A 55,339-nucleotide genomic window follows, 5' to 3' on the forward strand; every position below is an offset into this window, starting at 1 on the left:
GCCATGAAGATCACCCGCTTCATGACCGATCACGGCATCCGGCATGAGGCGCTGCGGGCCATCGCGCTGACCTCCTACTTCCATGCGCAGACCAATCCCCGCGCGGTGATGCAGGGCCGGCCGCTCGACGTCGAGAAATACGAGGCCTCCCGCTGGATCATCGAGCCGTTCCACCGGCTGTTCGACTGCTGCATGGAGAATGACGGCGCCGCCGCGGTGCTGGTGGTGCCGGCCGACCGGGCGCGCGACCTGAAGCAGCGGCCAGCTTATCTCCTGGGCGCCGCCCAGGGCGGGCATCACCGCAGCGCGGCGCCGGTCCACAACGCGCCGGACTACGCCTCCGCCCATTTTCCGACGGTCGCGCGCAATCTCTGGGCCATGGCGAAGCTCGGTCCGGCGGATGTGGACGTGCTGCAGGCCTATGAGAATTTCACCGGCGGCGTGCTGCTCGGCATGGTCGAGCACGGCATGGTCAAGGCGGAGGAGGCGAATGAATTCCTGGTGCCGGAGAATCTCCGCTTCGACACCGGCAAGCTGCCGCTGAACACCAGCGGCGGCAATCTCGCCGAATGCTACATGCACGGGCTTGAGATGGTGAATGAGGCAGTGCGGCAGTTGCGCGGCACGGCCTGAAACCAAGTGCGGGACCCGGAGGTGGCGATGGTCATCGGCGGCCCGATGGTCACCCCCGTCAGCAGTCTGATCCTCGGCACGGAGGCCACCCTGTGAGCACGCAATTCGTCCTGCCGGAGGGCCTGCCGGCGCCGGCCCAGGAGCCCCTGACGCTTCCCTACTGGGAGGGCACCCGCGCCGGCCGCCTGCTGGTGCAGAAATGCCAGGGTTGCGGCAAGCACCAATGGGGCCCGGAATGGATCTGCCACCGCTGCCACAGCTTCGACCTCGGCTGGGCGGAGGTGGCGCCGCGCGGCCGGATCTGGTCCTGGCAGCGGCCGCATCACCCGGTGCATCAGGCGCTGAACGGCCATGGCCCCTACATCATCGTGCTGGTGGAGCTGCCGCATGCCGACAGGATCCGCATGGTCGGCAACCTGCTCGGCGATCCCTTGCAGGAGGTGAGGATCGGCGCCGAGGTGGAGGCGGTGTTCGAGCCGCATGACGCGGCGACACCGCCCTACACCCTGGTGCAATGGCGGCTGGTGGGCTGAGCGGTCAGCTCACCAGCGCCGGCCGCTTCTGCCGCCAGGGCGTCGCCTTCTCATAGGCGTCGCCCGCGCGCAGCACCGTCGCCTCATCGAACAGCCTGCCGACGATCTGCAGCGAGAAGGGCATGCCTTCCGTGTCGAACCCCATGCAGAGCGCCAGCGCCGGGTTGCCGCTGACGTTGAAGGCGGTGGTGTAGCCGACCTTGGTGAAGAGGCTGTCCGGCGGCTGGGGCTGCAGCTTCTTCGCCGGCTCGCCCGCCGGCAGCATCATCAGATCCACCTCCGTGAACACCGCCTGCATCGCCCGCGCCAGCTCGGTGCGCAGGCGCATGGCCTGGATGTAGTCCTCCGCCCGGATCAGCCCGCCGGCGATGATGCGGTAGCGCAGGCTCGCCCCGAACAGCTCCGGCCGCTGGCGCAGTTCCGGACCATGGATGGTGTAGAGCTCCGCCATGGCGATGATCTTCTTGGCATCCTCGTAGGCGCGCAGCTTCGGCAGTTCCACCGGGCGAATGGTGGCGCCCATGGCACGGAAGACCTCCAGCGCGGCGTCCAGCGCGGCGCGGGTGGGGGCGGAGGGCGGCGCCTCCTCCTCCAGCCAGCGCCAGGGGACGCCGATGGTGAGGCCCTTCACCTCGCCGGTCAGCGCCTTGGTGTAGTCCGGCACGGGCAAATCCACGCTGCCGGGATCGGCAGGGTCGAAGCCGGCGACCACCTTCATCAGGATGGCGAGGTCCTCGCTGGACCACGCCATGGGCCCGGCATGGTCGTGGGAGAAGCAATTGGGCAGCACGCCGCGGCGGGAGACGCGGCCATAGCTGGGCTTCAGCCCGGCAATGCCGTTGGCCGCGGCCGGCCCGCGGATGGAGCCGCCGGTGTCCGACCCCATGCTGCCCAGCACCATGCCGGCGGCGATGGAGGCGCCGGAGCCGGAGGAGGAGCCAGCCGGGTCCCTCTCCAGGTTCCAGGGGTTGCGGCAGGGCGGGAAGAGCACGTCCCAGGAGGGGCCGCCATGGGCGAATTCCCAGGTGGCCGCCTTGCCCAGCAGCACGGCGCCGGCGGCGGAAAGCCTCTCCTGCGCATCGCTATCCGCGGCCGGGACGTAGTCGGCCAGGGTCTTCGACTGGCCCGTGGTGCGGATGCCCCTGGTCTCGTAGATGTCCTTGAGATTGTAGGGGATGCCATGGAGCGGCCCGCGATACCGGCCGGCCATGATCTCCGCCTCCGCGGCCTTGGCCTCGGCCACGGCGCGCTCCCGCGTCAGGGTGACGAAGCTGTTGAGCTGCGCATCCACCGCGTCGATCCGTGCGAGGCAGGTGTTCAGCAGCTCCACCGGGGAAAGGTCGCGCGCGGCGATGCGGCGTGAGGCCTCGGCGATGGTGAGGAACTCCGCCATGGCTCAGGCCTTTCGCGCGAAGGTGGCGGCGACGAAGACATGCGCCGGCTCATCCGCCTGCGGGCGGTCCTGGCGGATGCGGGCGAGCATCACCTCGAGATGTCGGTAGGCGGAGAGCAGCTCTGCCCGGTATTCCGCCGGCAGCCCCTCCAGCCCAGCCTTGGCGGCCAGCACCTTCAGCTCCTCTTCCGTGGTCTCGGCCATGGCGTTCCTCCCTTCCTCTCAGGCGAACAGGGTCTTGCGCGCCCAGTCGGGCTCGGCGTCGATCACTGGGGCGCAGGCCTCGGCAATCTCGATCAGCGCCGCATCGGCAAAGCGCGGGCCGACAAGCTGGATGCCGACCGGCAGGCCGCGGGCGCTGCGGATGCAGGGGATGCCGAGGCAGGGCACCTGCAGCAGCGTCCAGATGCCGTTGAAGATGGCATCGCCGGTGGTGTGCAGCCCTTCCGGCGCATCGCCGGGGGAGGCGGGAGTGAGCACCGCATCCAGCTTCGGGCCGAACAGCGCGTCGAAGGTGGCGCGGCACTGGTCGGCCAGGGTGTAGGCGGCGCGCAGCTTCCCAGCATCGAAGCCGGCGCGCGCCTCGACCCGCGCCCTGATGTCCGGCGGGATGATGTGCGGGGAGGAAAGGTACTCCGGCAGGAAGGCCCCCGCGCCCTCATAGGCGGCGATCAGGTCCCGCGCCGCCGCCATGCCGTCGAAGGCGGGCGGCAGGACCAGCTCCTCGACGATCGCGCCCGCGCCCTCCAGGCGCTGCGCCGCGGCTTCCAGCGCGGCGACACCGGCGGGCTCGATGTAGTGCCAGACGGGGGATCTGCACACGCCGATCCGCAGCCCCTTCACGCTGCGCTTCGGGCCACCCAGGCCCGGCAGGCGGAAGCATTCCGCCACCAGCCGCAGATCGGCGACGCAGCGGCCATACCAGCCGACCGTGTCCAGGGTGGCGCTGCTCATCCGCGCCCCCTCCCGGCTGACCAGGGACCAGGAGGGCTTCAGCCCGTAGATGTTGTTGAAGGAGGCCGGGCGGATATGCGAGCCGCCGGTCTGGGTGCCGAAGCCGAGCGGCACCTGAAAGTCCCCCACCGCCGCGCCGGAGCCGGAGGAGGAGCCGCCCGGCGTGTGTTGCGGATTGAAGGGGTTGGTGCTGAGCGCCTTCCGCCCGCCGGCGGCGAATTCCACCGTATCCGTCTTGCCCAGGATGAGCGCGCCCGAGGCCCGCACGATGCCGACGCAGGCGGCATCCCGCCCCGGTTGCGAGCCTTCATAGATGGGCGAATTATGCGTCGTCGGCATGTCCGCCGTGTCGATCACATCCTTCACGCCGAAGCCCAGGCCATGCAGCGCGCCCATGGGCCAGTCGGCGGCGGCGCGCTTGTCCAGCTCCCGCGCCCGCTTGATCGCCAAGTCGGGGTCGAGGAACAGCCAGGCCTTCACCACGGCATCGCGCGATGCGATGCGGGCGAGGCAGGAGCGGGTCAGCTCCTCCACCGAAAGCTCGCGGTCGCGGATCAGCGCGGCCGCGTCGGAGGCGGTGAGTTCGCAGGGTTGCATCAGGCGATCTCCACGGTTGTCAGGTCCTGCTGCCAGCTCTGCGCCTGCACGAAGCCCTTCACCCGCGGCGACATGGCGCGCGGGTTGAGGTCATGCACGATGAAGGCCCAGAGCGCCTGATCCACGCAGGCGGCATGCAGCTCCGCCAGCAGCATGTCCTGCTTCTCCGGGTCGAACTCCACCTCGGCGCGGGCGGCGAGTTCATCCACCTTCGGATCGGCGAAATAGCCCCAATTCACCCCGACCGGCGGGTTGCGCTTGGACCAGGAGACGTCGATCAGCGCCGAAGGCTCGGCGGAGCCGAGGGAATTGTTCAGCGCATGCATGCCGCGATTCTCCGGCGCCGCAGCGCCGCTGCGCCGGCGGCCGCGCAGCGTCTCCCATTCCAGCACCTCAAGCCGGAGGTTGATGCCGATCTCGGCCAGGCCCTGCTTGATCGCCTCGTTCATCGGCAGGGGCTGCATCTGGCCGGAGCCGCTGGTGGAGATCAGCAGCGTCGCATTGCAGGGGTTGCGCGGGCCGTAGCCGGCGGCCTGCATCAGCTTCTTCGCCTCGCGCGGGTCGTGGCGCAGCTCGAAGCGCGGCGTGCCGAACCAGGGGTCGTTCGGCAGCACCAGCCCCCTGGCCGCCATGGCCGTGCCCTCCAGCAGCGCCACCAGCCCATCGCGGTCGAGGCCGAGATTGATCGCCTGGCGCACCCGGACATCGCGGAAGGGGCTGTCCGGCAGCGCGCTCAGCAGATAGGGCCAGACATGCGGGTAGGGGTTGGTGACGATCTTCATCCCCGCATTGCGCAGGCGGGGAATCATGTCCGGTGAGGGCGCCTCGATCCAGTCCACCTGGCCGGAGAGCAGCGCCGCGCCACGGGTCAGCGGGTCCGGCATCGGCATCACCACCAGCCGGTCGCATTTCGGGATGCGGGCGCTGTCCCAGTACTGCGCGTTGCGGACGTACTCGATGCGCTCGCGCGGCGCCACCTTGTCGAACTTCCATGGTCCGGTGCCGGAGGGGTTGAGGGCGAAGCGCGCCCAGCTCCCGCCCAGCTCCTTCCACCGCGCCGGTGAGGAGAAGAACACGCTGACCAGCTTGTAGGGCAGGCTGGCGATCGGCTCCTTGGTGATGATCTCCACCGTGCTGCCATCCACCGCGCGGTAGCTGGCGATGGGGGCGACGAAGGTGGCGGCCTGCGCGGCCTGGGCGCTGTCGAATTGCGGCGCCTCCTTGTTCATCACCTTGTCGAGGTTCCAGACCACCGCCTCGGCATTGAATTCCGAGCCGTCGTGGAATTTCACCCCCTGGCGCAGCCTGAAGGTCCAGCGGTTGCGGTCGGCGGGATCGGTGGACCAGCTTTCCGCCAGCCCGGGACGGATGCGCGCCTTCTGGTCGCCGCGCGAGAGGTCCCAATTCGTCAGCCCGTCATAGCCGGTGATGCCGCCGAAGCGGATGCCCTCCGCCCCCTGGCTGGGCTGGCCGGTGGTGGTGGGGATGTCGGCCGCGGTCATGCCGACCCGCAGCACCTTCTCGCCCTGCGCCCTGGCGGGCAGGGCGGGGATCAGGGCGGTGGCGGTCAGGCCCGCGGTGAAATGGCGTCGCAGCATGTCTCAACCCCCGGCGGTCGCGATGGGGCCGTGCGTCGCGCTGGCATCCTCGGGGCGGCAGCATGCGGGCCCATGCTGCAGCGCGCAATGGGTTATTGAAACAGGCGGCTCCTTGGCCTTGGCAGGCCGAGATGCTCACGCAGCGTCCGGCCGGTGTAGTCGGCGCGGAACAGCCCGCGCTCCTGCAGGATGGGCAAGACCTGATCCACGAAATCGTCGAAGCCGCCGGGGAAATAGGGCGGCAGCACGTTGAAGCCGTCGCAGGCATGGTTGTCGAACCATTCCTGCAGCGTGTCGGCAATCTGCACCGGCGTGCCGCAGACCACCCAATGGCCGCGCGCGGCGCCGGCCAGGTTGAACATGTCCCGCCAGGTCATCCCCTCCCGCCAGGCCTTGGCCAGCATCGCCTTGGCGAAGCCGTGGGAGGTGTCGGGCAGCGGGAAGTCCTTCGGCACCAGCTCATCCAGCGGGAAGCCGGAGACATCCATGCCCATGCGGGAGGCCAGCATGGAGCGGGCATTGGCCGGGTTCACGAAGGACTGCAGCAGGTTCAGCTTGTCCCGCGCCTCGCGTTCGGTGCGGCCGATCACCGGCATCATGCCTGGCAGCACGGCGATCTCGGCGCCCTGCCGGCCGAAGCGCGGCATGCGCTCCTTCAGGGAGCGATAGCCGGCCTGCGCCTCCGCCATGTCCTGCACCACGGCGAAGACCACATCGGCGGTGCGGGCGGCGAGGTTGAGGCCGGGCTCCGAGGAGCCGGCCTGCAGGATGATGGGCTGGCCCTGCGGCGTGCGGCTGGTGGGGAGCGGACCCTTCACCTTGAAGAACTTGCCCGCATGGTTCAGCGGCTTCACCTTGGCCGGGTCGATGTACTGCCCCGTCTCATGGTTCCGCACCACCGCGCCATCGTCCCAGCAATCCCAGAGGCCGCGGACGACATCGACGAACTCCTCCGCCACCTCGTAGCGCGCATCGTGCTCCGGATGGATGCGGCCGAAATTCTCCGCCGCCTTGCCGCCGGAACTCGTCACCGCGTTCCAGGCCGCGCGGCCACCGGAGAGATGATCAAGCGAAGCGAACATCCGCGCCACATTGTAGGGCTCGGCATAGGTGGTGGAGGCGGTGGCGCCGAGGCCGACATGGGTGGTGGTGACGGCCAGCGCTGCCAGCATGGTCAGCGGCTCGAAGCGCGCGGCGAAGCTCGGATGCATGCCGGGCTCGCTGGCCAGGTTGTCGCCGAGGAAGATGAGGTCGAACTTCCCCCGCTCCGCGATGCGGCCGATCTCCTGGATCACGGAAAGATCCTCGAAGCTCTGCGCCGCGCCCGGGTAGCGCCAGCCGGCGATATGGTTGCCGGTGCCGAGGACGAAGACGCCGAGATGCATCTGGCGGGGGGAAGGGGGCATTCGCATTCACTCCATCGGCAGGCGGCGGCGCCGGCGGCGCGCCGCGTGGCGTAGCAAGCCACATGCCTTGCAGTGGCGGCCCGCGGCATGCGGATTGCACTCCAGCCTGGCCTTCGCAGCAAGCCAAGGCGACATGGGCAGCGCCTGGCGGCAGCTTGAGCCGGACGGATCGGCGATCGGCCGGGGCAGGATCGCCGGGCGGCGGCCTTGTGCATGGCCGCGCAGCGCCTGCCTGCCTGCCTGCCGATACGCCCAACCCCGGGGTGCCGCCGAACAGCACCGCTTGCGATCCTCGCCGCTGGCGGCGCCCGCCACGGCGCTGAAACCGCACCATCCGCCAAACCGCCCGCGATCCCGGCATCTCGCTCCGCCACCAGCTCCGGGTCGGCGCGCCGGCGATGATCGTCGACCGCAGGCAGGACTGGCTTGAGGGCGGAGCCTGCGACGGCCTCGACCTGATGGTCCCGCATCCCCCGAAGCCGCTTGAGGAGTCCTGCGCCCTGGCGGTGCCGGAAATGCAGCGGCGCGGCATCCTCCACAAGGCGCGCGAAGCCGCCACGCAGCGGCATGGGCGCCGCTCCGCGTCACCGCGGCGCAAGCGGCCCCGGAGCGTGCCGGTTCCGCCTTTCGGGAAGCCGCGAAGCGGCTGCGCGAGGAGGGCTCAGTCCACCGACATGGCCGGCCCGCGCGGCCGGGCGCTGCGGTTCCAGGCATCACGGATCGCCTCGCTGACCCCGACCGGGTCCGGGATGCCCTTCAGCACCATCACCTCCTCCGGCCCGCGCCCCTCCGCCGCCTTCACCACCACGTCGCCGATGCCGAGCAGCCGCTGGGTGAGGCTCCGCGCCGAGACCACGTCCCGGATGCGGAACACCTCGACATCGTCCCGCAGCTTGTTCCAGAAGCCGGACTCCACGATGATCCGCTCATTGGTCAGGGTGATGCGCTGCCGCCCGAGGAAGGGCAGGCCCAGCAGCAGCACGCCCAGCAGCATGCCGCCGATCCCGAAGGAGCGCCGGCTTTGCCGCGTGGTGAGGAGAGTGGTCTCGGACATCCGGATGGTTCCGCTGCTGGCGGGGGAGGGGGCATCGTTGCGGCGCTGGTGTAGGCTGCCGGCGCGTCGGCCGTCCATCCTGCTGCTCGGCCTGGCCCTGGCGGCTGCCCCGGCCATCGCCGCGGCGCAGCGGGAAGCGGGTCTGGAGGCGGCCCGCCGCTTCCTCTGCCCGCATGGCGGGGCACCCGTGCCCGGCCAGCGCGGCCGTTGCCGTCCGGCCCGGCTGCCGGGCCCGCCGGTGGCGGGGGCAGCGCCGGCTGGGATGCCGGCCTGCCACCGCCCGACCGCCACCAGCAGGCCTGTCCGGAGGGCACGCGGCCCGCTCCGGTCCTCGGCCAGGCCGGTATGCTGCGTTGCCTGCCTCGCTAAGTTGCAATAGTCACGTTTCTGTGCATCGAGAACTGTTCCGATTGGATCGGCTCCGGATGGGATCAATTCGTGCTGCACGGCAGCGTGCGTTGCCGACGCCCAGATGCCACCCCGGACCAGCAGGGGGCGGCAGGCAATTGGAAACCTTTCCAGCCTGTTCTGTCCTGAAAGGCCGGGCCTTGCCCGGCCACAGGGCCGGCAGGCCGGCGGATGTCAGGCCGGTGTCCTGCTCCTCGGCGCCCCGGGCGTCATCCGGGGCCGGAGGCGGCAGCAGGCCATGGAACAGGAGCAAGGCCGTCGGTCCGGACCCCGCACCCCGCGGGGCCGGGATGGCGGCGCAAGGCCCGGCCTCCCGGGCGGAGTGGGAGTTTGATGCAGCCATCGGGCCCTGAGCCCCCCCAGGAGCCCATGGCGACGCCCTGGCGCCTGGGCCCGCTACTGCTCGCGGTGATCGTCGCCCTGCCGCTGGTCGTGGCGGCTGCCGGCGCCTGGCGCTCCTGGCAGGGGGTGCGGCGGGAGGCGCGGGTGGAGCTCACCCGCAGCGCCGATGCGGCGGCGGAATACGGCATGCGCGTGCTGGTGGCCTATGCCCTGGCGGCGCGGCAGGTGGATGCGCTGATCGCCGGGCTTTCGGATGCCGAGATCGTGGCGCGGGAGCGGGAGCTGCGGGCGGAGCTCCGGGCGTTGGTCGCCGAGCTGCCCCAGGCGGAGAATTGCTTCATCCTGGACCGCCACGGGGCGCCGCTCGTCGCCTCCCGGCCCTTGCCGGCGCCGGGCCAGCCGAGCGCGGCGGATCGCGACTTCTTCCTGGAGATGCAGCGGCCGGACGCGCCGGCGGTGCATATCAGCCGGCTGCATGCCAGCCGGCTGGACGGTCGTGCCTTCTTCGCCGTCAGCCGTCGCCGGTCGGAGTCAGGCAACCGTCTGCCGCCCGGCAGCTTCGATGGCGTCGTCAACCTCTCGGTTTTTCCGGATGTCCTGGCGGAGGGGCTGCGGCAATTCGTCGCCTCGCCCGGCGCCTCGATCCTTCTGCTCAGGGAGGATGGCGGGCTGCTGGCCTGGAATGCCGGGGAGCCGCCATCGGCGCCGCCCGCCCTGCCGCCCGGCCCGGCAGGGGCGCGGCGCCGTGCCGGCACCGTCGAGGGGCCGGAAGGCCTGCTCCATATCGCCGCCACCCGGCTGGAAGGCTTCCCGCTCTACGCCCTGGCCTACCGCCCGGAGGCCGGGATCCTGCCGCTCTGGTGGCGGGAGGTCCTGCCGCAATTCGGCCTCGGCCTCACCGCCAGCCTCGCCCTGCTCGGCCTCGGCCTGCTGGTCCGCCAGCATCAGGGGCAGCTTATCGCCGCCAACGCCAGCCTCGAGGCCCGGGTGGCGGAGCGCACCGCGGCGCTGCGCGAAGTGACGGATGCGCTCGACCTCTCGCCCAGCATGATCGCCGATCTGGAGGGGCGCATCCTCCACTGGTCCGCCGGCTGCGAGCGACTCTATGGCTGGACCCGGGAGGAGGTGCTTGGCCGCCGGGCGCGGGAGGTGCTGCAGACGGAGCTGCCGCCGGGCGGCATGGCGGCGATCGACGCCGCCATCGCGCGCGACGGGAACTGGCACGGGGAGCTGCGCCAGCGCCGCAAGGACGGCACCCCGCTGATCGTCGCGGCGCAGTGGACCTATCGCTATGATCCGCTGACCGGCGAGCCGAACGGCTTCGTCAGCACCCGCTCCGACCTCACTGCGCTGCGCCGGGTGGAGCGGAGCGTGGCGCGCAGCGAGGCCAGCCTGCGCCGGGCGCAGGAGGCGAGCGGCGTCGTCGCCTTCGAGATCGACCACCACGGGCTGGTCGGCACCGATCCGGCGCTGCCGGGCCTGTTCGGCCTGCCGCCGGGGGCGCCCTTCGACTTCGCCACCATGCTGACGAAGATCCACCCGGAGGATGTGCTGCGGGTGGTGGAGGAGCATCGTCGCCTGGCCCGGCAGGGCGGGGCCTTCGCCACGGAGTTCCGCGTGCTCTGGCCGGACGGCTCGGAGCACTGGCTGCTCTCCCGCGGCGAGGCGGAGGCCGATCCCGCCGCCGGGCCGCTGCCGGCGCGCATCCGCGGCGTCTGCCTCGACATCACCGGACGGCGCCGGGCGGAGACGGCGCTGGCCGCCAGCGAGGAGCGGCTGCGCCTGGCGCAGGAGGCGGCCGGGCTCGGCATCTATGACTACGACTATGTGACCGGCAAGGTGACCTGGGACGCCCGGATGCGCGTCCTCTGGTCCCTGCCGGAGGGGGAGGAGGTGACGCGCCGCCGCTTCGTCGCGGCCATCCACCCGGAGGACCGGGGGCGGCGCCGGGCGGCGCTGCGCCGGGCCATGGCGCCGGAGGGGGACGGCGTCTACCAGGCCGAGCTGCGCGTCATCGGCCTTGCGGACGGCAGGGAGCGCTGGATCGCCCTGTCGGGCCGGCTTCGCTTCGATGGCGGACGGCTGGTGCGGCTGGTCGGCATCGCCATGGACATTACCGACCGCAAGGCAGCCGAGGCGCGCGGCCTGCTGCTGATGCGGGAGGTGGATCACCGGGCGAAGAACGCCCTGGCGGTGGTGCAGGCCGCGCTCCGCCTCTCCCGCGCCGAGACCCCGGCGGAGCTGGTGCGGATCGTCGAGGGCCGGGTCGCCGCCCTGGCCCGGGCGCAGACCGCCCTGGCGCAGCGCCGTTGGGAGGGGGCGGAGCTGCGCCGGCTGGTGGAGGGGGAGCTGGAACCCTTCCTCAGCCCGGAGAGCGTCGGCGCGCCGCGCGCCCTGCTGATCGGCCCGGCGCTGACCATCCCGGCCGGGGCGGTGCAGCCGCTCTGCATGACGCTGCACGAGCTGGCGACCAATGCGGTGAAATACGGCGCGCTCTCGGCGCCGGGCGGGCTGCTGACGGTGAACTGGCGGCTGGAGCCGGGCGGGCGCGAGCTGACGCTGATCTGGCGGGAGACCGGCGGCCCGCTGATCGCCGCGGCGCCAGCGCGGCGCGGCTTCGGCTCCCGCGTCATCCAGCAGACGGCGGAGGGGCAGCTCGGCGGGAGGCTGGAGCGGCTCTGGCTGGCCGACGGGCTGCGCTGCGAATTGACCCTGCCGCTGCGGCGGCAGGATGCGCCCGTGGCGGTGCCGCCGCCGGAGGACGACCCCGCCTCGCGTCCGGGCTCGGCGGCCGGCCAGGTGCCCCGGCCGCCGAGCCTGGTGCGGGAGGTCCGCCCCCGGTCCCGTGTCCTGCCCGGGCAGGGTTGAGGTGCCGCCCGGCACCGGGAGGCAATGCGATCGGCTGGGGGGCGCCGGGCGGGGATCGGCCGGTCAGTGCCGGGAGAAGAACTCCATCACCGCCGCGTTGAAGGCGCCCGGGTTGTCGTAATTCATCGAATGCGCGGCATTCGGGATGCCGACCCGCTCCACCCCGGGGATGGTCTTCTGCAGCGCATCGGCGATGGCGACGAAATTGGGCAGTGTCTTCTCGCCGACCACCAGCAGGGTGGGGATGCGGATCGCCTCGGCCGCGGCGCGGGAATAGGGGGAGCGCTTCTCGTTCGCCTGGCCCAGCAGGGTGCGGGCATTGGCGCGGGAGATGACCTTGCGCTCCTCTGGCCGGCGCTCCCAGGCGCCGGGGCCGCCGGTGTGCTCCGCCACGCGCTTCAGCCCGCCCTCCTCGTCGCCGGCGGCGACCATGGCCGCGGCTTCGGCGAAGGCACCGGCCTGGCGCCCGGCGGCGGGCTTGCCGCCCAGGCTCTCATCCAGCTCGCCGCCCGGCTCCGCCAGCACCAGCGCCCGCAGCAGCTCCGGATGCCGCTCCGCCACGCGGAAGGCGATGTGGCCGCCGCGGGAATGGCCGACCAGCCGCACCTTGTCGGCGCCGAGGCTGCGGATGAAGGCCGCGACGTCGGCCACGTGCCGGTCGATGGTGAAATCGCCGCCTTCGGTCCAGTCGCCGGGCCAGCAATGCCGCATGGAGAGCGCCATGACATGGTAGCGCTCGCCGAGCGGCTCCATCTGCCGCGCCCAGCTCCGCTGGTCGCCCAGCGTGCCATGCACCAGCACCACCGGATCCCCGGCGCCGGATTCGGCGTAGCTCAGCTCATATCCCTCGATGGTGCGGCTCGGCATGGCGCGTCCCTTCCCTTGCGGGCGGAGGATGCGCCGGGCGCGGCGCCCCGCCAAGCCTTGGCGGCGGGGGGCTTTGCCGCCACTCTGGCGGCGTTCTGCCGCGGAGCCCTCGATGCAACGTCGCCGCCTCCTCGCCATGCCGGCCGGCATCATCGCCCCCTGGGCCGCCACCCCCGCCACGGCCCAGGCGCCGGAGCTGGATCTGCTGCTGGTGCTGGCGGTGGATGCCTCCGGCTCCATCGATGCCGACGAGTTCCGGCTGCAGCGGGAGGGCTATGCCGAGGCGCTCTCCCACCCCTCCGTCCTCGCCGCTGTGCAGTCCCGGCCGCGCGGGGCGGTCGGCGTCGCCATGGTGGAATGGGGTGCGCCGGGCGGGGCGGAGACGGTGGTGCCCTGGATGCGCCTGGCCGATGCCGCCTCCGCCCGCGCGCTGGCCGAGGCGGTGCTGGCCGCGCCGCGCAGCCCGCAGAGCTACAACGCCATCGGCGATGCGCTGGACCATTGCATCCGGCTGCTGCAGGCCGCGCCCTTTCAGGCGGCGGAACGGGTCATCGACCTCTCGGGCGACGGGCCCGACATGCGCTCCCACCGCCGGGCGTCGGAGGTGCGGGATGCGGCGGTGGCGGCGGGCATCCGGATCAACGCCCTGGCCGTCGCCGGCACCGGTCAGGTGACCCGCGGCGAGCCCCTGGCCGAGACCTACCGGCGCGAAGTGATCGGCGGCCCCGGCGCCTTCGTGGCGACGGCGGCGGACCGGCGCGACATCGCCCGCGCCCTGCGCGCCAAGCTGGTGCGCGAGATCGCCTGACGCGAGCCTGCCGGCCTCTCCCGCAGGAGGGAGGCATGGGTGCGAAGGCCCTGACCGAGGCGGCGCTGGCCGCCGGCATCGCCACCTGGAACCTGACGGGGCAGGCGGTGATGGCGCATCGCGGGGAGCTGGCGCCGGAGCTGCCGCCGCGCTGAACCCTTGCGCCCCTGCGGCGCTTTTCCGGCGGGAGGCCGGGAGCGATGGCGCAGCGGCAAGGCTGGTCGAGGCGACGGAAATGGGCGGTAGGGCTGGGGGTGCCGCTGGCGCTGCTGCTCTTGCTGGCCCTGCTGTTCCGCTGGGACTGGCTGATTCCGATCGCCGAGGCGCAGGCCAGCGCCGCGCTCGGCCGCCCGGTGACCATCCAGCACTTGCATGTGTCGCTGGGCCGGACCACCACGGTGACGCTGGAAGGGCTGGAGATCGGCAACCCGCCGGGCTTCGATGCGGACCGGCCGCTGGCCGCGGTGCCGAAGCTGCGCGTGGCGCTGGATGCCATGGCTTTCCTGCGCGACCGCAGCCTCGTCATCCCCTCGGTGGCGTTGGAGCAGCCGCAGGTCGCGCTGCGCGCGCAGGAGGACGGCAGGAACAACTACAGCTTCCCCGCCAGCGAGGCCGGGAGCGGCGGCCCGCCGCCGCTGATCGGCGCGCTGATCCTGCGGGATGCGCGGGTGCATGCGCTGCTGGCCGGGCTGAAGGCGGATTTCACCGTCGCGCTTGCCACCGAGGAGCCGGAGGGCGAGCCGCCCCGGCTGCTGGCCCGCGCCGAAGGCACCTATGCCGCGCAGCCCATCACGGCGGAGTTGCGCGGCGGCGCCATTCTCAACCTGCGGGATCCGAACCAGCCCTGGCCGGTGGAACTGCGCCTGGCGAACGGCCCGACCCGCGTGAACCTTCAGGGCACGCTGCAGGACCCGCTGGCCTTCGGCGGGGCGAATCTGCGGCTGGATCTCGCCGGCCCGGACATGGCGCGGCTGACGCCGCTGGTCGGCGTGCCCATCCCGCCCACCCCGCCCTTCCGGGTGACCGGCAAGCTGGACTACGCCCATGAGGAAGGCGCCTTCCGCTTCACCGAGGTGGCCGGGAAGCTCGGCAACAGCGACCTGAACGGCGCCTTCGCCATCACCCCGGGCGGGGAGCGGCCGGTGCTGGCCGCCGACCTCGCCTCCCGCAGCGTGGACCTGGCGGATCTCGGCGGCTTCATCGGCACCACGCCGGTGCAGGCCGACACGCCAGGTGCCACGCGGGAGCAGAGGCGGCAGGCGGCGCGGGAGGAGGCGAGCCCGCGGCTGCTGCCGGATACGCCGGTCAGCGTACCGCGGCTGCGCTTCGCCGATATCCATCTCCGCTACCGCGCCGCCCAGATCAAGGGCCGGGGAATGCCCTTCGACAGCATGGAGATGCGGCTCGATATCGATGATGGCGTGATCCGGCTGCGCCCGCTGCGCTTCGGCATCGGCCAGGGCGGCATCGGCACCACCGCGACGCTGACGCCGCAGGAGAATGGCGCGCTCAGGGCCCAGGCGGAGATCGAGCTGCGGCGCGTCGATATTTCCCGCCTCATGCAGGCGGCCGGGGCGGGCGGGGCCGGCACGCTGGGCGGGGTGGGGCGGATCGATTCCACCGGACGGTCGCTGGCGGAGTTGCTGGGGCGGGGCGACGGGGCGCTGACGGTGGTGACGGTGGGCGGCAACCTTTCCGCCCTGCTGGTCGATCTTTCCGGCCTGCAATTCGGCAATGCGCTGCTCTCCGCCCTCGGCATCCCGGCGCGGACGGAGATCGAGTGCCTGATCGGGGATTTCGGCCTGCGGCGCGGGCAGCTCTCGGTGCAGACACTGCTGCTGGATACCGACAGCTATCTGGTGAGCGGCGGCGGCGAGGCCTCGCTGGCGCGGGAGACCCTCGACCTCTGGATGAAGACCGAGAGCAAGCGCTTCACCATCGGTTCCCTGCCCACGCCCATCGGTATCACCGGGCGGTTCAAGGAACCCTCCATCCGCCCCGCGGTCGGCGAGCTGGCGGCGCGGGCCGGGGCGGCGGCCGGGCTCGGCGTGCTCTTTCCGCCGCTGGCGTTGCTGCCGACCATCCAGCTCGGCGTCGGCGAAAACAATCGCTGCGAGGCGCTGTCCGAGGCAGGGCGGCGGCGGGGGAGGTGAGGGGGCTGCTGGCCGGGGGCGCCTTCATGCGGCCCCGGGGCGCGACAACCTCCTTGGCAGGGAGAGCTAGAGCATGCTGCGTTCGCTTGCTCTCACGCCGCATGCTCCAGGCCGTTGTTTTGCGAGCATCTTCACGCGTTCAAATGATTCCATCTGAACGCGATCTGCTCTAGGACGGCCGCGCGCGGCGCTGCGACAGGCATTGGCGCATGAAGTCCCGGCGCGGGTCGCCGCGCAGGGATTGCTGCCGCGCCTCGGCATTGCAGGCCCGCATCCGCTCCCGCGCCGCGAGCTGCGCCGCGGTTGGTTCCCGCGCCGGGCGGCTTTCCGCCGCGGCCCGGGATGGGGCAAGCAGGGCAAGGCCGAGGGCGGCGGCGACGGCAAGGCGCAGCATGGCGGCGACTCCAAGGGCCCCGCCATTCTGCGCCTCGTGCCGGAATCGTTTCAATCGGCGCGGATATTGGCCTGGCGGATGACCTCGCCCCAGCGCTGCCGGTCCTGGGCGATGGTCGAGGCGAAGCTGTCCGGATCGTCCACGATCACCTCCATGCCGTTCTCCACCATGCGGCGCTGGAAGACCGGATCCGCCGCCACCTGGCGCAGCGCGGCGACCCAGCGGTCCAGCACCGGCTTCGGCAGTTTTCCGGGCCCGGCGATGCCGAACCAGTTGCGCACGGAGAACTCCGGCAGGGTGGCGGAGATCATTGGCACGCCCGGCAGCAGCGGGCTGGGGCGCGGCGCGCCGAAGGCCACGGCGCGCAACCCGCCATCGCGGATCTGGCCCATGAATTCCGGCAGGTTGCCGAACATCATGTCGGTGCGGCCGGCGACGATATCGACGATGGCGGGTGCCCCGCCGCGATAGGGGACATGCAGCAGCTCGATCCCCGCCTGGCGCAGGAAGAGCTCGGCAGCCAGGTGCTGGCTGCTGCCATTGCCGGCGCTGGCATAGCTGAGCTTGCCGGGATTCGCCTTGGCATAGGCGATGAGCTCCGGGATGGTGCGGAAGGGGCCGTTCGGGTTGGCGACCAGGACATTGTAGATATTCGCCACATTGGCGATGGGTGTCAGGTCCCGGTCCACGTCGAAGGGCATGCGGATGCCGGGCATGACCGGCAGGATGGTGTGCATGGCCATGGTGGCGAGGCCGACCGTGTGGCCATCCGGCGCGGCTTTCGCCACCGTGTCGGCAGCGATCATGCCGGAGGCGCCGGTGCGGTTCTCCGCCACCACATTCACCTTGAAGATCGGCGAGAGGTGCTCGGCCAGCAGGCGGGTCAGCAGATCGCAGGTGCCGCCCGGGGCAAAGCCGCAGATGATGCGGACATCGCGGCTTGGGAAGTCCTGCGCCCGCGCCGGCAAGGCGGCCAGCAGGAGCAGCAGGGCGAAGAGCAGGCGCTTCATTCTCGTTGTTCCTCCCCGTGATGGTCTGGGCCGGGCCCGTCAGGGTTGCCCGTATTGCTGAAGGAAGCCCTCCTTCACCGTGATGCCGAGGCCGGGCCGGTCCGGGACGGCGACGTAGCCATCCTCGACGGGGAAGCGCTCCTCGATCAGGTCATGCAGCATCGGGTTGTGGCCGAGGCTGTATTCCAGGATGAAGCCGGCGCTCTGGCTGGCCGCGAGGTGCAGCCCGGCGGCGAAGGCGGGCGCACCCGACCAGAGATGCGGCGCGAGGCGCAGGTTGAAGGCGCTGGCGATGGCGCCGATCCGCACGCCTTCGGTGATGCCGCCGGCGATGGCGAGGTCCGGCTGCAGCACATCGGCGGCGCGCAGCTCCGCCAGCTCGCGGAAATCGTGGCGGGTGAACTCGCTCTCGCCGCTGCTGATGGGCACGGCGCTGCTGCGGCGGACCTCCGCCTGGCCCTGCTTGTCATCCGCCGTGACGGGTTCCTCGAACCACATCAGGTCGCAATCCTCCACCATGCGGCAGAAGGTCTTGGCCTCGGAGACGGTCCAGGTGCCATGCGCATCGGCGGCGAGGCCGATCTCCGGCCCCAGCGCGGCACGGGCGGCGCGGACCCTGGCGGCGGAGCGCGCCACCGGCCCGTCCATGCTGCCGACGCGCATCTTCACGGCGCGGAAGCCGCCCTGCTTCACATAGCCGAGGAGCTGCTCGCCGATCCGCTCCTCCGGCGCCCAGCCGCCCGAGGCATAGGCCGGCATGCGTTCGGCCCGGCGGCCGCCGAGCAGGCGCCAGACCGGGGCGTTCAGCGATTTGCCGAGAATGTCCCAGAGGGCGATGTCGATGCCGGCGATTGCCGAGATGGAGAGGCCGCGGCGGCCGAGGGCCGGGAAGACATGGCCGCGATCCAGCGCGAAGCCCTGGCGCGGCACGTTGTAGAGCACGTCCCAGAGCCGGGAGAGGTCGCGCGGATCCTCGCCCAGCAGCAGCGGTGCCAGGTCGCGGTTGATGATGGCCGCGAGGCCGCCGCAGGCGGCGGTGCTGGCGACGCCGGCCTTGGCCTCGCCCCAGCCGATGATGCCGACATCGGTCTCGATGCGGATGATGACGCTGTCGAAGCTGGGCTGCTTGCCGTAATCGGAGAGATGCTGGCGCTCCGGTGGGATGGGGACGCTGACCCAGGTGCCATGGACGCTGGTGATCCTCATGGCCGCCGCCTCCCCTCCCAGGCCTCGGGGTTGATGAGATTCAGCGGGCGTTCGCCGCGCAGCACGCGGACCACTTCCTCCGCCGCCACCTGGCTCATCTTCGCCGCGCTCTCGCGGGAGAGGCCGGCGACATGCGGCGAGAGGATGGCGTTGGGGCATTTCCGCAAGGGGTGCTGGGCGCCGAGCGGCTGCACCGCATAGACATCCAGCGCCGCGCCGCCGATGGCGCCCTCGCGCAGCGCGGCGACCAGCGCCTCCTCCTCCACCACGGCGCCGCGGGAGACGTTCATCAGCCAGGCGCTCGGCTTCATGCTGCGGATCAGCGCGGCGGAGGCGAGACCCCTGGTTTCCGGTGTCAGCGGGCAGGCGAGGGCGATGTAGTCGCTGCCGGAGAACAGCTCCGGCAGGGCGGCGTATTCGACGAAGGGCGGCAGCGCCTCCCGCCGCCGCTGGAAGCCCAGCACCTGCATGCGGAAGCCGTGATGGGCGATCTCGGCCAGCCTGGTGCCGATGGCGCCGACGCCGACGATGCCGAGAGTACGGCCGCGCAGCTCCGTCGCGCTGCCGGCGATGGCGCGGCCGGGCTTCCAGCCTTCCTCCAGATGCACGCGGCTCATGGTCTCGACGCGCCGCGCCGCGGCCAGCATCTGGGCGACGACGAATTCCGCCACCGCATCCGCATTGGCGCCGGGGACGTTGGTGACCAGCACGCCATTGGCCGTGCAGTTCTCCACCGGGATGAGATCGACGCCGACGCCATGCCGCGCCGCGACCAGCAGATTCGGGCAGGTGCTGGCAAGATCATCGGGAAGCTTCTGTCGCACGATCACGGCATGTGCGCCGCGGCAGAGGGCGCGGAGCTGGTCCGGGCTCTGTTCCCCGCCCGGGCCTTCGACGATGTCGAGCCCCGCCTGCCGCAGCACCGCCATGCCGCCGGGTTCGATAGGTTCGGTGAGAACGACCTGCATGAACAAGCAAGCTCCAAACTGGTGGGTTCAAAGGGCCTTTCGGCCCTTTGCGGGGAGAGTGTGAGAGGGGCAGAGCCCCTCTCACGAAGGGTCAGGCCGTCTTGAACCGGGCCAGGACCTCGCGGTCGATCTCGATCCCCAGCCCCGGGCCTTGCGGCACCTGCACGATGCCCTGGTGCTGGGTGATCGGCACCGTGGCCAGAAGGTCGCGCAGCGGGTTTGGCGTCTGCTCGAATTCCAGCATGGGCGGCATGGGGCGGAAGGCTGGCGGCTGGTCCGGCAGCGCCGCGAGGAACTGCACCGTTGCCGCCAGGCCGATGGCGCTGCCCCAGGCATGCGGCACGCATTCCACCCCGAAGGCGGAGGCCAGGGTGGCGATCTTCTTCATCTCGGAGAGGCCGCCGGCGGCGCAGACATCCGGCTGAACGATATCCATGGCCTTCTGCGCGATGATGTCGCGGAAGCCCCAGCGGGTGAAGTCGTTCTCGCCGCCCGCCACCGCCATGTCGAGCGTCCGTGTCACCTCGGCATAGCCCGCATGGTCCTCGGGCGAGATGGGCTCCTCGAACCACAGCAGGTCCAGCTTCTCCAGCATCCGCCCCAGGCGGATGGCCTGCGGCACGCTGAAGCAGTGGTTGGCATCCACCGCCAGCGCCACATCGGGCCCGATCGCCTCCCGCACTGCCGCCACGCGGCGGTAGTCGAGCTTCGGGTCGCCCAGGCCGATCTTCATTTTGATGGCACGAAAGCCCTGGTCCTTGTACTCCAGCGCTTCCTCCACCGCCTCCTCCACCAGCCGGTCCATGTCGATGAAGTAGAGGCCGGTGGCATAGGCCTGGACGGAGCTGCGATAGGCGCCGCCGAGCAGCTTGTGGATCGGCTTCCCCGCCGCGCGCCCCATGATGTCCCAGAGCGCGATGTCGATGCCGGAGAGGGCGGTGATGGCAAAGCCCTGGGCGCCGTAATCCTTGACGCGGTTGTAGAGATCCTCCCACACCACCTCCACGTCGAAGGGGTCGCGGCCGATCACGCGGGGAGCGTATTGCGTCTCGATCAGCGTCTTGTTCACCGCCGCGGGGCCGTAGCACTCGCCCCAGCCGGTGATGCCCTCATCGGTGGTCATCTCGACGATGCAGGAGGAGCGGGTGGCATAGACCCAGCCGCGGGCCGAGACGAAGGGCTTATCCACCTTCGCCTGCAGGACGTGGCAGGTGACCCCGGTGACCTTCATGGGCCGATTTCCCCCTTCGTTGCGGGACAGGCTGCCACGCGGGCACGCCGCTTGCTACCCCCGGCGTAGGGGCGCCAGGATCGGGCGCCATTGCCGAAAGGGGGAGCAGATGCCGGTCGAACCGGAGTTTGTCGTGCCGATGATGGAGGCGATCCGCCGCTGGAGCGGCGTTTCGGTGCCGAACGCCGCGGCCCGGCACGGGTTGGCGGATTTCGCCGGGCTGATGGAGGAGCTGGCGGCGCTGCGCGGCACCATGGTGTTCGAGGATGAGCCAAGCAGCTTCGAGGCGGCGCTGCGCGAATGCAGGGAGCCCGGCCAATGAACGCCCCAGTCAGTTCCGACCTCGCCGAACTGTCCATGACCGAGGCGGCGGATGCCTTCGCCGCCGGCGACATCAAGGCCGAGGCGATGGTCCGCGCCTGCCTCGCGCGCATCGATGCGCATGACGCCAAGGTCAACAGCGTCATCCGCCTGGACCGGGAGGCAGCGCTGGCAGCCGCCGCGGCGCAGGACAAGGCGCGCGCTGGCGGCACCGCCCTCGGCCCGCTGGCCGGCGCGCCGATGATGCACAAGGACATGTACTACCGCGCCGGCAAGGTCAGCACCTGCGGCTCCAGGATCCGGAAGGATTTCGTGCCGCAGGTGACGGCGACGGTGCTGGAGCGGCTGGACGCGGCGGGCGCCATCGACATGGGCACGCTGAACATGGCGGAGTTCGCCCAGAACCCCACCGGCCACAACGCGCATTTCGGCCATTGCCACAACCCGTGGGACCTTGCCTACTGCACGGGCGGCTCCTCCTCGGGCTCCGGCGCCGGCGTCGCCGCGCGATTCTTCACCGCGGCGCTGGGCAGCGATACCGGCGGCTCCATCCGCCTGCCGGCCACCATCTGCGGCGTGACGGGGCTGAAGGCGACGCAGACGCGGGTCTCGCGGCACGGCGTCATGCCGCTCTCCTTCTCCTGCGACAATGTCGGGCCGCTGGTGCGCACGGCGCGCGACGCGGCGCGCTTCCTGAAGGTGACGGCGGGCCAGGACCCGAAGGACCCGACCAGCGCGCCGGAAGACGTGCCGGATTACGAGGCGGCGCTGACTGGGGACATCAAGGGGCTGAGGATCGCGGTCTGCGAGAGCTACTTCTTCGATGGCGCCGATGCCCCGGTGGTCGCGGCCTTCGAGGACGCATTGAAGGTGCTGGCCGATCGCGGCGCCAGCATCACGCGGGTGAAGGCGCCGAGCATGCAGGCGGTCGCCGCCTATGTCTCGCTGGTCAGCCGCACGGAAAGCCCGGCCATCCATGCCAATTGGATGCGGGAATACCCGGGCGACTACGCCATCCATCTCAGCAGCCGGATCTATGGCGGCTTCGCCATTCCGGGGCATCTCTACATCGAGGCGCTGTCGCGGCGCGGACCGCTGCTGAAGCAGTTCGTGGCGGAGGCGCTGACCGGCTTCGATATCGTCGCGACGCCGACGCTGCGGACCCGGGTGCCGACGCTGGCGGAGACGGATATCGACGCCGATCCGGCGAATTGGTCACGCTTCATGGCGGTCTCGGCCAATACGCGGCCCTTCAACTACCTCGGCCTGCCGACCCTGAGCGTGCCCTGCGGCTTCGACGACCGGGGCCTGCCGGTGGGGTTGCAACTGGCGGCGCGGCCCTTCGCGGAGGCCACCGTGCTGCGGGCGGGGGATGCGTTCCAGCGGGTGACGGACTGGCACAGGAAGTCGCCGGTGCTGTGACTGGCCGAGGGAGGCTCGGCCTCCCTCGGGCTCCCTCCGCCAAAGGCCGAACGGCCTTTGGAAACCGGGAGTTTGGGCCTCGCGGATTCAACCTGCCGACTCAAGGGTTCCAAGGGCCTTTCGGCCCTGGGCGGGTGGGGGTTCGGGGGAGGGCAGCGCCCTCCCTCAATCACACCACGCCAATTCCGGCTCATATCTCACGAACGCAAACACCAGCGCCTCCGCCGGCGCCGTCTGCCCTGCCTTGGTCCGGTCCCGCCCGTCCAGCACCTGCCGCGGCCAGGCTTCGCCCCGCCGGCCCATCCCCACCTCGAACAGCGTGCCTGCCAGGTTGCGGATCTGGTGGTGCAGGAAGCTGCGCGCCTCGGCGGTGATCACCACCTCGTTCCCGTGGCGCGCCACGTCCAGCCGGTCCAGGGTGCGGATGGCGGACTTCGCCTGGCAGGCGGCCGCGCGGAAGGCGGAGAAATCATGCTTGCCCAGCAGCCTCTGCGCCGCCGCATGCATCGCCGCCACGTCGAGAGGGTGCTGAACGTGCCAGACGCGGCCTTCCTCCAGCGCCGGCCGGGCGCGGCGGTTGAGGATGCGGTAGCGATAGCCGCGCCGCACCGCGGAGAAGCGGGCATTCCACCCCTCCGGCGCCAGCGCCGCCCGCAGCACGGAAACGGGATGCGGCCGGCTGTGGAAATTCAGCGCCTCCCGCAGCCGGTCGGGCGGGATCTCGCGCGCGATCTCGATCTGCGCCACCTGGCCCTCGGCATGCACCCCGGCATCGGTGCGGCCGGCGGCCACCGCCAGGGGCGGCACGCCGCCATTCAGCTTCGCCGCCGCCTCCTCCAGCACCTGCTGGACGGAGAGGCCGTTCTCCTGCCGCTGCCAGCCGACGAAAGGCCCGCCGTCATACTCCAGCGTCAGCGCGTAGAGCGGCATCAGCCCAGCACGCTGCCCGGCGGCAGCGGGAAGCCGCGCAGGAAGTCCCCCACCGCCAGCGGCCCGCGCCCCGGCCGCTGCAGCCGCTTCAGCCGCAGCGCGCCCGTGCCGCAGGCCACCAGCCCGGCCGCATCCAGCATGGTGCCGGGCGGGCCGGCGCCCTCGGCGGGCTCGGCCTCCAGCAGGCGGATGGCCTCGCCCTGGTGCTGGAAGAAGGTGCCGGGCCAGGGATTCAGCGCCCGCACCCGGGCATCCAGCGCCGGGGCGGGCAGGGACCAGTCCAGCTTCCCATCCGCCTTGCTCAGCTTCGGCGCATAGGTCACGCCGTCCTCAGGCTGCGGCACCTGGGGCGGCTGCTCCGCCAGGGCCCGCAGGATCAGGCGCGCGCCGATTTCGGCCAGCGCGTCATGCAGCGCCGGCGTCGTCATCCGCGGGCCGAGCGGCACCGCCTCCCGCAGCAGCATCGGGCCGGTATCCAGCCCTTCCTCCATGCGCATGATGGTGACGCCGCTCTCGGCATCCCCCGCCAGGATCGCCGCCTGGATCGGCGCCGCCCCGCGCCAGCGCGGCAGCAGCGAGGCGTGGATGTTCAGGCAGCCGATCCTCGGCGCCTCCAGCATTGCCGGCGGCAGGATGAGGCCATAGGCGGCGACCACCGCCACCTCCAGCCCCAGCGCCGCGAAGGCGGCGTGCTCCGCCGCATCCCGCTTCAGCCGGGCCGGCGTCCTGACCTCCAGCCCCAGCGCCAGCGCGGCGCGATGGACCGGGCAGGGCTGCTCCTTCTGCCCCCGTCCCGCCGGGCGGGGGGGTTGGCAATAGACGGCGGCGATCTCATGCCCCGCCGCATGCAGGGCGCGCAGCGCCGGCACGGCGAAATCCGGGCTGCCCATGAAGGCGAGCCTCACGGCGCGCGCCCCTTGCAGACGGAGCGCCTGCCGCGCCGCCGCCGGGACCCAGGGGAGGGAGGGGCGCCGCGCGCCATCACTCCCGCGCCTTGGCCTTGAGGTCCTTGGCCAGCTTGCGCAGCAGCATGTTCCGCTTCAGCGGGCTGATATGGTCCACGAACAGCACGCCGTTCAGATGGTCGATCTCGTGCTGCAGGCAGGTGGCCAGCAGCCCGTCCGCCTCGATCTCCCGCCGCGTCCCGTCCAGCTCCTGCCAGCGCACCTTCACCCGGGCCGGGCGCGTCACCTCGGCATACTGGCCGGGCAGGGAGAGGCAGCCTTCCTCCCGCGCCGCCAGCTCCTCGGAAGCGGCGACGACCTCCGGATTCACCAGCACCATCGGCGCCGGCTTGTCCTCCTTCTGCAGGTCGATGACGACCAGCCGCAGCCCCGCCCCCACCTGCGGCGCGGCCAGGCCGATGCCGGGGGCCTTGTACATGGCGTCCAACATCCGCGGCGCCAGCGCCCGCACCTGGTCGGCATCGCCAGCGGCCACCGGGCGGGCCTTGGCGCGCAGCCGGGGGTCGGGAACCAGCAGGATGGGCAGGGTGTCGGTGGCGGCGGCGTCGGGCATGGCGGGGACATAGACCCCGCGCTCCACCCCTTGCAACCGATGCCCAGGCCGACAACATTCCCAGCCGTGAGGGGGTGCTTCGGGTCCCCTCGCAACGCTTCGCTCTGGATGAGGAGGCCTCTCCGCATGTCGCGTCCATCGGTTTTCGGCTCGCCGCTCTTCCTCGGCTTCGATCATCTGGAACAGATGCTCGACCGGGTGGCGAAGAGTGCCGATGGCTACCCGCCCTACAATATCGAGCAGATCGCCGAGAGCCGGCTGCGCATCACCCTGGCCGTGGCGGGCTTCGCCATGGAGGACCTGCAGATCACGCAGGAGGATAACCAGCTGGTGATCCGCGGGCGGCAGCGGGACGATTCGGAGGGTCGCGTGTTCCTGCATCGCGGCATCGCCGCTCGCCAGTTCCAGCGCGCCTTCGTGCTCGCGGAAGGGATCGAGGTGGAGGGCGCCTGGCTCGACAACGGGCTGCTGCATGTGGATCTGCGCCGGCCGCAGCCCGAGGTCAGGGTGCGGACCATCCAGATCAATGGCGGGGCCGGGCAGCCGGCCGCGCCGGCGACCAAGGTCAACGGGGTGGCGAAGCCCGTTGTCGAAGGGCGCGCCAACCGGGGCTGAGCCCCGCGGGCGCCAAAGCGGGGGCCATCCTGGACCCGCGAACAGGAGAGAGAAGATGAACCGCAACAACAGCACGGATGGCACCAGCGCCCCGGCGGGCGCGGCGGTCTCCCTCAAGCAGCTTTCCCTGGCCGATTGGGCGCGCTTCGGCACGGGTGAGATCGCCTATCTGCGCCCGGTCGTGGTCAATGGCGTGCACGCCGTGGCGATCCATGGCGCGGATGGCCAGCCGATCGGCGCGGCTCCGAATGCCGAGCTCGCCGTCGCGGCCATCCTGCAGCATGAGATGGCGCCGGCGTTCCTGCATTAGCGTTCCGCGAGGGCCCGGGCACCGCAGGGCGCCCGGGCCCGAGGCGGCAGGTGGTGGAGGCACGGCAACCACCCCGGGTTCAACCGCGGCGCAGCTCGGCGTCCAGCGCGGCCAGCCAGGCTTCCACCCGCCGCCGGTTCACCCCGAAATCCGCGTGGCCGAACAGGCTGCGGGAGTAGAGGAACAGCCCGGTCCCGGCGGGGCCGGAGGTCAGCTCGGCCGCGATGATGTCCGGGAAGTTCAGCAGCGCCGTCCGCTGCACCCATTGCGCCTGGAAGCGTTCCGGCCATTCCGCCAGCTTCCAGGTCCGTGGGAAGCCGGCCGCCACCGCCTGCAGCTTTGGCCAGGCGGCCTCCACCGGAATGGGCAGCGGCCGGGTGAGGAGATGCGCCTGGGGATGCGCCCCGGGCGGCGCCGCCAGGCAGGTGTTCGGCGAGGCCGGCAGCTTCAGCCAGCCGAACTCCACCGGCGCCGGCGGCGGCAGCCCGGCCGTGCCGCGGCCGAACAGGGCGGCGAGGCCGCTCATGCCCCTGCCCGCCGGCGCAGGCGGATGACCCCGCGTACCGCCTCGGCCGGCACCGGCTTGCCCTTGCGCAGGATCTCGATCTCCCCCGCCGCCTGCAGCGCCAGCGCCGCCTGGCGCACGGGCGTCAACAGGGATCGCCACGTGGCTTCCTCTCCGCCCGCCAGGGCACGCGCCACCTCGTTCGGGGAGATGGAGCCGCCCGGCCCGCTGGCGCTGGTCTGGGCGAGGATCTCGGCCGCGATGGCGTCCGGGCTGGGCTGGGTCATGGGCGCAGCATAGGGCAAGCTCCGCCTGCGCCGAAGCCGTCGGCCCGCGCGCTGGGCGGCTCAGCGGCTCGGCAGGGCGGTCGCCAGGCTGGGGGCGCCGGCGGCGCCTGCCATCGGGCGCGGGGCAGCGCTCGGCAGGGCCGCGCGGTGCCAGTAGTCGCGCAGCGCCGCCGCCGGCATGGGGTAGGCGAAGAGCCAGCCCTGGGCCTCCTCGCAGCCGATCTCGGTGAGGAAATCCCGCTGCTCCGGCTGCTCCACCCCCTCCGCCACCAGCTTCACCCGGAGCGCGCTGGCGATCTGCCGGACGGCGCGGAGGATGGCGGCATTCCCGGCGTCCCGTGGCAGGTCGCCGAGGAAGAGGCGGTCCAGCTTCACCGAGGAGAAGGGCAGGCGCCGCAGCCGGGCCAGGGAGGCATGGCCGGTGCCGAAATCATCCAGCGCCAGGCCGACGCCGCGCTGCCGCAGCCGGGCGAGGGTGCCGCGGACCTCCTCGCTCTCCGCCAGGGCGAGAGATTCCGTCAGCTCCAGCTCCAGCCGCTCCGGCGGCAGGCCGCTTTCGGCCAGGGCCTGGTCGAGCTGCGCCTCGAGCACCCCGGCCTCGACTTGGCGGGCCGAGACATTGACCGAGAGGATGCCGCCCCCGGGCCAGGAAGCGGCCTCCTTCGTCGCCTCCCGCAGCACCCAGCCGCCCAGCGGCAGGATGAGGCCGGAGGCTTCCGCCAGCGGGATGAAGCGGGCAGGCGAGACCTCGCCATAGAAGGGGTTGGTCCAGCGCAGCAGGGCTTCCGCCCCGCGCGGGCTGCCATCCGGCAGGGCGACCCGGGGCTGGTAATGCAGGGAGAGCTCGTTCAGCTGGGCGGCGGCGCGCAATTCGCTCAGCAGGCTGCGGCGCAGGCCGCGCGCGAAATGTCCGGCCGCCGCATCCAGCGCGCGGCCCATGCTGTTGAGCGGCATCCTGCCCGTCTCCTGACCTGCGCGTAGCAGAGCGGATAGGCATGAAGAAAGAACAAAGAAAGACCGGGCTTTCCGCATTTCCGCCGGCGGCAGCGCGCCCCGGCCGAGGCCGGGGCTGCGCATGCGGCTGGCGGGATAGCCGGGCGGCGCCCAGCCAGGATCTCAGGCGAAGCGCTCGATCTGCGGCCCGGGCGCCGGCACCGCGGCGATCTCGCGGATGATCTTGCGGCGCACCGCGGCGTCGAAGGCCTCGAACCCTTCGGCCACCACCAGGAAGGCGCCGGGGCCGCCGATCACCTCGTTGCGGTAGTAATCGTCCAGCGGCGGCAAGGCGGCGGCGAGCGAGAGCGGTGTCGGCGTCCTGTCCAGCACGGCGAGGCCGTTCAGCACGATGCCCTGCTCCAGCGCCTCGGCCCGCGCCTCGGCCAGCGGCCGGCCGGAATTGTTCACCCCGTCGCCAGAGATGTCCACGACCTTCCGCGTGCCCTCGAAGCCCTGACCGAATTGCTTGGCCGCATGGTCGATGGCGCCGGAGATGGAAGTGTAGAGCCAAGTCCGCCGCGGCGCATTGGCGATGGCGTCGGCGAAGCGATTGGCCGCCTCCGGGCCGTTCAGATGCATCCAGGGCACCACGGTGTTCTGGATATGCCAGTCGGACCAGGTGAACATGGTGCAGGCGATGGAGCCGAGCGGGCCGCCCATGATGCCCTCGATCAGGCGCGGGTCGCGGAAGGCGGCCTCGTAACCGGAGAATTGCATCTCCTGCTCCTCGGGATCCACCGAGCGGCTGACATCCACCGCGAGGACCAATTCCACATCCACCGGCGTCGCGGCGCGGGCGGATGCGGTGCGGAGCAGGGCAGGCGCGGCCAAGGCGGCGCCCAGGAACAATCGACGATTCATGCGACCCTCTCTGTGGCCGGGCCGGGAGGCCAGGCGGGCTCAGGCAAGGGCCGTGGGCGGCTGCATCTCCCGTACTCGGAACTGACATAGTCCGGCTTATGCTGCACTGCAAGGTAGATGGTGCGTTGCAGCATATCGTGATCGCTCCGCGCCTTGCCTTTCCGGAAGGAAAGCGCGGTGGCTTGCCGCCTCGGCTGTTTCACGCCTTCAATGCCGGCTGGCCGGTGCGGAGCGACGCGTGGCGAAGCCCCTGGAGATGCTGTTTTTCCCGCTGCGGCTCCGGCATCTGGAGCTGCGCAACCGGATCCTCTCCACCGGACACCAGACCTTCCTGGCGGAGAAGGGCGCGCCTGGGGAGGCGCTGATCGCCTACCACGCCGCTCGGGCACGGGGCGGGGCCGGGCTCATCATCGTGGAATCCGCCCGCTTCCACCCCTCCGCCTTCACCGACTCACCGGAGCTGATCGTCTGCGACGATGGCTGCATCCCGGGCTACCGGGCGCTGGCCGCGGCGGTGCAGGGGGAGGGGGCGAGGATCTTCGGCCAGCTCTCCCATGCCGGTCGCGTCAGCAAGCGGCTGCGGGGCGGGCTGCGGGAGGTGGCCTATGCCGCCTCCGCCGTGCCGGATCACCGCTTCCAGACCATGCCGCGCGAGATGCCGACGGAGATGGTGGAGGAGCTGGTGGCGGCGGCCGCCGCCGGCGCAAGGCGCATGGCGGAGGCCGGGCTGGACGGGGTGGAGCTGCTGGCGAGCCATGGGCTGCTCTACGCGCAATTCCTCAACCCGCGGACCAACCTGCGCGCGGATCGCTATGGCGGCTCCCCGGAGGGCCGGCTGCGCTTCCTGGCGGAGAGCCTGGCGGCGGTGCGGCAGGCGGTGGGGGAACGGCTGGTGGGGCTGCGCATCTCCGTCGAGGAGCGGGAGCCGGACGGGCTGGAGGCGGCGGAGGCGATCGCCGCCTGCCGGGCCCTCGCCGCGCTCGGGGCGGTGGACTACGTGAATGTCACGCTCGGCTCCATGGCCGGGCAGGCGGGCTCCTTGCATGTGGTGCCGCCCATGGACATCCCGCCCGCCTATGTCGCGCCGTTGGCCGGGCGGCTGAAGGCGGAGACCGGGCTGCCGGTCTTCGTAGCCGGGCGGATCAACCAGCCGCAGACCGCCGAGCAGGTGCTGCGCGCCGGCCAGGCGGACATGGTCGGCATGACGCGGGCAATGATCTCCGACCCCGACATGCCACGGAAGGCGGCGGCCGGGCGGCTGGAGGACATCCGCGCCTGCATCGCCTGCAATCAGGCCTGCATCGGGCATTTCCATGCCGGCTATGCCCTGTCCTGCATCCAGAACCCGGTGAGCGGGCGGGAGGCGAAGCTCGGCGCCCCGCGCCCGGCCGTGGCGCCGCGCCGGGTGCTGGTGGCGGGCGGCGGCCCGGCCGGGATGAAGGCGGCGGTGACGGCAGCGGAGCGGGGGCACCGCGCCACCCTCTGCGAGGCCGGCCCTTTCCTGGGCGGCCAGGTGAGGCTGGCGCAGCTCCTGCCGGAGCGGGCGGAATTCGGCGGCCTCATCACCAATCTGCAGCGGGAACTGGCGCTGGCGGGCGTCGAGATCCGGCTGAACACCAGGGTGGACCGGGCGCTGGTGGCGGCGCTGGCGCCGGAGGCCGTGGTGGTCGCTACCGGCGCCGCCCCTTATGAGCCGGAGATCGAGGGGCGGGAGGAGGGGCATGTGCTCTCCGCCTGGGTGGTGCTGCAGGGCGGCGCCAATCCGGGGGCCAGCGTGCTGGTCGCCGATTGGCGGGCCGATTGGGTGGGGATGGGGCTGGCGGAGAAGCTGGGGCGGGAGGGGCACAAGGTGGTGCTCGCCGTCGATGCGCCGCATGCCGGCTTCAGTCTGCAGATCTATCTGCGCACCACCTGGCTGGCGCGGCTGCACCGGCTGGGGGTGGAGATCCTGCCCGATATGCGGCTGTTCGGCGTGGATGCGGGCGCCGCCTATCTGCAGCACACCGCGTCCGGCGAGGCGGTGATCCGCGAGGGCATCGAGACGGTGGTGCTGGCGACCGGCCATGCCGCGGAGACGGCGCTGGAGCGGGAGCTGGCCGGCCTCGGACTGGAGTTGCACCTGGCCGGCGACTGCCTGGCGCCGCGCAGCGCGGAGGAGGCGGTGTATGAGGGCTTCCTGGCCGGGCGGGCGGTGTAGCGGCGGCGCGGGGCCTTGCCGCCGGTGGGCGTTTCAGCCCCGAAGGTTCAACCCGCTGACTCACACCGGGGCCCGGGGAGGAGTATCCTCCCCGGCGGGGGTGCAGGGGGCAGCGCCCCCTGCTGGGGCTCGGGGGCAAAGCCCCCGATATGTCCTACCCCACCCTCTCCCACTGCAATTCCAGCCGGTGCAGCACGCCGTCCACCTCCCGCGCCGGCGGGCTCAACCAGATCCGCGTCCCATCCGCCCGCACCTGCCGCACCTGATCGGTCCCCATCCGGTCGGGCATGGAGGTGACATCCACCTTCGTCACCAGCACCGCGCCGTCGAAACGCCAGGGGCCGCCATAGGAGACCCAGAAGCGCGTCTTCCCTGGCGGCATCTCCGCACGGCCATCGCCCACCGCCGCATGCATGCGCTCCGGCGTGAATTGCACGATGCCCATGGGCGACGGCCCATATTGGTGGTCCGTGATCGGCGCGCCATCCGCCCCGGTCGCCCGCACCTGCACCAGCCGCCAGCAGCCGATGATGTCGATCATGCCGCGCTTCCCCCTTATCCCCGTCGCAGCAGGGTATAGCAGAGGGCGCAGGCGCCAAGGCCCAGCACCAGGCTGAGCCCGACATAGGCCGCCGCCAGGACGGGTGCGCGCTGCGCCAGCAGCTCGGTCTCCAGGCTGAAGGCGCTGAAGGTGGTGAAGCCGCCGAGGCAGCCGGTGATGAGGAAGAGCCGTGCCTCCTGCGGCAGGGGCAGGGCGCCCAGCGCGCCGATCAGCGCGCTGCCGATGACGTTCACCGCCAGCGTCCCCCAGGGGAAATGCGTGCCGAAGCGCAGCACCCCCTGCACCGAGACGACATAGCGCAGCACCGAGCCGATGGCCCCGCCCAGTGCCACCAGCGCCAGGGAGAGCGGCGCGAAGGCCAAGTTCACGCCTCGCGCGCCTTGCGGGCGCGGAGCCGCGCCCATTCCTCCAGCCGCTCCTTCACCGCCGCTTCCGCCCCGCGGCCGGCGGGGCGGTAGAAGCTCTGCCGCTGCATGCCATCCGGGAAGTAGTTCTGGCCGGAGAAGGCGCCCTCCTCGTCATGGTCATAGGCATAGCCCGCCCCGTAGCCGAGGCCCTTCATCAGCCTGGTCGGTGCGTTGAGGATGTGCTTCGGCGGCATCAGGCTGCCCGTCTCCTTCGCCGCCCGCTGCGCCGCGCCCCAGGCGGCATAGACGGCGTTCGACTTGGGCGCGGTGCCGAGATGCACGACAAGCTGCGCCAGGGCCAGCTCCCCCTCCGGCGAGCCGAGCCGCTCATAGGTCTCCCAGGCCGCGATGGCGAGCGGCAGGGCGCGCGGGTCCGCCATGCCGACATCCTCGGCGGCGAAGCGGGTGAGGCGGCGGGCGATGTAGCGCGGGTCCTCGCCGCCCTGGAGCATGCGGGCGAACCAGTAGAGCGCGGCATCCGGATCCGATCCACGCAGCGACTTATGCAGGGCGGAGATGAGGTTGTAGTGCTCCTCCCGGTCCTTGTCGTAGAGCGCGGCACGGCGGGAGAGGAGCTCGGCCAGCCCCTCCGGCGTCAGGGGTTGCGTCCCCTCCGGCAGGGCGAGGAGCTGTTCCGCGAGGTTCAGCAGGTAGCGCCCATCGCCATCCGCCATGGCGCGCAGCGTGGCGCGGGCGGCCTGATCCAGCGGCAGGGCGCGGCCGCCCTCTTCCTCGGCGCGGGTCAGCAGCTTCTCCAGCGCCGCATCATCCAGCCGGCGCAGCACCAGCACCTGGCAGCGGGAGAGCAAGGCGCCGTTCAGGGCGAAGGAGGGATTCTCCGTGGTGGCGCCGACCAGCGTCACCGTCCCGTCCTCCACCACCGGCAGGAAACCGTCCTGCTGGGCGCGGTTGAAGCGATGGATCTCATCCACGAAGAGCAGGGTGCCGCGGCCGGCGCGGCGGCGCAGCTTCGCCTCGTCGAAGGCGCGCTTGAGGTCGGCGACGCCGGAGAAGACGGCGGAGAGGGAGACGAAGTCGAGGCCGGCCCGCTCCGCCAGCAGGCGGGCGATGGTGGTCTTGCCGACGCCGGGCGGGCCCCAGAGGATCAGCGAAGCCAGGCTGCCACGGGCGAGCATGCCGGTGAGGGCGCCCTCGGGGCCCACCAGGTGATCCTGGCCCACCACCTCCTCCAGGGCACGGGGGCGCAGGCGGTCGGCGAGGGGGCGGGGGCCGGACACCGGCTCCTCCTGCGGTGGGGGAGGGGCGCCGAATAGATCCTCGGCGGGTGGGGTGGGACGACGGGCCATGCGGGCAATATAGGGCACCGAGAGGGGCTTTGCCCCCTTCGAGCTCCCTCCACCAAAGGCCGAAAGGCCTTTGGAAACCATGAGTCTGCGCCCGGGCGAGACGAGGACCCGTCCACGCCTTAGACTAACCGTCAAACCCAGCGGAGACTCCCGATGCTGCAACCACCCCCCGCCGAACCGGGCATGCGCGAGGAGGAGGTGGACACCCCCGCCCTGATCCTCGACCTGGATGCCTTCGAGGCCAATCTGGACGCCATGGCCGCGCTGCTGGCGCCGACCGGGGCGAAGCTGCGCGCGCATGCCAAGACGCACAAATCCGCGGTGATCGCGAAGCTGCAGATGGCGCGCGGCGCGGTCGGGCAATGCGTGCAGAAGGTGGCGGAGGCCGAGGCGCTGGCCTGGGGCGGCATCCCGGACATTCTCGTCTCCAACCAGGTGGTCGGCGCGCGCAAGCTGAACCGGCTGATGGCGCTGGCCCGCATCGCGAACGTGGCGGTCTGCGCCGATGACGCGGAGCAGGTGGCGGCTATCGCGGCGGCGGCCGAGGCGGCGGGCGTCCGCATCCCCGTCCTTGTCGAGATCGATTGCGGCGCCGCTCGCTGCGGCGTGGCGCCCGGCCCCGCCGCGGTGGCGCTGGCGGAGGCGATCGCTGGCAGCCATCATCTCCGCTTCGGCGGGCTGCAAAGCTACCAGGGCAGCGCCCAGCACAAGCGCGCGCCGGAGGAGCGCGAGGCCGCCATCGGCCATGCCGCCGAGGTGACGCGCCGCACGGTGGAGCAGCTTCGCCAGCGCGGGCTGGACTGCCCGATCGTCGGCGGCGGCGGCACCGGCACCTTCGCGCTGGAGGCGGCGAGCGGCGTCTATACCGAGATCCAGGCCGGCTCCTACACCTTCATGGATGCGGATTACGCCCGCAACCAGGTGCCGCCGCCTTTCCGCCATAGCCTCTTCGTGCTGGCCACGGTGATGAGCCGCGCCATCCCGGGTGTCGCGGTGGTGGATGCCGGGCACAAGGCGGTCTCGGTGGATAGCGGTCTGCCGCAGGTCTGGCAGCGCCCCAGCCTGCGCTATGTCGGCGCCTCCGACGAACACGGCAAGCTGCTGGTGGAGGATGGCGAAGCACCCGCGCTGGGCGAGAAGCTACGCCTGGTTCCCGGCCATTGCGACCCGACCGTGGACCGCTACGACTGGTATGTCGGCGTGCGCGGTGGCCGCGTGGAATGCCTCTGGCCCATCGCCGCCCGCGGTGGCATGGCCTAACTCAAGGGTTCAAAGGGCCTTTCGGCCCTTTGCGGGTGGGGGGTTGGGGGAGGGCAGAGCCCTCCCTCAAATCACGTTGTTGGCCCTGAGCGCAGCGATCTCCGCCGCCCCGAACCCCGCCTGCGCCAGCACCTCGTCGGTATGCGCCCCGAGCGCCGGCGCCGGCCGGTCGATCCGCGCATCGCCATGCGCCAGGATGAAGCCGTTGGTGGCGAAGCGCAGCCGGCCCCAAGCCGTCTCCACCTCCTGCAGCTTGCCGCGCGCCTTCACCTGGCGGTGCTCGATCACCTCGTCCACCCGGTAGATGCGGGCGCAGGGGGCGCCGGCCTGGTTCAGCCGCTCCTCCCAATTCTCCGCGCTGTCGGCGGCGAGCGCCCGTTCCAGCACCTCCCGCAGCGCCTCGGTGTTCTCCAGCCGCAGGAACCAGTCGGCGAAGCGCGGATCGGCCTCCAGCTCCGCCTTGATGCCGAGGGTCGTCACCAGCGCCTCGTATTGCCGGTCATTGTTCACCGCCAGCAGCAGGTGGCCCTCGCCGGCCTTGAACAGGTTGGCCGTGGCGCGGCGGCTGACCGCTTGGTTGCCGAATTGCCGCTGCTGGTGGCCGCCCACCGTCCAATCCGCCACTTGGCCGCCGAGGAAGGCGAGGGTGGAGTCCAGCATGGACACATCCACCTTCTGGCCGCGGCCGGTATGCGTCCGCTGGAACAGGGCGGAGGCGACGCCATAGGCCGCCGTCATGCCGGAGAGGATGTCGCAGATGGCGAAGCCGGCCCGCAGCGGGTCGCTGCCCGGATGCCCGGTCATCGCCATGATGCCGGACATGGCCTGGATGCGGCCGTCATAGCCGGCCTCGTTCCGGTCCGGCCCGGTATGGCCGAAGCCGGAGACGGAGGCATAGATCAACCGCGGATTGATGGCCGAAAGCGCCGCATAGCCGATGCCGAGGCGGTCCATGACGCCGGGGCGGAAATTCTCCATCACCACATCGGCCTCGGCGGCGAGGCGCTTCACGATCTCCACCGCCTCCGGCTTCTGCAGGTCGAGCGTCAGGCTGCGCTTGCCGTTGTTCACCGCCTGCCAGGAGGGCGCCATGCCGCGCGCCGCCCATTCGCGGGAAAGCGGGTTGCGCCGCGCATCCTCGCCTTCCCGCCGTTCCACCTTCACCACATCGGCACCGAGGATGCCGAGCTGGTAGCTGGCGAAAGGGCCCGCCAGCACCTGGGTGAAGTCGAGGATCCTGACGCCCTCGAAGGGCCGTGCCTCAGCCATGCCTCAGGCGGCCTTCTCGCGGATGGAGCGGGCGATCTCCTTCTGGCGGTTGAACTCGTCGCGGCGGCGCTGCAGCTCCGCCTCGCCGATCGCCTCCAGGTCGTAGTAGTCCTTCTTCCACAAGCCGTCGGCGTTCCAGCGCTGTGGGTTCTGCACCGTGGTGCGCGGGCCGATGGCGGATTCCAGCACCTTCAGCGCCAGCTCCAGCGTCGCGTCCTGGCTCGCCTGGTCATGCGGCTTGCCGGCGGAATTGCCCAGCGGGAAGTCGTTGAACAGGAAGCGCGGCACGCCGCAATGCTCGACGATGTCCTTGGCGCAGCCCATCACCACGGTGGGGATGCCGGCGGCTTCCAGGTAACGGGCCGCCAGGCTGCAGGTCTGGTGGCAGACCGGGCAATTGGGCACCAGCAGCACCGCATCCACCTGATCCTCCTGCACCCGCTTCAGCAGCTCGGGGCAGTCCTTGGTGACGGTGTGGCGGTGGCTGCGATTGGTCGGCGCGCCGTGGAAGCGGGGCGCGATCTCCTTGATCCGTCCGGCGGCGACGGCGCGGCGCAGCGCGTGCAGCGGGAACCAGCTGTTGCTGTCCGTCGCCGTCGTGTGCTTGCGGTCGTAGCCGATATGGCTGATGCGCAGATCGTGCTCCTGCGCCGTGTCGCCGGAATAGACCTCGTAGAATTTGGCGGCGGAGTTGTAGGGCGCACCGGGGCCCTGGTCGCCCTTGGCGGGGTCGTAGGGGGCGGCGGTGGTGATCAGGCCGATGCGCGCCTCGCGGAGCGCCTTCGTCATCGGGGCAAAGGGCACCTCGATGTAGTGGGCCCAGCGATAGGGGTCGTAGCCGATCGCCTTGTAGTACTCCCGGGTGCGCTGCATGTAGGGCACCGGGCTGTCATAGTCCGGGGCGAAGCCCATTGCCGCGTCGATCGTATCCGTCGCCATGGTTTCCTCCATCATCCATTCCCCACGACGCCGCCGCGTGGCGCCGCGGGGCCCCGGGATCGCTGCCTGATCAGCGCTTCGGCCCAGCCTAACGTGGCAAAGCCGCGCCAGAGCAGCGGGCAGCGTCCAAGGCGAGTGCTAGCCTGGCGGCGAGGCTAGACCTCGCCGCCCCGGCCTGCAATCAGGCCCGGACCTCCGCCAGCACGGCGTCGATGGCCTCGCCGAAGATTTCGACGATGGCGTCGATCTGCTCCGGCGTGGCGATGTAGGGCGGGGCGAGGATGGCGTGGTCGCCATGCCTGCCGTCGATGGTGCCGCCCATCGGGTAGCAGGCCAGGCCGCGGCGGAAGGCTTCCTGCTTCACCCGCTCATTCAGCTTCAGCGCCGGGTCGAAGACCTGCTTCGTCGCGCGGTCCTGCACGAACTCCACCGCCCAGAACAGGCCGCGGCCGCGGATGTCGCCGATATGGCGGTGATTGCCGAAGCGCTCGGTCAGGCGCTGCTTCAGGCGGGCGCCCATGGCCCGGACGTTCTCCAGCAGCTTCTCCTCCGCCATCACCTGCTGCACCGCCAGGGCGGCGGCGCAGGCGACGGGGTGGGCCTGGTAGGTATGGCCATGCATGAAGGCGCCGCTGCCGCGGGAGAGGCCCTCGATCACCCGTCGATGCACCAGGATGCCGCCGATCGGCTGGTAGCCGCCGCCGAGGCCCTTGGCCACGATCTGAATGTCGGGCGAGACGCCTTCCTGCTCCCAGGCATGCAGGGTGCCGCAGCGGCCCATGCCGCTCATCACCTCATCCAGGATCAGCAGCGCGCCATGCCGGTCGCAGACCGCCTTCACCCCCTCGAAATAACCGGGCAGCGCCGTGGCGCAGCCAAGGGTCGCGCCCACCACCGTCTCCGCCATGAAGGCGATGACGGTATCGGGACCGAGGCGCTGGAACTCGGCCTCCAGCTCCGCCACCAGCCGGGCGACGTATTGCGCATCGCTCTCGTCGTCCCGCCGGTCCCGGTAGGGGTAGCAGGGCGAGACATGGTGGAAGGCCTTGGAGAGGATCGGCGCATAGGGCGCGCGGCGCATGGCGTTGCCGCCAGCCGAGAGCGCCCCGAGGGTGTTGCCGTGGTAGCTCTGCCGTCGGGCGATGAAGTTCACCCGCTGGGGCTGGCCGATTTCGAGGAAATACTGCCGCGCCATCTTGATGGCGGCCTCGTTGCCCTCGGAGCCGGAGGAGCAGAAATAGGCATGGGTCAGCCCGCCCGGGGCATGGCCGACCATGACATCCGCCAGCGCCTCCGCGCTGTCGCAGGAAAACAGCGCCGTATGGGCATAGGCCAGCTTGTCGAGCTGCGCCTTGATGGCGGCGATGACCTTGGGATGGCCGTGGCCGAGACAGGCGACGGCAGCGCCGCCCGAGCCGTCGATGATCTGCCTGCCATCCGCGTCGTACAGGAAAATGCCCTCGCCGCGCACCGCGAGGGGCGGGTCGCTGCGCAGGCTGCGGTGGACGAGGTGACTCATCGGGGCGGGGTCCTTCGACTGATCCCGCCATGATCCACGCCGGGCGGCGCAGCGCAACGGCCGCCACACCGGATTGCGTTCAAGGCTGAACCCCGGTCCAGGCTAGGCTCCCCCACCCTGGGGCGGCGCCGGGGCTCCGGGGTCCCGCACCACCCGCCCTGGGCTGTGCCGCGACGGGGAGGACCCACCCATGCGCCTGCTGCCAGCCCTGCTTCTGGCCTGCACCCCGGCCTGGGCGCAGGAGCCGGGGCTTGCCCGGCCACAGCTCCTGCACCGGGAGGTCGTCACCGGCATGCCGCGGGGCGAGGAGCAGGAAGTCCAGGTGCTGACCGCCAGCTTCCGTCCCGGCGACCGCACCGTGTTCCACACCCACCGCCACCCGGTCACGGTCTATGTGCTGGAAGGCGCCTTCACCCTGGAGATGGAGGGTCGCCCGCCGATGACCCTCCGCGCCGGCGAGGCGATGGTGGAGCCGCACGGGGTGCGGATGACCGGCTACAACCGCGCCGAGGCGCCGCTGCGCGTGCTGATCGTATATGTGGCGGAGCCGGGGATGCCCTTCCTGGACCTGGTGCCGTAACGGCCCTTGGCGCCTCAGGCCGCCATCACCGGCACCAGCCCGTAGCGCCGCATCACCTCCTCCATCGCTGCCCGGTCCGGCGGCTGTTCCGTCAGCAGCGCCGCGATCTCCCGGAAATAGGCCGGGCCCAGCGCGCCTGGGCTCAGCAGGCAGAGGCAGCGCGCCACCCCCGGCCCGTCATTGCGGAAGCCGTGCACCACGCCGCGGCGGATGAAGAGGCTCTCGCCCGGGCCGAGCGGCACATCGGCCCCGTCCACGGTGAAGGTGACGGTGCCGGAGAGGCCATAGACCGTCTCGTCCCAGCTTTCGTGGTAATGCGGCACCGGCATGCGGGCCTGGGGCTGGACCGTCATTTCGAACAGGTCGATCTCCGCCCCGGTGCCTTCCCGGCTCTGCATGAAGTGCAGTTCCAGCCCTCCCATGCGAATGATCTCGACCATGCTCCGGCCCCCCAACGTCCTTGGCCAGAGTGTCATGTCCCGGCCGGGCAAAGGGAAGCGCATGCGGAGGTCACGCTTGCGCGGCCCGGCTCGAACCTGCGGACCCCCACCGGGGACCGGGGAGGGATCGTTGCCGGCAAATGCCGGCAACCGCCGGCGGGATACGGCGGGTTACAGGGGCAGAGCCCGCCTTCACCCCCGCAGCAGCCAGCGCCAGGACCGCCGCAGCCTGTCCGCCCCATCCCTGTCGAAGAAGGCGCCATGGGCGAAGATCACCCGGTCCGGCCCCAGCGCCAGCAGCCGGCTCGCCGCTGCCCGGTTCGCCGCCGCGTGCCGGCGCATCAGCAGCCGCACCGGCCTGGGCGCCCCGCCCACCGGCGCCGCCGTCCCCATCAGCCGGGCGTAGAGCGCGGCGGCCAGGGGCAGGCGGTGTGGCTCCATGGCCTGCACCGTATCGGTCAGCACCAGGGTGCGGCTCGGCGCGTGGTGGAAGGCGATTTCGACGAAGCCCCAACCCCGCAGCACTTCCTGAGTGATCTGCCCCGCCCAGGCCGCCGGCGCCGCCGCCCCCAGCCGGCCATGCGGGCCCAGCAGCAGCCCCGCCGCCGCGGCTCGTTCCGGCACGCCCTCCGGCGCCCAGACCCGGGCCTCCGGGAAGCGCTGCTGCCAGGCGGGCAGATGCACCCAATGCCCGGTGCTGGGCGAGACCAGGTGCCGCACCGGTCCCAGCGCCCGGATTGCCTGGCCGAGCGGCCCGGTGTAGCGCGTCGGCGAATGCAGCCAGAGGCCGCCATCCGCCAGGTGCAGCACCGTCATCCGCACCGGGAAGGGCAGGCCCATCAGCATTTGCGGCCCGGAATCCACCACCCAGACGCCCTCGGCGATGGGCTTCGGCACATCGAGCGGCGGATAGGTGCCGTTGCGGGACAGGGGGGCTTCGCTCATGGCGCGGTCAGCACCCCCACCGTGGCGCCGGCCATGCAGCAGGCGATGCTGGCCGCCACCAGGCTCGGCAGGCCAAGCCGGACGATCTCCGCCCGGCGCCCCGGGCACATGGCGGACATGCCGGTGACCATGATTCCTACCGAGGCAAAATTGGTGAAGCCGCAGAGCGCATAGGTCAGGATCACCCGGCTGCGCTCGGTGAGCCCCGCCCCGCCGCTCGTCGCCAGCTCCAGATAGCTGACGAATTCGTTCACCACCACCTTCACGCCCAGCAGCCGGGCAACGGTGCCGGCCTCCTCCGCCGGGACGCCCATCGCATAGGCCAGGGGCCAGAACACCCAGCCGCCGATCTGCTGCAGGGTGACGCCCGTCAGCGGCTCCAGCGCCCCGTTCACCAGCGCCACCAGGGCGACGAAGACGATGAGGGAGGCCATGATGCCGAGGAGCAATTGCAGCCCCTCCGCGGTGCCCTGCACCAGCGCATCCATGGTGCTGTCATAGAGGCGGGGCGGCGGGCCCTCCGGCGCCGCCCCGCCCGGCGTCTCGCTCTCCGGCAGCATCAGCAGGGCGGCGAGGACGGCGCCGGGGGCGGAGACGAGGCTCGCGGTCAGCAACTGCCCCGCCGCATCCGGCACCACCGGCGCGATCATGGTGGCATAGACCACCAGCATGTTGCCGCTGATGGTCGCCAGCCCGGCCACCATGGCGACGAAAAGCTCCGCCTTCGTCAGCGTCATCAGCCAGGGGCGGATGAGCAACGGTGCCTCCACCATGCCGACGAAGACATTGGCGGCGACCGAGAGGTTGCAGGCGCCGGAGAGGCCGAAGAGGCGCCGGAGGCCGGCGGCCAGCACATCCACCACCAGCGGCAGCACCCGCCAGTGATAGAGCGCGGCGGAGAGCGCCCCCACCACCAGCACCAGGGGCAGGCCCTGGAAGAAGAGGATGAAGCTGCCGCCCGGCACCGTCTCGGCGAAGGGCAGGGGGCCGCCGCCGAGATAGCCGAAGACGAGGGTGGTGCCGGCCCGCGTCGCCCGCGCCAGCGCATCCACCGCATCCCCCACCGCCGCAAAGCCATGGCGCAGCACCGGCACATGCAGCAGCAGCGCCGCGACCAGCATCTGCCCGCCCAGCCCCGCCACCACCACCCGCGCCCGCACGCCGCGGCGGAATCCCCCACAGGCCCAGGCCAGCAGGCAGAGCGCGACAAGCCCGGCCAGGGCCTGGAGCTGCAGCAGGCTCATTCTGCCGCGCGGCGCCCGGCGGGTTGCGGCTCCATCTCCACCGCCTCGATCCGGGCGGCGGTGCTCAGGATCTTCTGGGTGGTCAGCAGGATCTGGTCCATGTCGGATTGCGACTCGGCATGGTGGCGCCTGAGGTTGGCAACGCGGCGGTCCAGCCGCAACGCTTCCTCCGCCAGCTTCGCCACCTCCCGCCGCAGCGCCGCGGCCTCCGCCTTCAGCCGCACGTCGCGCATCAGGGCGCGCATGGCCCCCAGCACCGCCCAGAGCGTGCCCGGGGAGACCAGATAGACGCCGCGCCGCGCCGCCTCCGCCACCAGCCCGCCATGCAGGGCGTGGAGGTCGGCATGCAGCGCCTCGGAGGGGAGGAAGATCAGCGCGCCCTCCGCCGTCTCGCCCGGGCAGACATACTTGCTCGCCACATCCTCCACATGGCGGCGGATATCGGTGGCGAGGCGCTTCCGGGCCGCCTCCCGCATCCCGTCGTCCGGCGCGGTGCGCAGCGCCTGCCAGGCCTCGAGCGGGAATTTGCTGTCGATGGCGATGGGGCCGGGCGGGAAGGGCAGGCGGATCAGCGCGTCGCAGCGCGTGCCGTTGGCAAGCGTATGCTGCCAGGCCCAGCCCTCGGCGGGCAGGCGGTCCGCCAGCATGTCGCGCAGCTGCACCTCGCCGAAGGCGCCGCGCGCCTGCTTGTTGCCGAGCAGGGCGGCGAGGCTGTTCACCTGGCCGGACAGCGCCTCGAGATTGCCGCGGGCGGCGTCGATGACGGCCAGGCGCTCATGGATGCGGCGGGCGCTGTCCTGGGCGCGCTCGGCATTCTCGGCGAGCGTCCGGTGCAGCCGGTCCTGCTGCGCGGCGGCGGCCTCGTCCATGCGGGCGGCCAGGGCGTCCAGGCGCTCGGCCAGCCGGGCGTCGCCGCGCGGGCGGAAGGCCAGCATCAGCAACGCGCCGGCGAGCGCGGCGGCCAGCGGCACCAGGACCGCAAGCACCCAATCGGTGATGTCGTCCACGGACCCTCCGAGGGGGATTTGCCGTGAGGCGCGCCCTACGGCGCGGCGCCCCCCTCAGGCTTCCCCGCCAAGGGCCGAAAGACCCCTGGAACCCTTTGAATTAAACCACGACGAAGCCGCCGGAGGAATCCATCTGCAGCAGCCGGCCGGTGGCCACGCCGAAATGCGTGCCGTGCAGCGTCAGCCGGCCCTCGGCCACGGCCTGGGCGACCCAGGGGAAGGTCATCAGGTTCTGCAGGGTGATGCGGATGGCCTCGTGTTCGCACTGCTCCTGCCGCTCGGCAGGGTCGCAGCGCAGCACCCTCTCCCTCGCCGGGGCGGCGATCTGCATCCAGCCGGCGACGAAATCCTTCGCCTCGGGCGGCGCGCCTTCCAGCAGGGCGCGGATGCCGCCGCATTGCGCATGACCCATCACCACCACCCGCTTCACCTTCAGCACCCGGACGGCGAATTCCAGCGCGGCCGAGGTGCCGTGGAAGGCGGCATCCGGCATGTAGGGCGGCACCAGGTTGGCGACGTTGCGGACAACGAACAGCTCGCCCGGTCCCGCGGCGAAGATGGCGGCGGGATCGACCCGGCTGTCGGAGCAGGCGATGACCATGGTCTCCGGCGACTGGCCGGCGACTGCCAGCGCCTCGTACCGGGCGCGCTGCTGTGGCCAGGTCTCCTCGCGGAAGCGGCGATAGCCCTCAATCAAGCGTTCCATCGCATCCCCTTAAATCAGTTGCGCCAGCCAGACCGTATGCCCACCGCACTCCGGATCCTCCGCCCGGTGCGCCACCACGCGGAAGCCCTCCGCCGCCAGCAGCGCGCGGTACTCCTCGGGGGCCAGGCTGGCATGGTAGAGCACCTCCCCGCCGAAGCGGCCGAGGGCCTCGCCCTGCGCCGGCCCGCTGGTGAAGATCAGCGCCGCCCCGGGCACCGCATGGGCCCGGAACACCGGGAACATGGCGCGCTGGGATGCCTGGCCCAGGTGGAAGAAGCTGTCCCAGGCCAGGATGCCGTGAAAGCGCCGGCCGAGCGCCAGGGTTCGCATATCCGCCACCTGCCACTCGCCGGCCGGCAGGTTGCCCTGGGCGAGCCCGATCATCCGCGGCGAGGAATCCACGCCCGTCACGGCGCAGCCGGCCGCCATCAGGTGGCGCGCGATCGGCACGCCCGTGCCGCAGCCGATATCGAGCACCGCCGGCCGTTCCGGCAGCAGCGCCAGGAAGCGGTCCAGCCAGCCCCGCTCGAACAGCGCCGTGCTGCGCTCCGCCGCGAACAGCGCCGCGTGCCGCTCATACAGCCCGACGATCTTCTCCGCGTCCGAACTCACCGGCCTTGCTCCCACCTCCGAACCGGACTGCCCGATGCCTGACGCGGCTCTGCCGCGGCAGGCTGTGCGAGGCGCTGCTCGCCCGGTGCCCCTGGGGGCCCCGCGGCGTTGCGCAGCGACCTCGTGGGGAAGCTAGTGGCGGAAGTGCCGCATGCCCGTGAAGACCATGGCGAGGCCCGCCTTGTCCGCCGCCGCGATCACCTCGGCATCGCGGATCGAGCCGCCGGGCTGGATCACCGCCGTGACACCCGCCGCCGCCGCCGTCTCCAGCCCGTCGGCGAAGGGGAAGAAGGCGTCGGAGGCAACGACACTGCCCTTGGCCAGCGGCTCCGGCAGGCCGGCCGCCTTGGCCGCCGCCTCGCTCTTCCAGGCGGCGATGCGGCTGCTTTCCACCCGGTTCATCTGCCCGGCGCCGATGCCGACCGTCGCCAGGCCCTTGGCATAGACGATGGCGTTGGACTTCACATGCTTGCAGACGCGGAAGGCAAAGAGGAGGTCGGCGATCTCGGTCTCGGTCGGTGCGCGCTGCGTGACCACCTTCAGCGCCTCGGCCGTCACCCGGCCGGCGTCGCGGGATTGCGCGAGGAAGCCGCCGGCCACGCTCTTGAAGAAAAGACCGGGCGCCACCGGGTCGGGCACGCCGCCGGTCAGCAGCAGGCGCAGGTTCTTCTTCCTGGCGAAGACGGCCTGGGCCGCCTCGTCCGCATCCGGGGCGATGACCACCTCGGTGAAGATGGCCGCGATCTTCTCGGCCGCCGCGGCGTCCAGCTTGCGGTTGGCCGCGACGATGCCGCCGAAGGCCGAGACGGGGTCGCAGAGCAGCGCCCTGTCCCAGGCGGCGGCGAGGTCCGCGCCCTCGGCCACCCCGCAGGGATTGGCGTGCTTGACGATGACGATCGCGGGCTTGTCGAACTCGGCGACGCATTCGAAGGCGGCGTCGGTGTCGTTGAGGTTGTTGTAGGAGAGCTCCTTGCCCTGCACCTGACGGGCGGTGGCGATGCCCGCGCGGCGCTCGCCGCTCAGGTAGAAGCCGGCCTGCTGGTGCGGGTTCTCGCCATAGCGCAGCGTCTGCTTGAGGATCCCGGCCACCGCGAGGCGCGGCGGGAAGTCCTGGCCGAGCTGGCCGGCGAACCAGCCGGAGATGGCGGCATCATAGGCCGCCGTCCGGGCATAGGCGGCGGCGGCCAGGCGCTTGCGGGTGGCGAGCGTGGTGCCGCCCTGCTCCGCCATCTCCGCCTGCACCGCGGCGAAATCGCCGGGCTCGGTCAGCACCGCGACATGGGCGTGGTTCTTGGCGGCGCTGCGGATCATCGCCGGGCCGCCGATATCGATGTTCTCGATGCAGGTCTCGAAATCGGCGCCCTTCGCCACCGTCGCCTCGAAGGGGTAGAGGTTCACCGCCACCAGGTCGATCGGGGCGATGCCATGCGCCGCCACCTGCGCCCGGTGCTCCTCCAGGTCGCGGCGGAAGAGCAGCCCGCCATGCACCTGCGGCACCAGGGTCTTCACCCGCCCGTCCAGGATCTCCGGGAAGCCGGTATGGTCGGAGACATCCTTCACCGGCACCCCGGCCTCCCGCAGGGCCTTGGCGGTACCGCCGGTGGAGAGGATCTCCACCCCCTTGGCCGCGAGGAACCGGCCGAACTCCACCAGCCCGGTCTTGTCGGACACGGAAAGGAGGGCGCGGCGGATCGGGACGATGTCGGTCATGGCGGGGAACTCCGGCCGGAAGGGCCGCGGGATAGACCCTGCCGCGCCCCGGAGGCAACCGGCAGGACCTGCCCCCCTGCCATGCGCCGGCATGGGACCCGGCCGCGGCAGGGGCCGGGCCCGGCGCCTGCCGCCCGGCCCGTTCCGCCGTCGGACCATGCCGTGTTAGCCGAATCGCAAGCCCGGACCGTCAGGATTGCGACCGTGCCATGAGGTTCGCGATGCGCATCAGGACGGTCTTCTTCTTGGGGTTTCTTGCCGCGCTGCTGCCGGGGCTCGGCCTGGCGGCCTGGCAGGCCGTCGCCGCCTGGCAGGCCGCCAGCCGGACGCAGGAGGCCATCCTGGCCGCGCGGACCCTGGCGGTGCTGCTCCAGGGCCAGACCGCCTTCGCCGTCCAGACCGGCCAGCTGAACGCCGCGGCGCAGGCGGAGGCGCAGGGCAGTTCGCCCGAGCTGGACGCGGCCCGGCGCACCGGTGCGGAGGCGGACCGGCTGCTGCGCCAGGCGGCGGAAGCCGCCGCCGCGGCCGGCTTCCCGACCGCGGCCATCGAGGAGTCCCGCCGCGTCAACGCCGCGCTGCTGCAGCGGCTGGAGCAGGGCGCCGCCCTGCCGCGGGCGCAGCGCGATGCCCGGCTGGCGGCGGATATCGGCGCGGCGCGCAGCCAGGTGGCGGATGGCCTGGCCCCGCTGCAGGATGCCGTCTCCCGCCGCCTCGTCGCCGCGGCGCCGGACCTGATCCCGCTGGTCGAGATCGCCGGCCATGGCACCGCGTTGCGCGAGAGCCTCGGCCGCCGCAGCCTGATGCTCTCCGGCTGGCTCGGCGGCCAGCCGGTGACCGCGGCCGGGGTGCAGGCCGCCCAGGCCCTGACCGGGCGCGCCGAGCAGAGCTGGCAGGAGGTCCAGCGCCTCGCCGCCGCGCAGCCTGATGCCTTGCTGCGGGAGAGGCTGGCGACCCAGCGCCGCAACTACGGCGAGACGGCGGAGCCGCGCTGGCGCCGGGTGGTGGAGGCGGCGTCCGCCCGGCTGGTGCCGAACGGCCCGGACTGGCCGGAGACCCTTACTCAGTTCCGCCAATGGGGCGTACCCGCGCTGGCGGAGGTGCTGAAGCTGCGCGACGTGGCGCTGGAAGCGGCGCTGCGCCGGGCCCAGGCGAAACTGGGTGGGGAGCACCGACAGTTCGGCGCGCTGCTGGCGCTCATCTGCGCCCTGGCCGGCATCGGCGCCGGGATCCTGCTCATCCTGCTGCGCCAAGTGGTGCGGCCGCTCGGCGCGCTGACCGCGACGGTGACGCGGATCGCCGGCGGGACGCTGGATCTCAGCGTCCCCGGCCATGGCAGGCGGGACGAGCTGGGCGAGATGGCCCAGGCGATCGAGCAGCTCCGCACCGCCTCGCAGGAGCGGGTGGCGCTGGCGGCGCAGGAGGCGGAGCGCCGCGCCGCCCAACTGGCCCGCGCTGGCCGGGTGGAGACGCTGCTGCGGGAATTCGAGGCGGAGACGGTCAGCGTGCTGCGCAAGGTGGCCGACGCGGCCGGGGAGCTGGACGCCGCCGCAAGCGGCATGGCACAGACCGCAGAGCGCGGCAGCCAGCGTGCCGCTGCGGTGGCGGGCGCCGCCACCTCGGCCAGCGACAACGTGCGCGGCGTGGCCGCAGCGGCGGAGGAGCTTTCCGCCAGCATCGCCGAGGTGGTCCGGCATGTGGAGGCGAGCGCCGGCGCGGCACGGGAGGCCCGCAGCGCCACCGAGGCGACGGACATCACCGTGCGCGGCCTCGCCGAGGCGGCGCAGCGTATCGGCGATGTGGTGAAGCTGATCGGGGATATCGCCGGCCAGACCAATCTGCTGGCGCTGAACGCGACGATCGAGGCGGCAAGGGCCGGCGAGGCGGGGAAGGGCTTCGCGGTGGTAGCGAGCGAGGTGAAGACCCTGGCCGGGCAGACCGCGAAAGCCACGGAGGAGATCGGCCGGCAGATCGCCGATATCCAGAGCGAGACGGCCCGTACCGTCGAGGTCATCGGCCGCATCGCCGGCATCGTCCATCGGCTGAACGAGGCGACGGCGGCGGTGGCGGAAACCGCCTCCCAGCAGGCGACGGCGACGCAGGAGATCGGCCGCTCCGTGGCCGAGGCCGCGGGCGGCGTGGCGGAGGCGGCGGAGAATGCCGGCGGGCTGCGGGCGGATGCGGAGCAGACCGGCAGCACGGCGGGCGAGGTGCGGGCGGCGTCCTCGCAGCTTGCGGCCGAGGCGGCGCGGCTGCGGCACCGGATGGATGATTTCCTGGCGGCGATCCGGGCGGCCTAGAGCGTTTTCGGTTTACATGCGTTCACCGACAACGCTCTACGCCTTTGTTCGCAGAGCAGATTCACGCCTTCGGGCGATGCCGCCCTACGGCGATCTGCTCTGGCTGTCCGGTCCCGGCGAGTAGAGGTGCATCTTCGGCCGGCGAGATGCGCCATGGCAGCAAGCCCGCATGGCGCGGCCAGAACGACGCGGCGTGTTCGAGCCGAGCTTCAAGCGTCGGAAGAGAGTACCCGCGCCCTGGCCGCCCGCCCTGGCCTTCAGTCCGAGTCCGCAACTCGAACCCTGAGGACCGGAATGCAGACCGAGGCCCGGGCCAGGCCCTGGCCCCGCCGGGCGGCACCGGCGCCCAGGGGCAAGGGGCCCCGGGGCTCCGGCGTCCACTACTTCACTTCTTCCGCTGCTCCACCAGCACGCCGCTGGCCTTCAGCGCCTTCAGCTCCTCGGCCGAGAAGCCGTTCCGCGCCAGCACCTCGTCGGTATGCTCGGCGAAGCGCGGCGGCACGCCGCGGGTGCCGCCGGGCGTCCGGCTCAGCTTGATCGGCGTGCCGAGGCCGCGATAGCTGCCGAGCTCCGTCACCATCTCGCGGTGCGCCGTGTGGTCGGCCTGCATCGCCTCATCGACATGCAGCACCGGCCCGGCGGGCAGGCCGGCGGCCAGCATGCGGCGGCAGAGGTCGTGGCCGTCCTCCGTGGCGAAGCGTGCCTCCAGAACTTCGGTCAGCGCTTCCCGGTTCACCACACGACCGCCATTGGTGGCGAAGCGTTCATCCTTCGCCACCTCGGGGATGCCGAGGAAGTCGCAGAATTTGCGGAAGGCCGGGTCGTTGCCGGCGGCGACGAAGATCTCGCAGGTCTTGGTGCGGAACTTCGAATAGGGCACCAGGTTCGGGTGCGGGTTGCCCGTCGCCTTCGGCCGCTTGCCGTTCAGGAAGTAGTTCGGCGCATGCGGGTGCAGCAGCGCCATGCCGCAATCATGCAGCGTCATGTCGCAATACTGGCCCTGGCCGCTGCGCTCCCGCTCCTGCAGCGCCATCAGGATGGCGATGGTGGAGAACAGGCCGGTGGCGATGTCGACGATCGGGGTGCCGAGCCGGGTCGGCCCGCTGGTCTCCGTGCCGTTGATGCTCATCAGCCCGGTCATCGCCTGCAGCACGGCGTCATAGCCCGGGAAGCCGCCGAGCGGCCCGGTGCCGCCGAAGCCGGAGACGCGGCAATGCACGAGGCGGGGGAATTTCTTGCTCAGCACCTCATGGTAGCCGAGGCCCCATTTCTCCATGCTGCCCGGCTTGAAATTCTCGATCAGCACATCGGCGCCTTCCAGCAGCCGCAGCAGCACCTGCTTCCCCTCGGGCTTCGAGAGGTCGAGGCCGACCGACTTCTTGTTCCGGTTGATGTTCAGGAAGTAGCTGGCCGTGCCATCCGCATCGAAGGGCGGGCCCCAGTCGCGCACCTCGTCGCCCTGCGGCGGCTCCAGCTTGATCACCTCGGCCCCGTGGTCAGAGAGCACCATGGTGCAGTAGGGCCCGCCGAGCACGCGGGTGAGGTCGATGACGCGCAGCCCGGCCAGCGCGCCTTCCGAGCGCGCGAGGCCGAGGCCGGTACTCTGGGGCAGGGCATCCATGATGCGGCGACTTTCCTTCCCGGGCTGCAAAGGATGCCGGGAGGGTAGGCCCGCGGCGCGCCCGGGGCAAACCGGCCGCTCGCCCCGGCCGGCAGGGAGGGGGCTGACGCCATGCCGGACCACCCCCTCCTTGAAGGCCCCGGGAAAGCACCGGCTTCCCGGCGGCGCGGCCAGGCTGGTAGCCTGCGGGCGGGGAGGGACCCCGTCTGCGCCGGCGGAAGCTGCACTCGTGCGGCCCCGGCCGCCTTGATTTGGTCGATCGACCGACTTCCACCCCATCCGGACGCGTGCTAGGATGACGACGAACCAAATCAGGGAGGTTCCCATGGCCGCCGCCGAAATCGGGCGCATCGCCCCACAGCCTGGGGATGCCATTTCCGCGCCGGATCCGGTGGCCCGCGCCCGCGCCTTGCAGCCCCTGCTCGCCGCCGAGGGCCCCGCCATCGACCGTGCCATGCAGCTCACCCCCGCGGTGACGGAGGCGCTGCACGCGGCCGGGCTGCACCGCCTGCTGCTGCCGCCGGAGCTCGGCGGCGACGCCCTGCCGCTCGATGTCTATGCCCAGGTGGTGGAGGCGGTGGCGATCGGCGATGCCAGCACCGCCTGGTGCGTGAACCAGAGCAATGTCTCCGTCCTCAGCAGCGCCACCTACCTGGCGCCGGAAGTGGCGCAGCGCCTCTTCGGCCATAGCCGCGCGGCGCTGGCCTGGGGTGCGCGGCATGGCAAGGCGAAGGCGGTGCCGGTGCCGGGCGGCTACCGCGTGACCGGCGCCTGGGAATTCGGCTCCGGCAGCCGCCATTCCGCGCTGCTCGGCGCGCATGTGCCGGTGGTGCTGGAGGATGGGACGCTCCGCCCCGGCCCGGATGGCCGGCCGGAAGACGTGACGGTGATCTTTCCGAAGGAGCAGGCCCGCATCCTCGGGGGCTGGGCCGCCATCGGCCTGCGCGGCACCGGCAGCGATGCCTATGAGGTGACGGACCTCTTCGTACCGGACGCCCATGCCTGCTTCCGCGACCGGTTGGCGGAGCGGCGCATCACCACGCCGGTCACCCTCTTCACCTCGCATCTCTGCTATGCGGCCGGCTTCTCCGCCACCGCGCTCGGCGTCGCCCGCGCCCTGCTGAACGAATACGTGGCGCTCGCCCGCGGCAAGCAGGCCCGCGCCGGCGCCCAGCCCATGGCGGAGAACCACAGCATCCAGTCGGAGGTCGCCCAGCTCGAGGCCAAGCTCCGTGCCCATCGCATGTATCTCTTCGGCACGCTGCAGGAGGCCTGGGCGGAAGCGGAGGGCAGCGGCACGCTGAGCATGCGGATGCGTATGGCGGTGCGGCTGGCCACCACCACGGCGATGCGGGAGGCGACCGACATCTCCGTCGCCTGCTACCGCGCCGGCGGCACCACCTCCGTGCTGGAGTCCAACCCCTTCGAGCGCCGCTTCCGCGACGCCATGGCGGTCTCCCAGCACCTGCAGGGCACGCCCTGGCATCTGGAAACCGTGGGGCGCCATCTGCTCGGCGTGCCGCAGCGGGAAGCCTTCGTCTGATCCGGGGCGGAAATGCCCGGAGGCGCTCCGCCGCGTCTTCGACGGCGGCCGGTGAGGAGCGCCACGAGCGGGCGTTGAGGCACGCCTAGGTGGTAGGATGCCGCTGGCCGGCATCCGGTCCGGCAGGCCCGGCGCTGCATCGCCGGCGAAGGCAGGAGATGACCTGCCTGCCATCGCCGCCACGCGGGGAAGGGGGAGCTGCGTCGTCGCCTCCGCGGGAGGCGCCAAGCCTTCGCTGGCCATCTTCGCCACGCATTGCATCGCCGCGAGCCTGCCGGGCATCTGGCGCACCCGGCGCGCCCCAGATTATTCGCTGGCTTGGCCTGGCGCCGGTGCCTGCCGGTCATCATCACGGGAGCGGGCGGCCGACTGGCCGCCGGCCGGCCCGCCCGCGCGCCATCCCACCAGCCCTCGCTCCTGCCACCCGCAGGCGGCGCCCGGCGCGCTTTTCGTACCGCCCGGCACTGCGAGTTATTGCGAATGACTCGCAATTACATTAGGCTCTCGCCATCGAGGAGTCGCTCCCCGGAGGCACCACATGACCGAGACCAGCAAGCCCGAACCGGCCCCGCGCCCGCCGCCCGCCCCGCGGCCGCCGCATATCCTCGCCAGCACGGATCTGCTCCGCGGCGCCCGCGAAGTCGGGATCCGCCATGGCGAGGAGCTCTACCGCCTGCGCCTGACCGCCGCCGGAAAGCTCATCCTCACCAAGTAATCCCGCCCACCCAGTGCCAAGCCAGCCAGTCTCCGCCACGCGCCAGCCAAGCTTTCCCGCAGGACGGCCCGATCCCCGCATCTCCCTGAGGCTTGCTCCGGCTGCCGCCTTCGCCACCCTGCTGCTGGCGCTGCACATGGCCGCCCCGGCGCAGGAGGCGACGCCCCCGCCACCGCCCGGGATGCCGTGACCGCCACCCGCGCCCCGCGCCGGGTGGGGGCGTGCGCTTCCAGGCGCCCGCGCCAGGGATGCTGCTGCCGGATTATGCCGCCTGATCCCCGGGGCAGGCAGGCAACGCTGCGGGCTCCGCCGTGCCGGCCGGGATGGCAGCCGCCGGTCGCCTGCCGGCAGGGTCGCCGGTGCCCGGCGCCTCCGAGGCGGCTGTGGCTGGCCATCCAGGATGGGGAGCGGGTCGGTCCGCCTCGGCAAGCCGGCGGGGGGGCGCGGCAAGCGGCGGGGCCGCCGCGCCGCTCTCCCACCTTGACCTTCCCGGCATGGCAACCCTCTTCCTCCCGGAGCATGGAGGCTCCGGCCTCCGGCAGGAGGTGCAGATGAATATCGGGCAGGCGGCGGCGGCATCCGGCATCTCGGCCAAGATGCTGCGCTATTACGAGGAGATCGGGCTGATGCCCCGGGCGAGCCGCAGCCCGTCCGGCTACCGCCTCTATACCGAGGCCGATGTCCAGACCCTGAGCTTCATCCGCCGGGCCCGCGACCTCGGCCTGTCCATCGAGCGCATCCGCCTGCTGATTGGGCTCTGGCATGACCGGGACCGGCCGAGCGCCGAGGTGAAGCGCATCGCGCTGGAGCATGTGGCGGAGCTCGAGGACCGGATCGCCGAGCTGACCGCAATGCGGGACCGGCTGCGCGCCCTGGCAGGCCATTGCCATGGCGACGCCCAGCCGGATTGCCCGATCCTGGAGGAGCTGGAGGCAGGCCGCCCGGTCCCCGCCGGGCCCAGAGGCCGCGCGAAGCGCGCGGCGCCGGCCCCGGTGAGCTGAGGCGGGGGGCTGGCGCGGATGTACAGGCGGCGGCAAGGCTGGGCAGAGGTGGGTGGCGCAGCGCTTGGCCCTGCTGCTGTTCCTGCTTGCCATCCAGCCGCCCCTTGCGGCGCTTAGGGCCGCGCCAGCGCACGGTACGGGCAGCCATGACCATCAGGTCCGCAAACGGCCTGGTGCTCAATTCATGTTCGCCAGCCCGCGATAAGCCGCTCAACAGATTGGAATTCGCAGTGGAATGCGCGCCATGGGATAATTCCATCCGCTCGCAGATTGTTCTAGGCTTGCGACGCCGCGTCCGGCGAGGTGCCGATCGTGGTTCATGCGGGGAGGGGAAGCTTGGCACCGACGACAACTCCCCCGAAGCTGTCCATGGGCCAGGAAACGATCAGGATCGTTCTTGAGGACATGCTTGCGGATGAGGGGTTGCCGGCGGACTACGCTCAGCTGAAGCCTGGCCATGTTCCGAAGCTGAAGAAGGTGTGCCGCAGATTCATGGAGATCTGCTTCGGGACTGGCACCAGCCTCCCCTTGACCTTCTTCGATCAGTATCTGGGCGGCAGCGGGAACGTCTTCACAATCTCGACGGAAGACCTGCTGAAGGAGGATTCCGCTGCAAGGCTACGCGTCGAGGGGGAGATCACCAGGCGCGCCTTGCTGTTCGGATCGGATCCGTCGCATCGCAGGCGGGGGAACATCGCCTTCCTCGACTTCAGGGGCCAGCTGAATATCAAGCAGAGAAACTATTCCACGGTGAAGTGGTGGGGCGCGCTGGGTAGTTTCTTCATCAATTATTTCGCAACCCAGGGCGACTGGCAGACGGGCGCGGTGCGGGTGAAGATCGTCGGCGGGGATACCTATCGCTGGGACCCCAATAACTACGACAGGCCGACGGTCTGCTTTCACCAGCTCTGCGCCAGGCTTGAGGAACTTGGCGGCGCCAAGCAGTTTCCGATATACGGCACCCCGGCCGAGCGGCTTCTGCCCTGCTGGCTGCCGACCCTGATGCCGCTCGATCTCTCATCGGAGGTCGAGAGCAGCGGGCAGGTCGTGTCGAAGGTCATCTCCAACGTCAAGGAGAACTATACCTGGGGGGCCGGAACGGCACGTGCCCGCGCCTTCCTGAAATCCCTTACCGACTAGAGCGTTTTCGGTTCACATGCGTTCACCGAAGACGCTCTACGCTTTTGTTTGCGGAGCAGATTCACGCCTTCGGGCGATGCCGCCCTAGGGCGATCTGCTCTAGAACAATCTTCGACCAGTCGAATCATCTGATCGGAGTCCCCTGTCTGGAAAATACAAGTTCCGGGGCCGCTTATCGCTGACCTGATGGATCACGGCCCGATCCATCAGGTCGGAGGCACCGATTGGCGGGCTATGCGCCCCGGCACGGTCTCCGCTTCCCCCGGCTTGCCAGTGCCGCCGCAGGTGCCTCAGCCCGCCTCGCCCAGCAGGTGCAGCACCAGCTCCCGCCGGTGCGGGCGCGTCCGGTGTTCATAGAGATAGATCGCCTGCCAGGTGCCGAGGACCGGCCGGCCCTGCTCCACCGGAATGGAGAGCTGCGTCTGGGTCAGCATGCTGCGGATATGCGCCGGCATGTCGTCCGGCCCCTCATCGGCGTGGCGGTAGCGCTCCGCCCCGCCATCCGGCACCAGCCGCGCCAGGAAGGCCTCCAGATCCACCTGCACCTCCGGCGAGGCATTCTCCTGCACCAGCAGGGAGGCGGAGGTGTGGCGGCACCACAGCGTCAGCAGCCCGGTGCCGATGCCCTGCGCCACCACCCAGCGGCAGAGGGGCGCGGTGATGTCGACGAGGCCGCGGCCCCGCGTCGCCACCTCCAGCCGGTGCAGTGCCTGGCGCATGGCGCTCATCCGGGCAGCAGGGTCTGGCGGCGGGCCAAGGCCTCCAGCGCCGGCCATTCCGCCTGCATCGGCACCATCTCGCAGCGCGACCAGATGGGGTTCTGGTCGGCGTAGTGCGGGCTGCCGGGATGCCCGGAGGCCCCGAGGAAGACGCACCAGCGGCTGTTCTGGAAGGCGCCGACATCGAAGACGTAGCGCGCCAGTGCGCCATAGGCGGCGGATGGCCCGGCGGGGGCGACGACGCCATTGGCCAGCACCGTGTCGCCATCCCCGCCGATCGGCAGGGAGGGCGGGTCGAGCACTGGCGCGGCCTCCGGGAACAGCGCCGAGAGCGGGTGGGTGAAGCGCGGCTGGTGCATCTCGCCCCATGGGGTGGTGGGTGGCGCGGCGGCCACCTCCTCCAGCGCCTCGGCCAGCAGGGTGTTCCATGTGGCGCCGCGCAGCAGGCCGGCATCATCGGCGCGCAGCAGCGCTGGCGTGGCCCACCAGAGCTGGGTGAGGGGGGCGACGCCCGGCGCCGGGGAGAGCCACTCCGTCCCCGCCAGCGCAGCGAGGCCGCTGGTCGCGCCGAAGCGGCGGACCAGCGCGAGGCGCAGGGCGATATAGGCGGTGGCCTCGGCGGAGCCCGCCTCCATCCGCGCATTCCAGGCCAGCAGCCGGGCCCGCAGCGCCTCGGCGGCCGGGGAGAGGCCGGCAAGGGTGCGGAGGCGATCGCGCAGCTCCGCCGCCGGCTGGCTCAGCGTATCGGCATGGATGCGCGCCGCGCCCTCCGGGCTGCGCAGCGCCGGCGCCGCCAGCAGGGCGAGGATGCGCTTGGCGCGGTAGGGCGGGTGGCAATCCGTGCAGATATAGTCCGGATGGTCATCCGCCACCGGCCGGTTGTTGGCGGTGGCGAGCAGGCCCGGCGCCGGATCGATGAGGCGCGGCATGTCCTCATGCGCGATCCAGCCCTGCCATTCATGCGCGCCGGTCCAGCCCGGCACCGGCAGCCAGCCATTCTCCCGCCCGCGTCGGGGCAGGCGGGCGCGCAGCAGCCAGCCGGTATGGCCCCCGGTATCCGCCGCCAGCAGATTGTGGTCGATCAGCCCCCAGCCGCGCGTCGCTTCGTAGAGCTGCGCCACGCTGCCGGCGCGCAGCATGCGGGGCAGGCAGTCGAAGGAGAGGTCGGTCTCGGCGAATTGCACGCTCTTCAGCGCCAGCGCCGTGCCCTTTGCCGGATCGCCGCAGATGACCGGGCCATGGCGGGTTTCGAGGATCTCGACGGGGCGCGGCGCGTCGCCGCGGACCGCCACCATCTCCTCCCGCCGCCATACGGGCTCCCATGCACCCTGGAACAGGGCGTGGCGGGCCTCCGCGTCGAAGCGCTCCAGATAGAGGTCGTGGATGTCGGCGAAGGTGTGGGTGACGCACC

General features: G+C 71.6%; 52 protein-coding genes and 1 pseudogene (1 of these 53 cut by a window edge). 18 read left to right on the top strand and 35 right to left on the bottom strand.

The window, feature by feature from the left end; genetic code table 11:
* Both NJ376_RS11585 and NJ376_RS11590 read left to right on the top strand, forming a co-directional pair.
* Positions 1-633, top strand: a 633-nt coding sequence (locus NJ376_RS11585; RefSeq protein WP_408906680.1) for a thiolase C-terminal domain-containing protein, incomplete at its 5' end; no start/stop codon positions are given.
* A gap of 92 nt (positions 634-725) precedes the next feature.
* A complete protein-coding gene (locus tag NJ376_RS11590) occupies positions 726-1,166 on the top strand; it encodes a Zn-ribbon domain-containing OB-fold protein (protein WP_252953423.1) in 441 nt (146 codons plus the stop codon).
* A gap of 4 nt (positions 1,167-1,170) precedes the next feature.
* On the opposite strand, the gene NJ376_RS11595 is transcribed toward NJ376_RS11590, so the two are convergent.
* The 6 genes from NJ376_RS11595 to NJ376_RS11620 all read right to left on the bottom strand — a co-directional run bounded on the left by NJ376_RS11595 (position 1,171) and on the right by NJ376_RS11620 (position 8,168).
* Positions 1,171-2,559 carry an amidase gene (locus tag NJ376_RS11595; RefSeq protein WP_252953424.1) on the bottom strand — a complete coding sequence of 463 codons (1,389 nt, stop codon included), beginning with the start codon at positions 2,557-2,559 and terminating at the stop codon, positions 1,171-1,173.
* Positions 2,560-2,562: 3 nt separating this feature from the next.
* Positions 2,563-2,763 (bottom strand): hypothetical protein, encoded by a 201-nt coding sequence (locus NJ376_RS11600; protein ID WP_252953425.1) that lies wholly within the window; start codon positions 2,761-2,763, stop codon positions 2,563-2,565.
* An 18-nt stretch (positions 2,764-2,781) separates the two neighbouring features.
* A complete protein-coding gene (locus NJ376_RS11605; RefSeq protein ID WP_252953426.1) occupies positions 2,782-4,110 on the bottom strand; it encodes an amidase in 1,329 nt (442 codons plus the stop codon).
* Positions 4,110-5,708 (bottom strand): ABC transporter substrate-binding protein, encoded by a 1,599-nt coding sequence (locus tag NJ376_RS11610; RefSeq protein WP_252953427.1) that lies wholly within the window; start codon positions 5,706-5,708, stop codon positions 4,110-4,112. Before NJ376_RS11610 ends, NJ376_RS11605 begins: the two co-directional genes overlap by 1 nt.
* Positions 5,709-5,800: 92 nt before the next feature.
* Complete coding sequence (locus NJ376_RS11615; protein WP_252953428.1) at positions 5,801-7,114, bottom strand: LLM class flavin-dependent oxidoreductase; 1,314 nt, start codon at positions 7,112-7,114, stop codon at positions 5,801-5,803.
* A gap of 661 nt (positions 7,115-7,775) precedes the next feature.
* The gene (locus tag NJ376_RS11620) at positions 7,776-8,168 is read right to left on the bottom strand and encodes a PH domain-containing protein (protein ID WP_252953429.1); all 393 of its coding nucleotides are present in this window, start codon (positions 8,166-8,168) and stop codon (positions 7,776-7,778) included.
* A 777-nt stretch (positions 8,169-8,945) separates the two neighbouring features.
* On the opposite strand from NJ376_RS11620, the gene NJ376_RS11625 reads away from it, so the two are divergent.
* Positions 8,946-11,786 (top strand): PAS domain-containing protein, encoded by a 2,841-nt coding sequence (locus NJ376_RS11625; protein WP_252953430.1) that lies wholly within the window; start codon positions 8,946-8,948, stop codon positions 11,784-11,786.
* Between the two features lie 63 nt (positions 11,787-11,849).
* Here NJ376_RS11625 and NJ376_RS11630 read toward each other — a convergent pair whose 3' ends face one another.
* Complete coding sequence (locus NJ376_RS11630; RefSeq protein ID WP_252953431.1) at positions 11,850-12,653, bottom strand: alpha/beta fold hydrolase; 804 nt, start codon at positions 12,651-12,653, stop codon at positions 11,850-11,852.
* 112 nt (positions 12,654-12,765) lie between these two features.
* On the opposite strand from NJ376_RS11630, the gene NJ376_RS11635 reads away from it, so the two are divergent.
* Together NJ376_RS11635 and NJ376_RS11640 are read left to right on the top strand one after the other, a co-directional pair.
* Positions 12,766-13,461, top strand: a complete 696-nt coding sequence (locus tag NJ376_RS11635; protein ID WP_252953432.1) for a DUF1194 domain-containing protein — start codon at positions 12,766-12,768, stop codon at positions 13,459-13,461.
* A gap of 200 nt (positions 13,462-13,661) precedes the next feature.
* A complete protein-coding gene (locus NJ376_RS11640; protein WP_252953433.1) occupies positions 13,662-15,614 on the top strand; it encodes an AsmA family protein in 1,953 nt (650 codons plus the stop codon).
* 169 nt (positions 15,615-15,783) lie between these two features.
* On the opposite strand, the gene NJ376_RS11645 is transcribed toward NJ376_RS11640, so the two are convergent.
* The 5 genes from NJ376_RS11645 to NJ376_RS11665 all read right to left on the bottom strand — a co-directional run bounded on the left by NJ376_RS11645 (position 15,784) and on the right by NJ376_RS11665 (position 20,423).
* Positions 15,784-16,008 (bottom strand): PsiF family protein, encoded by a 225-nt coding sequence (locus NJ376_RS11645; protein WP_252953434.1) that lies wholly within the window; start codon positions 16,006-16,008, stop codon positions 15,784-15,786.
* Between the two features lie 50 nt (positions 16,009-16,058).
* On the bottom strand, positions 16,059-17,018 hold the full coding sequence (locus NJ376_RS11650) for a Bug family tripartite tricarboxylate transporter substrate binding protein (RefSeq protein WP_252953435.1): 960 nt from the start codon (positions 17,016-17,018) through the stop codon (positions 16,059-16,061).
* 39 nt (positions 17,019-17,057) lie between these two features.
* Positions 17,058-18,224: a mandelate racemase/muconate lactonizing enzyme family protein gene (locus tag NJ376_RS11655; protein ID WP_252953436.1), complete on the bottom strand. Its 1,167-nt coding sequence runs from the start codon at positions 18,222-18,224 to the stop codon at positions 17,058-17,060.
* Positions 18,221-19,192 carry a hydroxyacid dehydrogenase gene (locus tag NJ376_RS11660; RefSeq protein WP_252953437.1) on the bottom strand — a complete coding sequence of 324 codons (972 nt, stop codon included), beginning with the start codon at positions 19,190-19,192 and terminating at the stop codon, positions 18,221-18,223. Before NJ376_RS11660 ends, NJ376_RS11655 begins: the two co-directional genes overlap by 4 nt.
* 91 nt (positions 19,193-19,283) lie before the next feature.
* Positions 19,284-20,423: a mandelate racemase/muconate lactonizing enzyme family protein gene (locus NJ376_RS11665; protein WP_252953438.1), complete on the bottom strand. Its 1,140-nt coding sequence runs from the start codon at positions 20,421-20,423 to the stop codon at positions 19,284-19,286.
* A gap of 109 nt (positions 20,424-20,532) precedes the next feature.
* On the opposite strand from NJ376_RS11665, the gene NJ376_RS11670 reads away from it, so the two are divergent.
* Together NJ376_RS11670 and NJ376_RS11675 are read left to right on the top strand one after the other, a co-directional pair.
* Entirely contained in the window at positions 20,533-20,745 is a 213-nt protein-coding gene (locus tag NJ376_RS11670; RefSeq protein ID WP_252953439.1) for a hypothetical protein, read from the top strand.
* Entirely contained in the window at positions 20,742-22,166 is a 1,425-nt protein-coding gene (locus tag NJ376_RS11675; protein WP_252953440.1) for an amidase, read from the top strand. The genes NJ376_RS11670 and NJ376_RS11675 overlap by 4 nt, the downstream gene beginning before the upstream one ends.
* Positions 22,167-22,331: 165 nt before the next feature.
* Here the strand turns inward: NJ376_RS11675 and truA are convergent, their stop codons facing one another.
* The 3 genes from truA to def all read right to left on the bottom strand — a co-directional run bounded on the left by truA (position 22,332) and on the right by def (position 24,614).
* Positions 22,332-23,096 (bottom strand): tRNA pseudouridine(38-40) synthase TruA, encoded by a 765-nt coding sequence (gene truA / locus NJ376_RS11680; RefSeq protein ID WP_252953441.1) that lies wholly within the window; start codon positions 23,094-23,096, stop codon positions 22,332-22,334.
* Positions 23,096-24,001: a methionyl-tRNA formyltransferase gene (fmt, locus tag NJ376_RS11685; RefSeq protein ID WP_252953442.1), complete on the bottom strand. Its 906-nt coding sequence runs from the start codon at positions 23,999-24,001 to the stop codon at positions 23,096-23,098. Before fmt ends, truA begins: the two co-directional genes overlap by 1 nt.
* Before the next feature lie 76 nt (positions 24,002-24,077).
* Positions 24,078-24,614 carry a peptide deformylase gene (gene def / locus NJ376_RS11690; RefSeq protein ID WP_252953517.1) on the bottom strand — a complete coding sequence of 179 codons (537 nt, stop codon included), beginning with the start codon at positions 24,612-24,614 and terminating at the stop codon, positions 24,078-24,080.
* Positions 24,615-24,740: 126 nt separating this feature from the next.
* Here def and NJ376_RS11695 point away from each other — a divergent pair, with 126 nt between their 5' ends.
* Positions 24,741-25,229, top strand: a complete 489-nt coding sequence (locus NJ376_RS11695) for an Hsp20 family protein (protein WP_252953443.1) — start codon at positions 24,741-24,743, stop codon at positions 25,227-25,229.
* Positions 25,230-25,284: 55 nt separating this feature from the next.
* Entirely contained in the window at positions 25,285-25,539 is a 255-nt protein-coding gene (locus NJ376_RS11700) for a DUF1150 family protein (RefSeq protein ID WP_252953444.1), read from the top strand.
* A gap of 79 nt (positions 25,540-25,618) precedes the next feature.
* Here NJ376_RS11700 and NJ376_RS11705 read toward each other — a convergent pair whose 3' ends face one another.
* From NJ376_RS11705 to NJ376_RS11720, 4 genes are all read right to left on the bottom strand, one after another.
* A complete protein-coding gene (locus tag NJ376_RS11705; RefSeq protein WP_252953445.1) occupies positions 25,619-26,065 on the bottom strand; it encodes a DUF1499 domain-containing protein in 447 nt (148 codons plus the stop codon).
* A complete protein-coding gene (locus NJ376_RS11710; protein WP_252953446.1) occupies positions 26,062-26,331 on the bottom strand; it encodes a DUF3253 domain-containing protein in 270 nt (89 codons plus the stop codon). Before NJ376_RS11710 ends, NJ376_RS11705 begins: the two co-directional genes overlap by 4 nt.
* Before the next feature lie 60 nt (positions 26,332-26,391).
* Positions 26,392-27,285, bottom strand: coding sequence for a putative bifunctional diguanylate cyclase/phosphodiesterase (locus NJ376_RS11715; protein ID WP_252953447.1), 894 nt, complete (start codon positions 27,283-27,285; stop codon positions 26,392-26,394).
* A gap of 162 nt (positions 27,286-27,447) precedes the next feature.
* A complete protein-coding gene (locus tag NJ376_RS11720) occupies positions 27,448-28,188 on the bottom strand; it encodes a DUF1194 domain-containing protein (RefSeq protein ID WP_252953448.1) in 741 nt (246 codons plus the stop codon).
* A gap of 238 nt (positions 28,189-28,426) precedes the next feature.
* Here NJ376_RS11720 and NJ376_RS11725 point away from each other — a divergent pair, with 238 nt between their 5' ends.
* Entirely contained in the window at positions 28,427-30,385 is a 1,959-nt protein-coding gene (locus NJ376_RS11725; protein WP_252953449.1) for an oxidoreductase, read from the top strand.
* 154 nt (positions 30,386-30,539) lie between these two features.
* Here the strand turns inward: NJ376_RS11725 and NJ376_RS11730 are convergent, their stop codons facing one another.
* From NJ376_RS11730 to NJ376_RS11740, 3 genes are read right to left on the bottom strand one after another with little or no spacing between them, the layout of a single operon-like run.
* Complete coding sequence (locus tag NJ376_RS11730; RefSeq protein WP_252953450.1) at positions 30,540-30,926, bottom strand: lipocalin-like domain-containing protein; 387 nt, start codon at positions 30,924-30,926, stop codon at positions 30,540-30,542.
* 14 nt (positions 30,927-30,940) lie between these two features.
* Entirely contained in the window at positions 30,941-31,315 is a 375-nt protein-coding gene (locus NJ376_RS11735; RefSeq protein WP_252953451.1) for a fluoride efflux transporter FluC, read from the bottom strand.
* Positions 31,312-32,661: a replication-associated recombination protein A gene (locus NJ376_RS11740; RefSeq protein WP_252953452.1), complete on the bottom strand. Its 1,350-nt coding sequence runs from the start codon at positions 32,659-32,661 to the stop codon at positions 31,312-31,314. Before NJ376_RS11740 ends, NJ376_RS11735 begins: the two co-directional genes overlap by 4 nt.
* A 153-nt stretch (positions 32,662-32,814) precedes the next feature.
* Between NJ376_RS11740 and NJ376_RS11745 the strand changes: the two genes are divergently transcribed.
* The gene (locus NJ376_RS11745; RefSeq protein ID WP_252953453.1) at positions 32,815-33,921 is read left to right on the top strand and encodes a DSD1 family PLP-dependent enzyme; all 1,107 of its coding nucleotides are present in this window, start codon (positions 32,815-32,817) and stop codon (positions 33,919-33,921) included.
* A 66-nt stretch (positions 33,922-33,987) separates the two neighbouring features.
* Here NJ376_RS11745 and NJ376_RS11750 read toward each other — a convergent pair whose 3' ends face one another.
* The 3 genes from NJ376_RS11750 to NJ376_RS11760 all read right to left on the bottom strand — a co-directional run bounded on the left by NJ376_RS11750 (position 33,988) and on the right by NJ376_RS11760 (position 37,648).
* Positions 33,988-35,190 carry a CaiB/BaiF CoA transferase family protein gene (locus tag NJ376_RS11750; protein ID WP_252953454.1) on the bottom strand — a complete coding sequence of 401 codons (1,203 nt, stop codon included), beginning with the start codon at positions 35,188-35,190 and terminating at the stop codon, positions 33,988-33,990.
* 3 nt (positions 35,191-35,193) lie between these two features.
* Positions 35,194-36,141 carry a glycine/sarcosine/betaine reductase selenoprotein B family protein gene (locus NJ376_RS11755; RefSeq protein WP_252953455.1) on the bottom strand — a complete coding sequence of 316 codons (948 nt, stop codon included), beginning with the start codon at positions 36,139-36,141 and terminating at the stop codon, positions 35,194-35,196.
* Positions 36,142-36,310: 169 nt separating this feature from the next.
* Positions 36,311-37,648 (bottom strand): aspartate aminotransferase family protein, encoded by a 1,338-nt coding sequence (locus NJ376_RS11760; protein WP_252953456.1) that lies wholly within the window; start codon positions 37,646-37,648, stop codon positions 36,311-36,313.
* Between the two features lie 190 nt (positions 37,649-37,838).
* Between NJ376_RS11760 and NJ376_RS11765 the strand changes: the two genes are divergently transcribed.
* Positions 37,839-38,228: a cupin domain-containing protein gene (locus NJ376_RS11765; RefSeq protein WP_252953457.1), complete on the top strand. Its 390-nt coding sequence runs from the start codon at positions 37,839-37,841 to the stop codon at positions 38,226-38,228.
* Positions 38,229-38,242: 14 nt separating this feature from the next.
* Here the strand turns inward: NJ376_RS11765 and NJ376_RS11770 are convergent, their stop codons facing one another.
* The 7 genes from NJ376_RS11770 to purH form a co-directional block, all read right to left on the bottom strand.
* Complete coding sequence (locus tag NJ376_RS11770) at positions 38,243-38,668, bottom strand: cupin domain-containing protein (RefSeq protein ID WP_252953458.1); 426 nt, start codon at positions 38,666-38,668, stop codon at positions 38,243-38,245.
* A gap of 192 nt (positions 38,669-38,860) precedes the next feature.
* A complete protein-coding gene (locus tag NJ376_RS11775; RefSeq protein WP_252953459.1) occupies positions 38,861-39,613 on the bottom strand; it encodes a DUF4336 domain-containing protein in 753 nt (250 codons plus the stop codon).
* Positions 39,610-40,857: a NupC/NupG family nucleoside CNT transporter gene (locus tag NJ376_RS11780; protein ID WP_252953460.1), complete on the bottom strand. Its 1,248-nt coding sequence runs from the start codon at positions 40,855-40,857 to the stop codon at positions 39,610-39,612. The genes NJ376_RS11775 and NJ376_RS11780 overlap by 4 nt, the downstream gene beginning before the upstream one ends.
* Positions 40,854-41,864, bottom strand: a complete 1,011-nt coding sequence (locus NJ376_RS11785) for a DNA recombination protein RmuC (RefSeq protein ID WP_252953461.1) — start codon at positions 41,862-41,864, stop codon at positions 40,854-40,856. Before NJ376_RS11785 ends, NJ376_RS11780 begins: the two co-directional genes overlap by 4 nt.
* A 100-nt stretch (positions 41,865-41,964) precedes the next feature.
* Complete coding sequence (locus NJ376_RS11790) at positions 41,965-42,570, bottom strand: carbonic anhydrase (protein ID WP_252953462.1); 606 nt, start codon at positions 42,568-42,570, stop codon at positions 41,965-41,967.
* 9 nt (positions 42,571-42,579) lie between these two features.
* On the bottom strand, positions 42,580-43,182 hold the full coding sequence (locus NJ376_RS11795) for a class I SAM-dependent DNA methyltransferase (RefSeq protein WP_252953463.1): 603 nt from the start codon (positions 43,180-43,182) through the stop codon (positions 42,580-42,582).
* A gap of 132 nt (positions 43,183-43,314) precedes the next feature.
* Complete coding sequence (gene purH, locus NJ376_RS11800) at positions 43,315-44,892, bottom strand: bifunctional phosphoribosylaminoimidazolecarboxamide formyltransferase/IMP cyclohydrolase (protein WP_252953464.1); 1,578 nt, start codon at positions 44,890-44,892, stop codon at positions 43,315-43,317.
* A gap of 209 nt (positions 44,893-45,101) precedes the next feature.
* On the opposite strand from purH, the gene NJ376_RS11805 reads away from it, so the two are divergent.
* A complete protein-coding gene (locus tag NJ376_RS11805) occupies positions 45,102-47,189 on the top strand; it encodes a methyl-accepting chemotaxis protein (RefSeq protein ID WP_305879977.1) in 2,088 nt (695 codons plus the stop codon).
* Between the two features lie 153 nt (positions 47,190-47,342).
* A pseudogene (locus NJ376_RS11810) lies at positions 47,343-47,448 on the top strand (IS481 family transposase); the annotation flags it as partial.
* 126 nt (positions 47,449-47,574) lie between these two features.
* On the opposite strand, the gene NJ376_RS11815 reads toward NJ376_RS11810, so the two are convergent.
* Entirely contained in the window at positions 47,575-48,810 is a 1,236-nt protein-coding gene (locus NJ376_RS11815) for a CaiB/BaiF CoA transferase family protein (protein ID WP_252953465.1), read from the bottom strand.
* A 325-nt stretch (positions 48,811-49,135) separates the two neighbouring features.
* On the opposite strand from NJ376_RS11815, the gene NJ376_RS11820 reads away from it, so the two are divergent.
* The 4 genes from NJ376_RS11820 to NJ376_RS11835 all read left to right on the top strand — a co-directional run bounded on the left by NJ376_RS11820 (position 49,136) and on the right by NJ376_RS11835 (position 53,209).
* Positions 49,136-50,353 (top strand): acyl-CoA dehydrogenase family protein, encoded by a 1,218-nt coding sequence (locus tag NJ376_RS11820; RefSeq protein ID WP_252953466.1) that lies wholly within the window; start codon positions 49,136-49,138, stop codon positions 50,351-50,353.
* A 538-nt stretch (positions 50,354-50,891) separates the two neighbouring features.
* Positions 50,892-51,068 (top strand): hemin uptake protein HemP, encoded by a 177-nt coding sequence (hemP, locus tag NJ376_RS11825; RefSeq protein ID WP_252953467.1) that lies wholly within the window; start codon positions 50,892-50,894, stop codon positions 51,066-51,068.
* A 551-nt stretch (positions 51,069-51,619) separates the two neighbouring features.
* Positions 51,620-52,069, top strand: coding sequence for a Cu(I)-responsive transcriptional regulator (cueR, locus tag NJ376_RS11830; protein ID WP_252953468.1), 450 nt, complete (start codon positions 51,620-51,622; stop codon positions 52,067-52,069).
* A 369-nt stretch (positions 52,070-52,438) separates the two neighbouring features.
* Entirely contained in the window at positions 52,439-53,209 is a 771-nt protein-coding gene (locus tag NJ376_RS11835) for a hypothetical protein (protein ID WP_252953469.1), read from the top strand.
* A gap of 290 nt (positions 53,210-53,499) precedes the next feature.
* Here the strand turns inward: NJ376_RS11835 and NJ376_RS11840 are convergent, their stop codons facing one another.
* Together NJ376_RS11840 and NJ376_RS11845 are read right to left on the bottom strand one after the other, a co-directional pair.
* Positions 53,500-53,928 (bottom strand): secondary thiamine-phosphate synthase enzyme YjbQ, encoded by a 429-nt coding sequence (locus NJ376_RS11840; RefSeq protein ID WP_252953470.1) that lies wholly within the window; start codon positions 53,926-53,928, stop codon positions 53,500-53,502.
* A 5-nt stretch (positions 53,929-53,933) separates the two neighbouring features.
* Positions 53,934-55,339, bottom strand: the 3' portion of a protein-coding gene (locus NJ376_RS11845; protein WP_252953471.1) for a penicillin acylase family protein. The gene runs 889 nt beyond the window's last position; 1,406 of the gene's 2,295 nt are visible here — the last part of the coding sequence; its start codon lies beyond the right edge, outside the window — the gene reads right to left on this strand; it ends in the stop codon at positions 53,934-53,936.

The organism is Siccirubricoccus soli (assembly GCF_024178315.1).
Taxonomy (GTDB): domain Bacteria; phylum Pseudomonadota; class Alphaproteobacteria; order Acetobacterales; family Acetobacteraceae; genus Siccirubricoccus; species Siccirubricoccus soli.

Bases quoted from the DNA above. Each gene is read 5' to 3' on its own strand.
- NJ376_RS11595 (WP_252953424.1), bottom strand. From the start codon at position 2,559: ATGGCGGAGTTCCTCACCATCGCCGAGGCCTCACGCCGCATCGCCGCG.
- NJ376_RS11600 (WP_252953425.1), bottom strand. From the start codon at position 2,763: ATGGCCGAGACCACGGAAGAGGAGCTGAAGGTGCTGGCCGCCAAGGCT.
- NJ376_RS11605 (WP_252953426.1), bottom strand. From the start codon at position 4,110: ATGCAACCCTGCGAACTCACCGCCTCCGACGCGGCCGCGCTGATCCGC.
- NJ376_RS11610 (WP_252953427.1), bottom strand. From the start codon at position 5,708: ATGCTGCGACGCCATTTCACCGCGGGCCTGACCGCCACCGCCCTGATC.
- NJ376_RS11615 (WP_252953428.1), bottom strand. From the start codon at position 7,114: ATGCCCCCTTCCCCCCGCCAGATGCATCTCGGCGTCTTCGTCCTCGGC.
- NJ376_RS11620 (WP_252953429.1), bottom strand. From the start codon at position 8,168: ATGTCCGAGACCACTCTCCTCACCACGCGGCAAAGCCGGCGCTCCTTC.
- NJ376_RS11625 (WP_252953430.1), top strand. From the start codon at position 8,946: ATGGCGACGCCCTGGCGCCTGGGCCCGCTACTGCTCGCGGTGATCGTC.
- NJ376_RS11630 (WP_252953431.1), bottom strand. From the start codon at position 12,653: ATGCCGAGCCGCACCATCGAGGGATATGAGCTGAGCTACGCCGAATCC.
- NJ376_RS11635 (WP_252953432.1), top strand. From the start codon at position 12,766: ATGCAACGTCGCCGCCTCCTCGCCATGCCGGCCGGCATCATCGCCCCC.
- NJ376_RS11640 (WP_252953433.1), top strand. From the start codon at position 13,662: ATGGCGCAGCGGCAAGGCTGGTCGAGGCGACGGAAATGGGCGGTAGGG.
- NJ376_RS11645 (WP_252953434.1), bottom strand. From the start codon at position 16,008: ATGCTGCGCCTTGCCGTCGCCGCCGCCCTCGGCCTTGCCCTGCTTGCC.
- NJ376_RS11650 (WP_252953435.1), bottom strand. From the start codon at position 17,018: ATGAAGCGCCTGCTCTTCGCCCTGCTGCTCCTGCTGGCCGCCTTGCCG.
- NJ376_RS11655 (WP_252953436.1), bottom strand. From the start codon at position 18,224: ATGAGGATCACCAGCGTCCATGGCACCTGGGTCAGCGTCCCCATCCCA.
- NJ376_RS11660 (WP_252953437.1), bottom strand. From the start codon at position 19,192: ATGCAGGTCGTTCTCACCGAACCTATCGAACCCGGCGGCATGGCGGTG.
- NJ376_RS11665 (WP_252953438.1), bottom strand. From the start codon at position 20,423: ATGAAGGTCACCGGGGTCACCTGCCACGTCCTGCAGGCGAAGGTGGAT.
- NJ376_RS11670 (WP_252953439.1), top strand. From the start codon at position 20,533: ATGCCGGTCGAACCGGAGTTTGTCGTGCCGATGATGGAGGCGATCCGC.
- NJ376_RS11675 (WP_252953440.1), top strand. From the start codon at position 20,742: ATGAACGCCCCAGTCAGTTCCGACCTCGCCGAACTGTCCATGACCGAG.
- truA (WP_252953441.1), bottom strand. From the start codon at position 23,096: ATGCCGCTCTACGCGCTGACGCTGGAGTATGACGGCGGGCCTTTCGTC.
- def (WP_252953517.1), bottom strand. From the start codon at position 24,614: ATGCCCGACGCCGCCGCCACCGACACCCTGCCCATCCTGCTGGTTCCC.
- NJ376_RS11695 (WP_252953443.1), top strand. From the start codon at position 24,741: ATGTCGCGTCCATCGGTTTTCGGCTCGCCGCTCTTCCTCGGCTTCGAT.
- NJ376_RS11700 (WP_252953444.1), top strand. From the start codon at position 25,285: ATGAACCGCAACAACAGCACGGATGGCACCAGCGCCCCGGCGGGCGCG.
- NJ376_RS11705 (WP_252953445.1), bottom strand. From the start codon at position 26,065: ATGAGCGGCCTCGCCGCCCTGTTCGGCCGCGGCACGGCCGGGCTGCCG.
- NJ376_RS11710 (WP_252953446.1), bottom strand. From the start codon at position 26,331: ATGACCCAGCCCAGCCCGGACGCCATCGCGGCCGAGATCCTCGCCCAG.
- NJ376_RS11715 (WP_252953447.1), bottom strand. From the start codon at position 27,285: ATGCCGCTCAACAGCATGGGCCGCGCGCTGGATGCGGCGGCCGGACAT.
- NJ376_RS11720 (WP_252953448.1), bottom strand. From the start codon at position 28,188: ATGAATCGTCGATTGTTCCTGGGCGCCGCCTTGGCCGCGCCTGCCCTG.
- NJ376_RS11730 (WP_252953450.1), bottom strand. From the start codon at position 30,926: ATGATCGACATCATCGGCTGCTGGCGGCTGGTGCAGGTGCGGGCGACC.
- NJ376_RS11740 (WP_252953452.1), bottom strand. From the start codon at position 32,661: ATGGCCCGTCGTCCCACCCCACCCGCCGAGGATCTATTCGGCGCCCCT.
- NJ376_RS11745 (WP_252953453.1), top strand. From the start codon at position 32,815: ATGCTGCAACCACCCCCCGCCGAACCGGGCATGCGCGAGGAGGAGGTG.
- NJ376_RS11750 (WP_252953454.1), bottom strand. From the start codon at position 35,190: ATGGCTGAGGCACGGCCCTTCGAGGGCGTCAGGATCCTCGACTTCACC.
- NJ376_RS11755 (WP_252953455.1), bottom strand. From the start codon at position 36,141: ATGGAGGAAACCATGGCGACGGATACGATCGACGCGGCAATGGGCTTC.
- NJ376_RS11760 (WP_252953456.1), bottom strand. From the start codon at position 37,648: ATGAGTCACCTCGTCCACCGCAGCCTGCGCAGCGACCCGCCCCTCGCG.
- NJ376_RS11765 (WP_252953457.1), top strand. From the start codon at position 37,839: ATGCGCCTGCTGCCAGCCCTGCTTCTGGCCTGCACCCCGGCCTGGGCG.
- NJ376_RS11770 (WP_252953458.1), bottom strand. From the start codon at position 38,668: ATGGTCGAGATCATTCGCATGGGAGGGCTGGAACTGCACTTCATGCAG.
- NJ376_RS11775 (WP_252953459.1), bottom strand. From the start codon at position 39,613: ATGAGCGAAGCCCCCCTGTCCCGCAACGGCACCTATCCGCCGCTCGAT.
- NJ376_RS11780 (WP_252953460.1), bottom strand. From the start codon at position 40,857: ATGAGCCTGCTGCAGCTCCAGGCCCTGGCCGGGCTTGTCGCGCTCTGC.
- NJ376_RS11790 (WP_252953462.1), bottom strand. From the start codon at position 42,570: ATGGAACGCTTGATTGAGGGCTATCGCCGCTTCCGCGAGGAGACCTGG.
- purH (WP_252953464.1), bottom strand. From the start codon at position 44,892: ATGACCGACATCGTCCCGATCCGCCGCGCCCTCCTTTCCGTGTCCGAC.
- NJ376_RS11805 (WP_305879977.1), top strand. From the start codon at position 45,102: ATGAGGTTCGCGATGCGCATCAGGACGGTCTTCTTCTTGGGGTTTCTT.
- NJ376_RS11815 (WP_252953465.1), bottom strand. From the start codon at position 48,810: ATGGATGCCCTGCCCCAGAGTACCGGCCTCGGCCTCGCGCGCTCGGAA.
- NJ376_RS11820 (WP_252953466.1), top strand. From the start codon at position 49,136: ATGGCCGCCGCCGAAATCGGGCGCATCGCCCCACAGCCTGGGGATGCC.
- hemP (WP_252953467.1), top strand. From the start codon at position 50,892: ATGACCGAGACCAGCAAGCCCGAACCGGCCCCGCGCCCGCCGCCCGCC.
- cueR (WP_252953468.1), top strand. From the start codon at position 51,620: ATGAATATCGGGCAGGCGGCGGCGGCATCCGGCATCTCGGCCAAGATG.
- NJ376_RS11835 (WP_252953469.1), top strand. From the start codon at position 52,439: ATGGGCCAGGAAACGATCAGGATCGTTCTTGAGGACATGCTTGCGGAT.
- NJ376_RS11840 (WP_252953470.1), bottom strand. From the start codon at position 53,928: ATGCGCCAGGCACTGCACCGGCTGGAGGTGGCGACGCGGGGCCGCGGC.